The organism is Bacillus sp. BHET2 (assembly GCF_005938125.1).
GTDB lineage: Bacteria > Bacillota > Bacilli > Bacillales > Bacillaceae_B > Rossellomorea.
In genome coordinates, this window is sequence record NZ_VCQN01000008.1 from 1 (window position 1) to 57,671 (window position 57,671).

General features: G+C 39.0%; 53 protein-coding genes, 1 pseudogene and 1 riboswitch (1 of these 55 running past the window's edge). Of the genes and pseudogenes, 32 read left to right on the forward strand and 22 right to left on the reverse strand.

Going from position 1 to position 57,671, the window contains the following annotated elements:
- Positions 1-115: 115 nt before the first annotated feature.
- Both FGG79_RS19645 and istA read right to left on the reverse strand, forming a co-directional pair.
- Complete coding sequence (locus FGG79_RS19645) at positions 116-484, reverse strand: ATP-binding protein (protein WP_138781493.1); 369 nt, start codon at positions 482-484, stop codon at positions 116-118.
- Entirely contained in the window at positions 484-2,037 is a 1,554-nt protein-coding gene (istA, locus tag FGG79_RS19650) for an IS21 family transposase (protein WP_138781495.1), read from the reverse strand. Before istA ends, FGG79_RS19645 begins: the two co-directional genes overlap by 1 nt.
- A gap of 116 nt (positions 2,038-2,153) precedes the next feature.
- On the opposite strand from istA, the gene FGG79_RS19655 reads away from it, so the two are divergent.
- The 4 genes from FGG79_RS19655 (at position 2,154) to FGG79_RS19670 (ending at position 6,215) form a co-directional block, all read left to right on the forward strand.
- Positions 2,154-2,567 (forward strand): magnesium chelatase subunit ChlI family protein, encoded by a 414-nt coding sequence (locus FGG79_RS19655; protein ID WP_240794339.1) that lies wholly within the window; start codon positions 2,154-2,156, stop codon positions 2,565-2,567.
- Between the two features lie 262 nt (positions 2,568-2,829).
- Positions 2,830-2,958, forward strand: coding sequence for a hypothetical protein (locus tag FGG79_RS22335; RefSeq protein ID WP_276607986.1), 129 nt, complete (start codon positions 2,830-2,832; stop codon positions 2,956-2,958).
- A 643-nt stretch (positions 2,959-3,601) separates the two neighbouring features.
- Positions 3,602-4,150 (forward strand): magnesium chelatase domain-containing protein, encoded by a 549-nt coding sequence (locus FGG79_RS19665; protein ID WP_276607987.1) that lies wholly within the window; start codon positions 3,602-3,604, stop codon positions 4,148-4,150.
- A 1,207-nt stretch (positions 4,151-5,357) separates the two neighbouring features.
- A complete protein-coding gene (locus tag FGG79_RS19670) occupies positions 5,358-6,215 on the forward strand; it encodes a helix-turn-helix domain-containing protein (RefSeq protein ID WP_276607990.1) in 858 nt (285 codons plus the stop codon).
- 15 nt (positions 6,216-6,230) lie between these two features.
- Here FGG79_RS19670 and FGG79_RS19675 read toward each other — a convergent pair whose 3' ends face one another.
- Positions 6,231-6,611: a hypothetical protein gene (locus tag FGG79_RS19675; RefSeq protein ID WP_138781501.1), complete on the reverse strand. Its 381-nt coding sequence runs from the start codon at positions 6,609-6,611 to the stop codon at positions 6,231-6,233.
- A gap of 290 nt (positions 6,612-6,901) precedes the next feature.
- Positions 6,902-7,567, reverse strand: coding sequence for a hypothetical protein (locus tag FGG79_RS19680; protein WP_138781502.1), 666 nt, complete (start codon positions 7,565-7,567; stop codon positions 6,902-6,904).
- 519 nt (positions 7,568-8,086) lie between these two features.
- Here FGG79_RS19680 and FGG79_RS22465 point away from each other — a divergent pair.
- From FGG79_RS22465 to FGG79_RS19705, 6 genes and pseudogenes are all read left to right on the forward strand, one after another.
- A pseudogene (locus FGG79_RS22465) lies at positions 8,087-8,191 on the forward strand (DUF7685 domain-containing protein); the annotation flags it as partial.
- A 12-nt stretch (positions 8,192-8,203) separates the two neighbouring features.
- Positions 8,204-8,425: a DUF7686 domain-containing protein gene (locus tag FGG79_RS19685; protein WP_138781504.1), complete on the forward strand. Its 222-nt coding sequence runs from the start codon at positions 8,204-8,206 to the stop codon at positions 8,423-8,425.
- 149 nt (positions 8,426-8,574) lie between these two features.
- A complete protein-coding gene (locus tag FGG79_RS19690) occupies positions 8,575-9,138 on the forward strand; it encodes a transposase (protein ID WP_138781506.1) in 564 nt (187 codons plus the stop codon).
- Positions 9,128-10,669: a YifB family Mg chelatase-like AAA ATPase gene (locus FGG79_RS19695; protein WP_138781507.1), complete on the forward strand. Its 1,542-nt coding sequence runs from the start codon at positions 9,128-9,130 to the stop codon at positions 10,667-10,669. The genes FGG79_RS19690 and FGG79_RS19695 overlap by 11 nt, the downstream gene beginning before the upstream one ends.
- A gap of 30 nt (positions 10,670-10,699) precedes the next feature.
- Positions 10,700-10,966, forward strand: coding sequence for a DUF4160 domain-containing protein (locus FGG79_RS22470; RefSeq protein WP_138781509.1), 267 nt, complete (start codon positions 10,700-10,702; stop codon positions 10,964-10,966).
- 11 nt (positions 10,967-10,977) lie between these two features.
- Complete coding sequence (locus tag FGG79_RS19705; protein ID WP_138781511.1) at positions 10,978-11,277, forward strand: DUF2442 domain-containing protein; 300 nt, start codon at positions 10,978-10,980, stop codon at positions 11,275-11,277.
- Positions 11,278-11,932: 655 nt separating this feature from the next.
- Here the strand turns inward: FGG79_RS19705 and FGG79_RS19710 are convergent.
- Positions 11,933-14,035, reverse strand: coding sequence for a GDYXXLXY domain-containing protein (locus FGG79_RS19710; RefSeq protein ID WP_171051012.1), 2,103 nt, complete (start codon positions 14,033-14,035; stop codon positions 11,933-11,935).
- A 1,098-nt stretch (positions 14,036-15,133) separates the two neighbouring features.
- Here FGG79_RS19710 and FGG79_RS19715 point away from each other — a divergent pair.
- On the forward strand, positions 15,134-15,781 hold the full coding sequence (locus tag FGG79_RS19715; RefSeq protein ID WP_171051013.1) for a hypothetical protein: 648 nt from the start codon (positions 15,134-15,136) through the stop codon (positions 15,779-15,781).
- 710 nt (positions 15,782-16,491) lie between these two features.
- On the opposite strand, the gene FGG79_RS19720 is transcribed toward FGG79_RS19715, so the two are convergent.
- The 3 genes from FGG79_RS19720 to FGG79_RS19730 all read right to left on the reverse strand — a co-directional run bounded on the left by FGG79_RS19720 (position 16,492) and on the right by FGG79_RS19730 (position 18,671).
- Positions 16,492-16,854 carry a DUF948 domain-containing protein gene (locus tag FGG79_RS19720; RefSeq protein ID WP_138781517.1) on the reverse strand — a complete coding sequence of 121 codons (363 nt, stop codon included), beginning with the start codon at positions 16,852-16,854 and terminating at the stop codon, positions 16,492-16,494.
- 139 nt (positions 16,855-16,993) lie between these two features.
- Positions 16,994-18,316 carry a DUF4179 domain-containing protein gene (locus FGG79_RS19725; protein WP_240794340.1) on the reverse strand — a complete coding sequence of 441 codons (1,323 nt, stop codon included), beginning with the start codon at positions 18,314-18,316 and terminating at the stop codon, positions 16,994-16,996.
- 1 nt (position 18,317) lies between these two features.
- Positions 18,318-18,671, reverse strand: coding sequence for a sigma-70 family RNA polymerase sigma factor (locus FGG79_RS19730; protein WP_171051014.1), 354 nt, complete (start codon positions 18,669-18,671; stop codon positions 18,318-18,320).
- 469 nt (positions 18,672-19,140) lie between these two features.
- On the opposite strand from FGG79_RS19730, the gene FGG79_RS19735 reads away from it, so the two are divergent.
- Positions 19,141-20,139 carry a DnaD domain-containing protein gene (locus FGG79_RS19735; RefSeq protein WP_138781523.1) on the forward strand — a complete coding sequence of 333 codons (999 nt, stop codon included), beginning with the start codon at positions 19,141-19,143 and terminating at the stop codon, positions 20,137-20,139.
- 253 nt (positions 20,140-20,392) lie between these two features.
- Here FGG79_RS19735 and FGG79_RS19740 read toward each other — a convergent pair whose 3' ends face one another.
- Entirely contained in the window at positions 20,393-20,971 is a 579-nt protein-coding gene (locus tag FGG79_RS19740; protein ID WP_138781525.1) for a GIY-YIG nuclease family protein, read from the reverse strand.
- A 421-nt stretch (positions 20,972-21,392) separates the two neighbouring features.
- On the opposite strand from FGG79_RS19740, the gene FGG79_RS19745 reads away from it, so the two are divergent.
- Both FGG79_RS19745 and FGG79_RS19750 read left to right on the forward strand, forming a co-directional pair.
- Positions 21,393-22,706 (forward strand): hypothetical protein, encoded by a 1,314-nt coding sequence (locus tag FGG79_RS19745; RefSeq protein WP_138781527.1) that lies wholly within the window; start codon positions 21,393-21,395, stop codon positions 22,704-22,706.
- Positions 22,707-23,103: 397 nt separating this feature from the next.
- The gene (locus tag FGG79_RS19750; protein WP_138781529.1) at positions 23,104-23,412 is read left to right on the forward strand and encodes a hypothetical protein; all 309 of its coding nucleotides are present in this window, start codon (positions 23,104-23,106) and stop codon (positions 23,410-23,412) included.
- 118 nt (positions 23,413-23,530) lie between these two features.
- Here the strand turns inward: FGG79_RS19750 and FGG79_RS19755 are convergent, their stop codons facing one another.
- Positions 23,531-23,893 carry a DUF948 domain-containing protein gene (locus FGG79_RS19755; protein WP_138781531.1) on the reverse strand — a complete coding sequence of 121 codons (363 nt, stop codon included), beginning with the start codon at positions 23,891-23,893 and terminating at the stop codon, positions 23,531-23,533.
- 385 nt (positions 23,894-24,278) lie between these two features.
- Between FGG79_RS19755 and FGG79_RS19760 the strand changes: the two genes are divergently transcribed.
- The 6 genes from FGG79_RS19760 (at position 24,279) to FGG79_RS21940 (ending at position 28,626) form a co-directional block, all read left to right on the forward strand.
- A complete protein-coding gene (locus tag FGG79_RS19760; RefSeq protein ID WP_138781533.1) occupies positions 24,279-25,646 on the forward strand; it encodes a TcaA NTF2-like domain-containing protein in 1,368 nt (455 codons plus the stop codon).
- 12 nt (positions 25,647-25,658) lie between these two features.
- The gene (locus FGG79_RS19765; RefSeq protein ID WP_138781535.1) at positions 25,659-26,489 is read left to right on the forward strand and encodes a hypothetical protein; all 831 of its coding nucleotides are present in this window, start codon (positions 25,659-25,661) and stop codon (positions 26,487-26,489) included.
- Positions 26,490-26,799: 310 nt separating this feature from the next.
- A complete protein-coding gene (locus tag FGG79_RS19770; protein WP_171051015.1) occupies positions 26,800-27,126 on the forward strand; it encodes a TM2 domain-containing protein in 327 nt (108 codons plus the stop codon).
- A 14-nt stretch (positions 27,127-27,140) separates the two neighbouring features.
- A complete protein-coding gene (locus tag FGG79_RS19775) occupies positions 27,141-27,536 on the forward strand; it encodes a TM2 domain-containing protein (protein ID WP_138781539.1) in 396 nt (131 codons plus the stop codon).
- Positions 27,537-27,589: 53 nt separating this feature from the next.
- Entirely contained in the window at positions 27,590-27,985 is a 396-nt protein-coding gene (locus FGG79_RS19780) for an Imm26 family immunity protein (protein ID WP_240794341.1), read from the forward strand.
- A 482-nt stretch (positions 27,986-28,467) separates the two neighbouring features.
- On the forward strand, positions 28,468-28,626 hold the full coding sequence (locus FGG79_RS21940; protein WP_171051016.1) for a hypothetical protein: 159 nt from the start codon (positions 28,468-28,470) through the stop codon (positions 28,624-28,626).
- Positions 28,627-28,851: 225 nt separating this feature from the next.
- Here the strand turns inward: FGG79_RS21940 and FGG79_RS19785 are convergent, their stop codons facing one another.
- From FGG79_RS19785 to FGG79_RS19810, 6 genes are all read right to left on the reverse strand, one after another.
- Complete coding sequence (locus tag FGG79_RS19785; RefSeq protein ID WP_138781543.1) at positions 28,852-29,748, reverse strand: tetratricopeptide repeat protein; 897 nt, start codon at positions 29,746-29,748, stop codon at positions 28,852-28,854.
- A 344-nt stretch (positions 29,749-30,092) separates the two neighbouring features.
- Complete coding sequence (locus FGG79_RS19790) at positions 30,093-31,658, reverse strand: elicitor-associated permease-like protein (RefSeq protein ID WP_171051017.1); 1,566 nt, start codon at positions 31,656-31,658, stop codon at positions 30,093-30,095.
- A 5-nt stretch (positions 31,659-31,663) separates the two neighbouring features.
- A complete protein-coding gene (locus FGG79_RS19795) occupies positions 31,664-32,392 on the reverse strand; it encodes an ABC transporter ATP-binding protein (protein WP_171051018.1) in 729 nt (242 codons plus the stop codon).
- A 154-nt stretch (positions 32,393-32,546) separates the two neighbouring features.
- Positions 32,547-32,777: an AMEP412 family response elicitor gene (locus FGG79_RS19800; RefSeq protein WP_138781549.1), complete on the reverse strand. Its 231-nt coding sequence runs from the start codon at positions 32,775-32,777 to the stop codon at positions 32,547-32,549.
- A 177-nt stretch (positions 32,778-32,954) separates the two neighbouring features.
- Positions 32,955-34,682, reverse strand: a complete 1,728-nt coding sequence (locus FGG79_RS19805) for a HAMP domain-containing sensor histidine kinase (RefSeq protein ID WP_138781550.1) — start codon at positions 34,680-34,682, stop codon at positions 32,955-32,957.
- Positions 34,679-35,392: a response regulator transcription factor gene (locus FGG79_RS19810; RefSeq protein ID WP_138781552.1), complete on the reverse strand. Its 714-nt coding sequence runs from the start codon at positions 35,390-35,392 to the stop codon at positions 34,679-34,681. Before FGG79_RS19810 ends, FGG79_RS19805 begins: the two co-directional genes overlap by 4 nt.
- A 91-nt stretch (positions 35,393-35,483) precedes the next feature.
- Here FGG79_RS19810 and FGG79_RS19815 point away from each other — a divergent pair, with 91 nt between their 5' ends.
- Entirely contained in the window at positions 35,484-36,167 is a 684-nt protein-coding gene (locus tag FGG79_RS19815) for an ABC-2 transporter permease (protein WP_138781554.1), read from the forward strand.
- The gene (locus FGG79_RS19820; RefSeq protein ID WP_138781556.1) at positions 36,167-37,096 is read left to right on the forward strand and encodes an ABC transporter ATP-binding protein; all 930 of its coding nucleotides are present in this window, start codon (positions 36,167-36,169) and stop codon (positions 37,094-37,096) included. Before FGG79_RS19815 ends, FGG79_RS19820 begins: the two co-directional genes overlap by 1 nt.
- Before the next feature lie 60 nt (positions 37,097-37,156).
- Here FGG79_RS19820 and FGG79_RS19825 read toward each other — a convergent pair whose 3' ends face one another.
- Entirely contained in the window at positions 37,157-37,369 is a 213-nt protein-coding gene (locus FGG79_RS19825) for a response regulator transcription factor (RefSeq protein ID WP_240794342.1), read from the reverse strand.
- A 216-nt stretch (positions 37,370-37,585) separates the two neighbouring features.
- Here FGG79_RS19825 and FGG79_RS19830 point away from each other — a divergent pair, with 216 nt between their 5' ends.
- From FGG79_RS19830 to FGG79_RS19855, 6 genes are all read left to right on the forward strand, one after another.
- Positions 37,586-38,902, forward strand: a complete 1,317-nt coding sequence (locus FGG79_RS19830) for a sensor histidine kinase (protein ID WP_138781558.1) — start codon at positions 37,586-37,588, stop codon at positions 38,900-38,902.
- The gene (locus FGG79_RS19835) at positions 38,883-39,512 is read left to right on the forward strand and encodes an accessory gene regulator ArgB-like protein (protein WP_138781560.1); all 630 of its coding nucleotides are present in this window, start codon (positions 38,883-38,885) and stop codon (positions 39,510-39,512) included. The genes FGG79_RS19830 and FGG79_RS19835 overlap by 20 nt, the downstream gene beginning before the upstream one ends.
- A gap of 1 nt (position 39,513) precedes the next feature.
- Positions 39,514-39,636 carry a cyclic lactone autoinducer peptide gene (locus tag FGG79_RS22475; protein WP_138781562.1) on the forward strand — a complete coding sequence of 41 codons (123 nt, stop codon included), beginning with the start codon at positions 39,514-39,516 and terminating at the stop codon, positions 39,634-39,636.
- Positions 39,637-39,660: 24 nt separating this feature from the next.
- Entirely contained in the window at positions 39,661-40,356 is a 696-nt protein-coding gene (locus FGG79_RS19845; RefSeq protein ID WP_138781564.1) for a LytR/AlgR family response regulator transcription factor, read from the forward strand.
- A 391-nt stretch (positions 40,357-40,747) separates the two neighbouring features.
- Positions 40,748-41,458: a hypothetical protein gene (locus tag FGG79_RS19850; RefSeq protein ID WP_138781566.1), complete on the forward strand. Its 711-nt coding sequence runs from the start codon at positions 40,748-40,750 to the stop codon at positions 41,456-41,458.
- Between the two features lie 317 nt (positions 41,459-41,775).
- Positions 41,776-41,964, forward strand: coding sequence for a hypothetical protein (locus tag FGG79_RS19855; protein WP_138781568.1), 189 nt, complete (start codon positions 41,776-41,778; stop codon positions 41,962-41,964).
- Positions 41,965-42,042: 78 nt separating this feature from the next.
- Here the strand turns inward: FGG79_RS19855 and FGG79_RS19860 are convergent, their stop codons facing one another.
- Positions 42,043-43,293, reverse strand: coding sequence for a LysM peptidoglycan-binding domain-containing protein (locus FGG79_RS19860; RefSeq protein WP_171051019.1), 1,251 nt, complete (start codon positions 43,291-43,293; stop codon positions 42,043-42,045).
- A gap of 331 nt (positions 43,294-43,624) precedes the next feature.
- Here FGG79_RS19860 and FGG79_RS19865 point away from each other — a divergent pair, with 331 nt between their 5' ends.
- Complete coding sequence (locus tag FGG79_RS19865; protein WP_240794344.1) at positions 43,625-45,616, forward strand: acyltransferase family protein; 1,992 nt, start codon at positions 43,625-43,627, stop codon at positions 45,614-45,616.
- Positions 45,617-45,684: 68 nt separating this feature from the next.
- Here the strand turns inward: FGG79_RS19865 and FGG79_RS19870 are convergent, their stop codons facing one another.
- The 3 genes from FGG79_RS19870 to FGG79_RS19880 all read right to left on the reverse strand — a co-directional run bounded on the left by FGG79_RS19870 (position 45,685) and on the right by FGG79_RS19880 (position 49,186).
- Positions 45,685-46,578: a helix-turn-helix domain-containing protein gene (locus FGG79_RS19870; RefSeq protein ID WP_138781574.1), complete on the reverse strand. Its 894-nt coding sequence runs from the start codon at positions 46,576-46,578 to the stop codon at positions 45,685-45,687.
- Positions 46,579-46,580: 2 nt separating this feature from the next.
- On the reverse strand, positions 46,581-48,428 hold the full coding sequence (locus tag FGG79_RS19875; protein WP_346764098.1) for a diguanylate cyclase domain-containing protein: 1,848 nt from the start codon (positions 48,426-48,428) through the stop codon (positions 46,581-46,583).
- 185 nt (positions 48,429-48,613) lie between these two features.
- Positions 48,614-49,186, reverse strand: coding sequence for a DUF5317 domain-containing protein (locus tag FGG79_RS19880; protein WP_138781576.1), 573 nt, complete (start codon positions 49,184-49,186; stop codon positions 48,614-48,616).
- A 284-nt stretch (positions 49,187-49,470) separates the two neighbouring features.
- Here FGG79_RS19880 and FGG79_RS19885 point away from each other — a divergent pair, with 284 nt between their 5' ends.
- The 3 genes from FGG79_RS19885 to FGG79_RS21945 all read left to right on the forward strand — a co-directional run bounded on the left by FGG79_RS19885 (position 49,471) and on the right by FGG79_RS21945 (position 56,611).
- Positions 49,471-49,989: a GNAT family N-acetyltransferase gene (locus FGG79_RS19885; RefSeq protein ID WP_138781577.1), complete on the forward strand. Its 519-nt coding sequence runs from the start codon at positions 49,471-49,473 to the stop codon at positions 49,987-49,989.
- A gap of 321 nt (positions 49,990-50,310) precedes the next feature.
- Complete coding sequence (locus FGG79_RS19890) at positions 50,311-55,908, forward strand: pullulanase (RefSeq protein ID WP_138781579.1); 5,598 nt, start codon at positions 50,311-50,313, stop codon at positions 55,906-55,908.
- A 419-nt stretch (positions 55,909-56,327) separates the two neighbouring features.
- Positions 56,328-56,413: riboswitch (cyclic di-GMP riboswitch) on the forward strand.
- Between the two features lie 36 nt (positions 56,414-56,449).
- The gene (locus FGG79_RS21945; protein ID WP_171051020.1) at positions 56,450-56,611 is read left to right on the forward strand and encodes a hypothetical protein; all 162 of its coding nucleotides are present in this window, start codon (positions 56,450-56,452) and stop codon (positions 56,609-56,611) included.
- 64 nt (positions 56,612-56,675) lie between these two features.
- On the opposite strand, the gene FGG79_RS19895 is transcribed toward FGG79_RS21945, so the two are convergent.
- Positions 56,676-57,671 carry the 3' portion of an SGNH/GDSL hydrolase family protein gene (locus FGG79_RS19895; RefSeq protein WP_138781581.1) on the reverse strand. Its footprint extends 234 nt past the window's final position, so the window shows 996 of its 1,230 coding nt (coding positions 235-1,230); the start codon falls outside the window, past its right edge — the gene reads right to left on this strand; its stop codon occupies positions 56,676-56,678.

A 57,671-nucleotide genomic window follows, 5' to 3' on the forward strand; every position in this document is an offset into this window, starting at 1 on the left:
CACTTTTTCACTCCGTTGGCCTCCCTAGATGCTCCAATAATAGTAGTATACCGAAGGTCTAGTGAAGGTGATATAATGTGTTCATTTTTAATGAGCAAAAAGTGTTAACTTTAGTTTAGCGTTCACAAGCACATCCCATGTAAGTTTTTCCGTTTCCTGATGCGCCTTTTATAATAATATTGTGCTTCTCCTGAATATATCTACCAGTTGATAATCTTAGAATTTGCGTTTTATCCAGCTTCCGATCTGCAAAATATTCTACATTTTCTATACATGCCTGGCTCTCTCTGAACTCGGCACTTTTGATGAGGCGGTCAAGCTTGGCATTTTTTCTACGCCCCCACTCAATGTCAACAAGCATTGCGAATCGATCCTCAAACGATAAGTCCTGATACTCGGGGTTTTTCAATTGATCCATATATCTTTCAGCCATCGCTGTCATTCTCATATCATTTAGTTTGGATAAAGTGTTTTCAGTGGTCATTATTTCTTACCTCCATAATAGTCAGCACCTCTTGTAAAACCGTAAGGGTTGGGCTTCACTTCTTTTCTAGTACTATCCTTTTCAATAGTGACTGGGAGTTTATCTTGTCCATTTTTAAGAATAGTTTTGATACTTGTAAGAGTAGGTCTAGTTGTATACAATAGAGCGCGCTCACAAGCTTTTTCTACACGCTCTACTGAATGTTGATCTGCCAACTTAATGAGTCCCAAACAGGATTTTAGTGCCTGTTTTTCAACACGATAAGAAGCGAGGATACTATTAATGGTGGTTAATATATTAGGACCAGCTTTTTCTCCCCATTGGCGTACATAGGAAGTGTCAAAATCAATATATTGTTTATGTTCTTTTGGCATGTGCTCAGGTAGTGTCTCGAATTGACCCAGTTTTCCTTTCATCTTTTTGTGCGAAGCGATCCGTAAGCCTTTATAAAACACTTCTACAATACTTCTAGTGACACGAATATCGACCACGTACTTTACATAATCGTAAGGAACAGAATAAAACATTTTATCTACTTCTATGTGATAATCATATTGTACGGTCGCAATTTGCCAAGTTGCGATTTCGTATGATGAAGCAGGCAACGGTGTTAACGCGAAGTGCTCTTCTTCTAGAAATGCCGTATGTCTGCTTCCCTGTTTCTTTTGAAATGGTTTATTATTAAATTCCACTAGCTTATCTTTAACCGCATCATTTAACTCTTTTAAACTGAAAAACTCTTGGTTCCGTAGTGAAGCAATAATCCACGTTGAAATGTGCCCTACTGTACTTTCAGCACTAGCTTTATCCTTCGGATGGCGTACTCGCGCGGGCACAATAGTTGTGTGATAGTGCTCGGCCATCTCCTGATAGCCTTTATGAATAATAGGTTCATATTTTGATGCTTTTACTACACCTGTTTTGAGGTTATCCGGTACAATGACCCTTGGAACGCCTCGGTAAAACTGAAATGCGTGAATGTGAGCTGAAATCCATGACTCTGCATTCATTGACAAGAACCCTTCCACGTAGGCATATTGACTGCACGGTAGGGCAGAAACGAAAATATACACTGGTATATTTTCACCAGTAAGTTGATCTTTTATTGCCATTGTTTTGCCGGCCCAATCCACTTCTAGTAATTCACCTGGTTTTCGTTTAATACGCATTGTAGCTTTTGTTTTTCTAGCATAATCATGGTAAACTCTGCAGAACTGACGATAGCTATATGGAATCTCCTCGTTTGATCGACAGCTGAGGGAATATTCCTCCCACAAAAGTGTTAAATTAACGCCCGGTTTCGCTAATTCTTTATGAATATATTCACAGTCTGGCTTTCTTCTAAAATCAAAGGAAGCATGTTTCTCCGGAAACAATAATTCCTGTAAGTCCTGGTCAGTTACCCCTTCATCCAATGGCCACCTGGTATTACGTTCTTCAGACCTTTTCACCACTTCCCGAATTGTTGTCCTAGAGTTTGAAGTGCTTGACGCAATTCCTCTCTGACTAATTCCCTGAGCGTGCAGCCTCAGGATTTCCCGATACTTAATCACAAAAAAAACCTCCTGTATAACTGATTTACACCGTAAGGTGCATTTCAATTATATAGAAGGGTGGTCCTTTGCATGGCAGAGGTGGTACAAAAACTTGTCATAGATGGGCTAAAAACATGGCAAGAGTGGTACATTTCATTGGCTATATTCATATTCTCTTATCCTTGCAGTCGGTCAATGTAAACCAGCCCTCCACGATGCAAGAAACCTCATACGAAATTCGGAAACGAGTGGAAACAGCACGCCTGCGCCAGGTTGACAGGTATCAACAAGAAGTATCCAATGCGAATGTTCCGTTTGAACCCTTGGTGGAAACGAGTACCTTGACATCGGAACAGAAAAAGACACTTACCCATGTTTCTTCTAAACAAAACTGGAGCAATCGTGTCCAGATTAAAATGATCAGACTCGCAAGGACCATTTCTGATTTAGCAGGAGAGGAAAGAATAGCTGATCAAGCCATTTGGGAAGCGATGACCTTAAGACGCTGGGGGCAGAATAAACAAACGGTGATTGCGAGGGAGACATAATGCCCTATAAGAAAAGAGTGAACTCCTGGTCACAGTGACGCCCCGAAAGATCTTGTTTCACAGAGGTGTTTCACGAGAATGTTTTAGTTGTCTTGATGTGTGTTAATTGTTGGACTGGGGAATGTTGAATGATGGTTAATTGATTATTAATTACGGCCAATGAAATGTACCACCAATGACATTCTATTTACCACTATTGCCTTCTGTATAATTAGTGAGCACACCTTCGGGTGTGTCATTATTATTCAGGAGGTATTTTTGTATGATTCATTATGGAAAGATATTGGAATTGCACTATGAGGGTATTAGCCTTAGAGGTATTGCCTCAAATACTGGTCATTCTCGTCAAAAAGTAACAGAGATTATCGGCCTTGCAGAAAAAAGGGGTTAGCCTGTCCTTTAGAGGAAGAAATGACAGATAAATGGATTGAGGAATTTCTTTTTCCTGAAAAGACATTGGAGGCATCGGTCGACACCCTTTGAATTTAACTCCTGGTCACAGTGACGCCCCGAATAATCATATTTCACAGGAATGTTCACGGAGGTTGTGTCTGATTTGTAAAAGAAGAAGTGCGACGGTTGGGTTGTTGTGCTTCTTTTTTAAAAAATTTAATCGTATAGGTAGGGATTAGTAATATTTTGTATAATATTGGAATTGTAGATTATTTCTTTCAGTCTGTTAGTTGTTCTGAACATTGGGGTCAGACCCCCGACCTGATGGCAGATATGGGGACGAGCTGATTGAATCCAGTGACTATTTTTTGGAAGTCAGCCGCTATATTCATCGAAATCCGTTGGAAGCAAAAATGGTCACTCTCTGTGAAGGCTACCCCTAGAGCAGTTATTCTTCTTATATTACACCTTCTGATAACCCTCACGTTGATCCTACCAAAACGTATTCCTTCTTTCTTGAACCGGTTCATATCTGTTGCCAATCCTACGTGGAAAATAAACTTGAAAAGCGGGGGAGTCTCTCTGACAAGTAAAGTGACAAGCATTAGTTTGAAAAGCTTGGCTATAAAGTAAGTGTAGAAGTGAGAACCATGCAGGGATCGGAATCATTCGTCATTGTCGGCTTACCCGATGCCTCGGTGAAAGAGTCTAAAGAAAGAGTGACGGCTGCCTTGCACGGGATGGGATATACTCTTGTAAATCAGAAAGTCATCATTAACTTGTCTCCATCCGAATTGAAAAAGACCGGACCTCTCTATGATTTACCTATGGCACTTGGAGTTCTCTTGAGTATGAAGGAAATTACTGTGCGGAGCCCCGATACCACCGCTTTTCTAGGAGCTTTATCCTTGGATGGTGGTGTCAGAGCCGTTGAAGGTATGCTTCCGGCAGTACTCACTGCGAAGAAAGTGGGGGTGGACAAGATCTATATGCCATTTGACGAAGAATTTCCTTACTTGAAATTGAAGGCCTGCATATCGTTTGTGTCGCCTCATTGGATGAATGTGAACGCTTGTTTAATGTATCGATATTTTAAGTGGGGACATTACTTAAAAAGAAATCGTTTACATATAAACCTTTGTCAAATGGAGATAAAGAGATCTTCTTTGGTAAATCCAATACACTCGTAAACTAAGTAATGAACAGTTTAAAGAACAATTTACGAATTTGCTTGATACATTTAAAGAGCAAACAGTCACAGTCGGGGCATCAAGAACAAATCCTCCCAAAGATAATCTTGTGGAATGGCTGATGAATAATGTTACAAAAACATCTATAGCATCTTACATTGTATCCCGATACTGCTTATGGAAGGTCATGCTAGGCTAGTGATGGAACCGTCCCAGCCTTTAATGATGGAAGGGGAATATGTCGGATTTGAAGGTTCTAACAAGAAGAGAGAGTCGATTACTTATAGCAAATGGAGAAAAGACAACATCGGTTCATCATGTTATTTAATGAAATAGATGATTGCAATGGAGGTGCCCAGGCAAGGTAGTAAGAAAGCAAATAGTTGAAGAACTTTTAACAGGTTTATGCTCGATATCCATGAAGAGGGAACACGATAAAATGGTTGGAACAACTTGTTTATCTAAATAGTTTTAAAAATTTCCCTAGTTCACCAAGTTGAGGTATGTTGAAGGACTTGAGAAATAATCCTAAAGACACCAAAATAAACAGGATAGAAACTGAAGCTATTAAATTTCTATATTCTATCTTCATTAAGTAATTCCCACCTTTTCATTTTTATCCCTTTTTATATTCTAATAGTACCATTAAAATACATTATTTTGAATATCTCCTTTAACAGAAAAACTTTTTCTTTACTGCATATAATTTTAAAAAAAGGAGAGACACCCCAGAAGTTTCATTAAGGGAAATCTTTCCTTGATAGGGTTATAATTAGTATTGAAAAGAATTAATAGTATTCATATTCACTCAAGTTGCATTTCTAAATCTTATATACTATGTGTGATTCATTACACGTTTGTATTTGGTCCATCTTTCGCTGGGTCCACACTATGTGCTGGGGGTAGGTGTTCGTCTGATGCCTTTGTAACATTATTTTCTGTTAACAATGGACTAAGAAGAAAAAGTGTACTGAGAACAATTAACAATTTTTGGCTTAATTTCATTTTAAATACCTCCTTTACCTTTGAGTATATTATACTAGAACTTTTCAAGTGTTTTTTTCTGCAAAATATCGAGGCAGAGTAAAATACACTATAGAAATCAAATGTTTATATTGATTTTTGTCTAACATTATAAAGATATTAATATTTAGTATTTAGCATCATTAAGGGAGGAGATTGTATTAAAGATAATCTAGTAAATAGAATCGGTTCTAGTTTAAAGGATCTTCGCAAGCATCAAAAAATTTCTCAAAAGAAGTTAGCAGAAAACATATGTGCTCAATCTTATATTAGTATGATTGAAAAAGGAGAAATTTCTCCCGCAGCACATATCTTGTATTCCATTTCATTAAAATTGGGCGTGGATATTAGTTATTTTTTTGATGCTTATGATAATAATATGTACTCAAATATGACTGAGTTTGTTTTCCAAGTAAGAAATGCTACAGAAAGAAATAATTTTGAAGAAGTAAAATCTTTATTGAACAGTCAAAGAGAAAATCCATATTTTAAAACTGATAAAATGACTAACTTTTTCAAGTATCACTTCGCACTATGTAATTATTACCTTAATAATGATAAAGAAGGAGCACTAAAAAGGTTACAAGAAACACTCACTCAAAGTTCTCAAAATTCAGAAGTGTTTCTTCAGGAGGACTTTAACGCATTACTTTCCATCGCGGTAATTTATACTCAAGAAAAAGAATGGGTGGATGCAAGTTTTTATTATAATCAGGTGGAAAATTTATTTAAAAAAAGACCTAGGTTAACTGAACCTAGGCAAGGAATAAGGTTTTACTATAATTATTGTAGGTACCTATATAGTGTAAAAAAATATTCAGAGGTGAGCTTAAATGCAAATAAGGGAATACGCCTTTGTGTCGAGTTAAAAACGTATTATCTTCATGGAGAATTATATTATTACAAAGGATTATCGTGTTTTAAGGAAAAACATGAACAAGATGGAATAGAGGCTTTAAAAAATGCAAAATTAATTTTTACATTTTCTGATCAACAAAACCATAAAAAATTAGTTGAACAAGTTTTATTTGAGCACATATAAGGATGCATAATATAGTTATTTCTTTTTTATAACATAAGAACCAATGGACAGTATAATTAACATAACAAAAAATAGATTATATATGTATGAATATTCTATTGCTCTGTTAAAATAATTTAGAATTAATGTACCTAAGAATATGGTAAATATCGTAGCTAATAGTAAAATAGATACAAAATTTTTAAATGTATGCCTCGTTTTTACATTATCTTCAAATATTTGATTGTTATTTTCCTTCTTATTATTAATAATGGTCACAAGTATATTAATGAAAAAGATAGGTATTAGACCAATTAAGACAAGAGTCCATTCATTTTGTATAGTTGTTCCATTTAGTAATAAGACAGCAAAAACACCTAAGGCTGCACCTAGAGTAGAATATATAGTTCCTTTCATACTTTTTCCTCCTCTAAAAAATTGTTTTACTTGAAAATCTAAGTTAAATCCGTTTTTCTTCATGAAATATTGCATATTCGAATTTTATTAGTCCACTATCTGTATTATAGCTTTAACTATTTTCCTTACAATATAATATTTAGATATACATGTAAATAAAGCAAAAAAAATAAGTCCTATTATTTTAGACTTTATGTGTTATTCTCCTTTTTTTATTGTTTATATTAAAGATCTTTTGCTTAAAAAATTTTAACCAAAGGCAAGAATTTTCCTGCCTTTGGTTATTGTTATTAATAGAAAGAAACCAAGTTTCCGGTTGAAGTAAGGTACATTACCTCACCTACAGTTGTATCAATAATTTCAGAATTATTTCTATAACTAGTTTGATGTTCATTAGTAACTGGTCTATAAACATATTTACCATAATAACTACTATAATATTCAAATAAATGTGTACGGGTATATCTAGTAGGCATATTAGTGGCTAAAACCATACCGGCAACCGCTGTAGAAAAAGAGGTGACTACTGCTTTAGGAATAGTTTTGATGTCTTTGTAACCTACTCCGACAGCTGCTCCCACTACAGTACCAATTGATGCAGCGATTGTAGTTTTTATTACAGTCGAAGAGCTATTACTAAATGAATTATCCTTATAGCCTAAACTATCCCACCCGTTACCAGGATTTGGAACGAAAGTTGGGAATACAACATCTTCAGAATCTTTCTTTTTTACTTTCCCTTCAGAGTAAAGGTCTAGGAACTCCTGGATAGCCTCATCTGATTCTTTTCCAGAGAAATATACATCAATATTTTTCCCGTTTAATTTCTTTTTACTCTTTTGATAATTTACTTCTTGCAGTTGTCCATCGTCATTAGATGCTGCTGATATACTTGGAGCGATAATTCCAAAAGATAAAACGCCTACAGTGATAACACTCAATATTTTCTTAAACAAATACTTTTCCTCCCCAAATTTAATTAGCTTGCAAGCAAATATAGAATATCATTTATTTCTAAAAAAATACAAATATGTAATTATATTAAATTATGACTAATTTTAGTAAAAAAATGTTCAAATAGACTTATTTCATCTAAGATCGACAATTGATATCAAGATATTGATATTTCAAAAACAATTGATTTGAAGAGATCAAAAAGTACAGAGCTAAAACAAAAGATTGAGTTTCTATGCTTATGCAACAATCTAGACTTCAAGTGTTTTTGATAACTTAGATTTGAGCCACTTTTACTCATGGTCACAGTGACGCCCCGAAAAATCTTGTTTCACAGAGGTGTTTCACGAGAGTGTTTTGGTTGTTTTGATGTGTGTTAAGTGTTGGTGTGGGGAATGTTGAATGGTGGTTAGGAAGTTTAGTCTAGGGAGTAGTTACCTGGAAAATATGATATGTACATCTATTTAGATTGTGTAATAATAAAGTCATAGTTCTAACTAATCTAAGTATGGGTGATGTTGATGAATAGGTGTGGTCGTTGTCAGGATAGAGAGGCTACAATCTTACTAACAAATGATTGGCAGGAGAGGTTATGCGTAAGTTGTCATAATGAAATGATCTCTGAGGAAGTAGGGGTTATGCTAGAGACAATACCGGCTGGGATAGTTGTTTACGATTATAATGGAACTAGAAGAAACTTTATGCTTCAACAGCGCCTTTATCCAAATGGCATATTTCTACAGGCTGCTGAGGATTTAGAATATGGCTACCAGTTTGCTGTGCATGGTGAATTGGAGTGTGATCAAACGGAGTTATTAGAGAAACTCATGAATTTTGGGGTCAGACCCCCACCAAGCTAAAGTGCACAGCGTCAGTGTGTTAAAGTGATGGGTGAGGGGTTTTGGGTTTTGTTGGCTTGTTTATTTGATTACAAAATTGTTGACAAGTAGATTTTATCTGGATAGTATTAACTATAGAACATATGTTCTTTTTTGTGAGGAGGAGAGAAATGTCCAGAAAACTCCGGATATGGTATCCGGGTGCAACGTATCATATTACAGCAAGAGGGAATAAACGCGGTGCTTTGTTTTATGACGACTGTGATTATCTTACCTACTTGCTTATCCTCGAAGATGTCCGCTTCATGTATCCCTTTATTTTACACTCCTATTGTTTAATGACCAACCACATTCATCTCCAAATTGAAACGATCGATCATCATATTCAATACATTATGAAAACACTTCACTCTCGTTATGCCGTCTATCTGAATCGCCGGATGAAGACGGTGGGACACCAGTTTCAAGGAAGATATGGTGATGAGCTGATTGAAACAAGTGACTATTTTATGGAAGTCAGTCGCTATATCCATAGAAATCCTTTAGAAGCAAAAATGGTCACACGCTGTGAAGATTACCCCTGGAGCAGTTATTCATCCTATATTATACCTACACATAACAACCACATCGACCCAACCAAAACCTATTCCTTTTTTCTGGAACCTGTTCATGTCAGTTACCAATCCTATGTGGAAAATAAAATTGAAAAATGGGGGATCATCCATGACGAGTAAAGTGACAAGTATTGGTTTAAAAGGCCTAGAAGGCTATAAAGTAAACGTAGAAGTGAGGACCATGCAGGGAACGGAGGCATTCGTCATTGTTGGTTTGCCTGATGCCTCTGTGAAAGAATCCAAGGAGAGAGTAACAGCTGCCCTTCATGGGATGGGTTATACCCTTGTAAATCAGAAAGTCATCATTAACTTATCCCCATCAGAATTGAAAAAGACTGGCCCCCTTTATGATTTATCGATGGCTCTAGGAGTTCTTTTAAGCATGAAGGAAATCACGGTAAGATGTCCGGAGTCCACCGCCTTCCTGGGTGCATTGTCATTGGATGGTGGTGTAAGAGCTGTTGAAGGTATGCTTCCAGCTGTACTCGCGGCAAAGAAAGTGGGGGTGGATAAGATTTATATGCCGTTTGATGAAGAACTCCCATCACTTGAAATAGAGGGAGTGGACATTTTTTATGTCTCCTCTTTAGATGAGGTCCTTCAGCATCTCTCAGGACAGAATATTCTCCCCTTTTTGCCTCAGCATCGAAAAGAGCAGCAGGATCTATCCACTTATATTGATTTCAGCCAGGTTATCGGACATGAATATGCCAAGAGAGCACTGGAGGTAGCAGCGGCCGGCGAGCATCACTTATTTATGACTGGTCCACCTGGTTGTGGTAAGAGTATGCTGGCGGAAAGTTTCCCCTCGATTCTTCCAAGGCTCACTAAAGACGCTCAGCTTGAGGTGATGAGTTTATATCAAATGAGCACAAGTATGAGCCGTTATTCTTCTCAAGCACCCTTCAGGCATCCCCATCATTCTTCCTCGGGTGTTTCCATCATTGGGGGAGGACAATACCCAAAACCTGGTGAAATTTCATTAGCCCATCGAGGTGTACTCTTCCTGGATGAAATTGCCGAGTTCACCAAGAAGACGTTGGATATGTTAAGACAACCTCTTGAAAGCGGGGATATAACCATATCCAGAGCCCATTCCACCGTGACCTACCCGGCATCCTTTATCCTGATAGGTGCCATGAATCCTTGTCCTTGTGGGTATCTTGGTTCCCTCACTCATTATTGCACCTGTACCCAAAGGCAAATCATCGCTTATCAAAATAGATTGTCAGGACCGATCCGGGACCGGTTTGACCTCTTTCTTCATCTTTCTCCTGTCAATCTGAAAGAACATGAACGAAGTGAACAGGAATCTTCCGGAGCTGTTCAACAACGGGTCAAGGAGGCAAAAAGATGGCAATATGAACGATACAATGAGGAGGTTTGTAACGGGAGGGTCGATTATCAGAGGTTAATGAAGAAAAGTCCAGATCTTGAAGAACATCTTTCTTTCATACACAAACTATCTTCCAAGCAGCACTGGAGTAACCGAATGCAAATTAAGGTTGTTCGACTTGCCAGAACGATTGCAGATTTGGATCAATCAGAAAAGGTAACTGAACAGCACATTTGGGAAGCGGTTAAGCTGCATAGACGTCCACATAGTGAGAAAAACAACGCTACCCGTATTATTGGTGAATCTTTACCTTGAAGACATAATGTAAAGAGGTGGACTAAACATATGCCAACGATCAGCAAATTTGGAGGTATTTCCATATACTTATATTATAATGATCATGATCCTCCTCATTTTCATGTTATTTATTCTGGTTTTATGACAAGAATAGAAATAATGACGGGTGAATATATAAGAAGTGATGCTCCTTTACCACCAAGTAAAGAGAAGGATGTCATGAAATGGCTTGATATTCATAAAGATGATATGATAAACGCGTGGGATGCGTGCAGGTGTAAAATGGCACCTCGCAAGATACCACCCCTATACTAGGAGGTGTTTCGATGATTCTTATAGATAAAGCCGTTACAGTCCCGGGAATGGATGGGTGGCTTCTTATTGATTTTACAGATGGATCGAAAAGGTTCGTAGATATCAAACCTCATATGGAAGGAATTCTTGAAAAACTTAAAGATCCTGAATTCTTCAATAAAGTATATGTTGAAGATGAGTTGAAAACCATTACTTGGCCTGGAGAGTTGGATTTGGATCCTGATCAGTTACACAGGGAAGGAATCGACCTGATAGAAATAAAAAAAATCATTGAAGTAGCAAAAAATACAAATTTATTGGAAAGAGCTTGATTACGAAGCGAGGGTACACATCCCTGGCTTTTTTGTTTTTGGTAAGTAAGTCTAATAAACATTATATCCTTATCATCACGTATATAGTTTTAAAATACTCCACGCATGATGAAGTGGAGTATTTTTAATAGATTCATTTATTTTCTATGAAATACTCTTTAGGACTAACCGATAGGAAGCACGGGGATGACTCTCGTGCTTCTTTCTATTTTAGGAAGCATTAGAACTGTCCCTCTGTACAGCTACATGTACGGCACTCTTTAACAAATGTAAGCCTGCAATAGACCATAGTTATAAAACATAGTGTATCCAGCAGTAATGGAATACATCTCCAGTATAGGAGCAAGTGATGGGCAGTGGTTTAAAACTTATGACGCAGTAAACCGGCTTGTTCAGGATCACTGAACCATTGATATCCCCAAATGGTTCAATCATTTTAAATGATATTGGGGTCAGACCCCCGAACACTCGGAAGAAGTTAGACTGGTATTCGATTGACTGGATTAAGGAGTGTCTTAAGAGGTTGGAGGGAAGAAATGCTGTAATGGAAGGGCCTGAAAAGATAAACGTTTGTTTAGTGTATTCAATGAGAATAGGTGTCCATTGTCTTCTTTTAAAGAACACAATGGACCTGTCCTTAAGGGCTTACTGTGAGCTACTCCCGCAACCGCACCAAAATCCCATTCCCCTTATCGCTCACCTTCACAACAGCAGCCTTCACATTCCCCTCCACATCCATCCCCGTTCCTTCCGGGATGAAGAAATGTTCGATTCCATAGGTGATTTTGGCGCTATTATTCCAAGAGCTCGTTACCTTTCCGTTCAGGAGGACATCACCGGGTTTCTTGTCGTAATGAGAATTCCATTTCCCTTTAAACTTATTAACACCAGCATATTCATGGATACCTTGTGCATTTTGACGTAACACGATGGTGATGGGACCGTTGTCATCGATGGACGTGCCTTCAAGCTGGGAAATCGCATAGTTCAACTCCACATAGTCACCTTGCAGGAGAGATCTCGGATCGACAGGTTGAAGATCCAGTATGACCGTTTCCCCGTTTTGTAAAAGGCTTTCGTTGGAATAGACCTGATACCCGATCCATCCCCCTTGAAGGCATAGGATGAGGAGGATCCCCAGCTTTTTTCCTGCAAGAATGGAGTGTGATTGCTGTTTGGAACCAGCCTTCCTGTCCAGGTAAACAGCCGCCGCCAGGAAGAGGATTCCTAATATGGCTAAAAGCAGGGATTTATGGACGAGCTTCCAGGCCAGATCGTAATACAGCTGTACGATGAGCATGAACCAGAAGATCAGGGACGAAACCCAATAGAAGGTACGGTCTTGTTTTTTGAAATAATAGACGCAGCACGTTGTGACCAGAAAGAATAGACTGTTATAAATGATATGAAGCGTGAACGAAAGATCAACAGTCGTTAACGAGAAGAAAGCAAGGAATCCAATGAGAAATGCTCCATATTGAAGGACATGCTTTTGATAAGTAGCAAAGTAAACAGCAATATTCATGAGCGCAATTACGACAAGAAGCGGATGTGCGCCTAATTCCATCGTCTGTCCAAGGAAGATTCCCAGGTTCAATTGAAACAGAAGATAGAAGACAATCTTCGCAGCGTCCCGTTTCTCAAAATAAAACACAAAGGCAAGAACGAAAAACATCACAAATGAAAAGTCATCAACGGTACTGGCTATCATCCCGATGAGGATGCCGGTCATCATGAGTGAATATTTGACAGGGGATGGCCAGCTCGTTAACGTACTGGGAATGACAAGAATGGCCGTGGCGAATATGAATAACCCGACCATGGAGACGTCCACCATGAAGAGTGAAAGCAGACCGAAAACGGACGCCACGATGAAAACAGAGGCGATGGTCGTGACACTTGCGACGAAGATGGTCTTCGTCCAGTGACGGGACGAGGCATGCTTCCGTAAATAGTTCACAAGGAAAACACTTCCCGCTAATAACAGAACCGCTGCAAACAGGAGTCCAACAAAGAAAAGGCTGGACACATACCGGGCCATCAGCTCGAACATTTTGATGATAATAAAGCCTGTTCCAAACATCGAAAGAAGGATGAAGATCGATGTGTCTTTATGAAAGTACCTGTACACCCCAATTGCCAGGATGACAACATAAAACATGGTAAAGAAAACGGAATACTCGTTATCGAATGCCGTGACCATGAAAAGGAGATTGGCTGAAATCAAGCTCAGATACATAAGCGTCTTTGATGTGAGGTAGCCTTTTTTTGTGATCAAAAAGAAGAGAGTGTTCACGATTCCTACACCGAACGCGATCCACGTATGGGCGAGTGTCCAGTGCCCAACTGGAGATGAAGGGAATAGATAAAAGTAAATCGTTAAATGGAGGAGGATATGGGTTAACGCGTAAAACCCGCTGTACCTTGTGTACAAGCTGAACAGGAATGCCGGAATGGACCAGACCAGAAACAACAAGTAACTGTCCGCATGTGAATTGTACAACTGACCGAGTAAAGCGACGGACAAGCCAAAGGAAATCATCCCGCTTACCAGCAGCCAGTTTGAAAGGAAATGGGCACCCTTTACCACACGGTCCAACAGAAAAGCTGACCCATAAAACAATACAATCAACGATCCCGCCAAAGCCACTTTCTCAAGCCGCGAAAACACCTGCCAGTTAGAAGCAAAAAAATAAAGTGCACTTGCCAAAAGAAACACAACCCCAAATAAATACGTCAGTGAAATCACTTTCTTCATACGGTTCACCCCTTTATTAATTGATATTCTACTATATGAGGGAGGAGAGGAATATAGGTATGTGGGAAAAGTTCGTTTGCTTCCTTTAATTTTATGGGAAGAAAACGCAATAAACATTGTGGGTGAATGGAACCTTTCCTATTTCCTTAAGTAAAAGGTACTCCTACACTGGGAGATCCCTGGCTGACTGAAATGGCTTCAAGCACAATGAGAAGGTAGTGAAAACTAAGATAACCATTGAGGAAGACATATCGAAATATTGGGGTCAGCCCCCCCACCCACGGTTAATCTTGTGTATAAGCGCTTAGAGGGGGGGAGCTATTCCTGCTATAGGACTGTCTTATTTTATGTTGGATTAAGGAATTTATATAACGCGGCGGCTTCGATAACACCACTCCACTCAAGCATCGAGACTAGCTCCCTTCGATTCTCTAAGTCTATGAGAAAGGGGGCTCAGACATTCCTGCTCCCTCATCCGGATAAGGAAGCACTGGATTATCATATGGATTTGGAACGAGGTAATGGAATAATTGGGGTTAAATGGGGACGGTTTTTGAAGGGGTCAAACGGAAGTTTTGCTTTATATTTGTAATTGATAAGTATACAAAATTTATGATTGATTTTCATATTTTCTCCGCAAGGATTCAAGCATTATAATTTTTAATGGGAAATAAATGAAAATTTAAGGTTATGTATAGTTTAACTTAAGGTTCCCTTTAAGTAGAAAGTGTAGAATTGTATATTGAACTGATTTTAAAAATAGTTGAGGAGGGTCGACAATCAATCAATTTTATTCAAATGGGGGGGAAAGGGTGAGGAATAAACTATTTTTAGGTTTAATCCTTCTAATTGGAGTCTATTTCACTTACCGATTTTTCACTATACAAGGTGGAATAGATATGAGAATTGGTAGCCTTTTTGTTGCAGTATTTTCTTTTATAAGTTTTTATATTGCTCTAATAAGTGAAAATTAAAACGAAGGACGGGAACGGTTCTCGTGCTTCTTTCTATGTTATGAGAATGAGGAAGAAACAGAATATTCCCCATACATTCAAAGAAAAATTTTACATTACAAAATTGAAAAGGGATGGTCGGAAAATGAAGAAAACACTAATTTTAGGGGCAACAACGATGATAACAATAGGAGCCTTTAATGGGTCTCTAACAACTTTTGCTCATGCAAGTGAAAGTCCTACAAACGAAATTACAAAATTATCAGGAGCTTCATTAACTGAAGATGCTTCAGCCTCTATTTCGGAAGTAGCACCTTATATTCATAAAGATTCTAAAGGTTTTTTATATGTAGATAGTAATATCCCAAGAGATATCTATATTAATAATAAAGTAGAGCTTTTGGAAGAATCTTTTAAAGAAATTAATATGCAAGTAGCAAATGGACAAGTGGTAATTAATGGTGATCTATCAATCACTAATAAATCTAATTTCAAAACTTTTGCTAGTGCTAAAGCTAGCAAGGGCTATACTTCCAAAACTTATTGGTGGGGAGAAAGAGCAACATATACTAATTCACAAACTAAAACAGCAGTTCAACAATTGCAAGATGCAGCAATACATGAAGGCTTCGTTGCAGCTGCATTATTTTGGCTTCCTCCTATAGCTGGTGTTGGAGGAATTACAGGGGCATACTGTGGGAAACTTGCGAGTTCAATGAAATCGCACAATAAAGGAAAAGGTGTTATTCTAGATATGACTTGGGTTCTGGCATATTCAGTTAAGTCTAGATAAAATGAGAATGTAAAAACTGGTGGTGATCGCATGTTCAATATGTATCTATTAATTTTTGTTGTTTTATCGATTATATATATTTACATATTTAATTCTAAAAAAATTAAATTCAGAAAAATATATACCCTAATATATCTATTTGTTATATTAGGTTTCCTTTGGATACTATATCATGCTTTCACATCTTGAATTTCTTCATTTGAAGTAGTGGGTGAAGAATTATATTAATATCCACTTTACTAGTTAGGCAACAACAAATAGAGGAAGCGTCGGGAGTTTTCTGGCGCTTCTTTTTATAATATAAGGATAAAGTAGGAAGGTTAAATGGCTCGCGCGGTGTTTGTGGATATTTCTGATTACAGCCAATGAACCACATGATTTCCAATTCTAATAACCTCTTTTATGATAGAAAGTTACTAAACTTACTACAAAGTCGCTGGGAATAAAAAGGATGATCGAAACGGCTCAATTCTATAAATTCAGGAAGCGCTGGGACGGCTCTCACGCTTCCTTTTTACATTATAACTGACTACAGCCATACGATTGTTCCACCGTTGCCATCTTTATATGAACGGAGCTTAAAGCGTGGGTACAGTGTCGTGACGTAAATGATTTTGAATGAAGGGGAAATACCAGTATAGAGCAGGTGGCGAAAGAGTATGGTCCCCCACCAAAATGAAAAGAGACCGTTACATCCGGCCTCTTTTTGCTTACTTCAATTTAATTTGCACAGGCTTGCTTTCCTGCGTATGAATGGTTTTTCGATTGTTCTTTTGCAACGCCGTGCGTTTCATCGAGCTTGTCACATCGTGTATCATATCCCCGATATCATGAGCGGACTCAATTAAAGGATCAACGGCCTCCATTTTTTCTTTTACATCAACCGAAATTTGGTTGGCTGTATGAATCAGTTCTTCTGCTTCATCGGTAATGCCATTTACGGCTGTTCGTGCGTCAGACAGCGTCTCCTTCGTTTCAGCAAGTGTTGCCATGACTTTTCGTAATGTCATAATCAAATAGATGACGAGAATGGTAAACGCAACGGCTGCAATGGCAGCACTCCACTCAAGCACTTAAGACCAGCTCCCTTCGTTTACTCTCAGTCTATGAGAATGGGGGCCGAGACATTCCTTTTCTTGGAGAAGCACCGGGACGGTTCTCGGCTTCGTTTATTTATCTTGAGGAAGCATCAGAAACGACCCATGATTACCTTTAATTTAAATCAATCTTTACCTTATCTAGTTCAACAGGAATATTCGCACTTAATGAGCCTAATTCAACCATCATGCCATAAGTGTTTAGGTCAAAATCATCAAGATGCCTAATATCAAATGTACTTCTAAAACGCAGCTCATCTTTATGAGTGGTTATGACGGAGTGTTTGATAGGCTCTTCATCGTTTTCCTTTTCTGATTCCTTTACTAAAATGACATTATTTTGAGCAAAATCCTTAAAGAAGCTAAAGTCCCTGTTCATTTGGTCCCCATTATTTACTTGGAAGTCAACGGCAAGGGTATGACCATCAACTGTTATATCTTCAATCGGTACAGCTAGATGCTGTCTATCTGCCATCACTTTAACAGGTGTTGATGCATTTAGAGGAACAAATTGATCTTGTTCGTTTAGTGCTACTTTCGGATGAATCTCTAAATACTGAGTTTCCTCTGTTACCGCCTGTGGAATGATGCTTCTTCCTTTAACAATGTATTGGTCGTCCTTTTTCGTCGTTTCCAGGTCAATCCCATCCATGGAGATGTTCATTTCATCTCCTTTGTTATCATAGACTTCTAGCCTCACCTGATCATGCTTTCCTTGAGCCGGGAATGTTGCGGTGTAGTTAATGGCAGTCGATGCTTTCCCCAAGACGATGGAGTCAAAATGAACGTTAACATCTGAAAGCTCTTCACTGCTCTCTTTATCAAGAGTAACGGTTTCATAGGGTAACTGGTTAATTGGGACATCAAACCGCCAACTACCTTCTTTACCACCAATCGTTTTGAATTCAAGTGGGAAGGTTGCTTCTGATGGCAATTCCGATTTTGGGTAGCTTAATTGGATGTGTCCAATATAACCACCATCTGTCGGTTCCATATGAACGAGTTCTTTACTATCTGAAATTCCCCCATCTCCATCAAAAATTTCATAGAACCCAGCGACCTTACCACTTTCCTCTGTTTTCATATTTCCTTTAACCTTAAACGATACACCAACAACAGCTCCGTCATAATAAGCGTTGGTAATAGCGACATCGATCCCTTTACTACTGGTTGTTTGATTGAGTTCCGTTATCAATTCTTGTGATTGTAAGCTTCTACCGATGGAATCGTTAAAGGTTTCATAAACTTTTCCCAGTAAAGGTACATCCGCCATTACATGAGACAGTGAAGGAGAAATGAAACTGGAAGAAACGAAAATGGTAGCAGCTGCAACTGACGACCATACAATTGTTTTGGTATTCTTTTTAGTGCTAGGTGCCTCAATATCAGCCCGATTCATCCCATTCTGAATAGATTTTAAAACATGCTCCTGCGGCACTTCAATCTTCTTTTATTGGGAGATCCTGAAAATAAAAAAGAATAATGGCATCTTTATATTTTTCATTTAACTGGTTCATTGCCTCCAATAAGTCTAGACTCTCTACTCCTTTTTCCTTTATATCAACATCTCGTTCACTGATATGGTCTATAGGAATCTCTTTCTTATTCTTTTTTAGTACATCATAAGAACAATGTATCAAGATTCTAGTTAGCCAGGTTAAAAAGAATGTCTCATTCTTCAGTTGACCGATTGACATAAAAGCTTTGTAAGATGTCTCTTGAACAACATCCAGAGCATCTTCACGATTTCTAACATATAAGTACGCAGTACGGTACAATTGCTCACTATGCAAAATAAGAAGTTCCTGAAGACATTTTTATCCCCCTTTATGGCCTTCTTAATAAGGTTAAGTTCTTTCACTGGTTGACCTCCTTTTGCCCATTAGAGTGAGAATGGTATAAATAAGTTTCAACTTTTCATTTATTTTAGAATTCTCCTTCATTTTTAGGTCAAGCCCTAACCCAAGCCGTCTTGTGGAGGAGTTCTTGGAGGGGAATGGTTGCGGATGTTCATGTTCAATCTTCGTTGGCATGAATATACTGGAGAAGTGTCTTCTTAAATGAAATCTTTCACTATAATAATAGATAACTTATCTCGCTTTGTCTCTTCCAACAAAATGACAACTTACCTGTATAAAGGAGTATCTTCTAGTGGTAGAACCGGCTTTCTGGGACGAGCGAAGAATAGTTCATCTAAGGGTGTCCATTTTCACTCTTTCAACCTATTTAAAAGATGAATAGACGAGAAGGGTGGAAATTAATATGAAATCAGGATTTCAGGTAGCAGATCAAATCGGTGAATTGGAGATTGTGGGGAATATCGTTCCTCATTTATGGTATAAGAACATCACATTTTCGAGTGGAAAGACTCATTTCGTAGCGATTACGGTACTCGCGGATATCGTGTATTGGTACCGTCCGACGATGATCAAGGATGAGAGTGGAATGATTGTTGGAGACCGTACGAAGTTTAAAGGAGATATGCTGCAGAAGAGCTACCAGGCATTTGCCGATTTCTATGGATTTACGAAGAGACAGGTGAAGGATGCCATTGATTTTCTGGTGGATCATCACCTCCTCCTGCGCGAGTTCAGAACGATTTCGAGTTCAAGTATTCTTCTGAATAATGTCATGTATCTGCAGCCGGTCGCTTGTAACGTGAGACGGGTAATGAATGAGAGGATCAATGTGGCTGAACTTTCTATTTGCCTTCCAACTACGACAGAACGTAAGAGGGAGGACGTTCCACCGGAGGGGCCATCCACCGGGGATGAAAAGCCTCCTACGCTGGAGCGTAAGACAAATACAGAGAGTTCTTCAACTAGTACTTCAGATAATAAAATCAATGATGACCATGATGGGGGAGTACTTGCCTTTTTCGTTGAAAATGGATTTGGGAAGATCGGGAGTTACATAGAAAACAAGATTAAGAGTTGGTGTGGGGATTTATCGAATGAGTTGGTAATTGAAGCCATGAAGCGGTCGATAGAAAAAGGAAAGGTGAGCTGGGGATACGCAGAAGCGATTCTGAGGAACTGGTTGAAGGATGGGGTGTTGAGTCTTAACGGGGTATGGGAGAAGGATGCGGCATTTAAATCGAAGAATAAGAGAATAAGCATAGGGAGGAAGCCTATTCGGGCGGAGGTGCTTCCGGAGTGGTTTGGGGCCGAGAACGATACAGTGTGTGATAGGGGAGATTATGATTTCGAGATGGAGAAAGCAAAACTTCAGCAAGAGTTAGAAGCGTTTGCTAAGTCTTGATTCTCCAGGTTGAAGGAAATGGAAAACGTGTATGCATGTATGAAAAACTCCTTTAGCATTGTATGAGATTATTACATTATATATGTAAAAAAATGTAATAGTAATAGATGGGTTTTAAACGGTATATGATCGACGGGGAAGGTTGAATAAGCAGCAACCATCTATGTAAATGAATATTGCCTTCGAACTCGTATTCTTTACACAGGCAACCTTGGCAACAGGCTTATGAATAGATTAAGTGTTGGGAAAGTCCTCAGTTTTTCATGGCATACCACCCATCTCCACCAGGAGCGAGATTATAAAACATCGGATCTGTTACAGCTTGTAAGGTGTCGATGTACACTTTTTCTAGTTCACACAATTGTTCATGTGTGTAAGCATATGCAATGATTTCTCTTTCAAACTGTTCTTCTCCGAATTCTGCAATGGCTTCTCTAAAGCGGACGCCACTGCCGAGATAAGTATCATCATTTCGGGAATGCTTTCCGATGTATTTCATCTCGTTTACTAGATTCGTTGTAATGTAGATGAAACCGTATTTGTTATCAACATCAATTTCGGTGCGATCAGAATCTTTTCTTTTCTTCCCTAGCTTCGTCTCCATGTTCTTCCATTTATCATTCGCTTCAAGGACTTCTTTAAAGAAACCGAAAAGGTTGTTATGGGTCCTTGCCTTGTCCACGCCATGATGTAAATCTTTATGTTCCACACTCGTGATATGTGCTTTCTTGCCTTCGTGAGGATTTTGTATCGTTACACGGATTTGATTTTCAGTCCATTGATAGAAGTTTAACTTTAGTCCACTTAACGTTTTAGTTGTTTTTTTGGTCAATCTATATTCCTCCAAGTAAATATATCTTGTTATCTATTCTACTATGGCCTGTCTTTTCTTGGAAGAGTAAGGAGACATGAAGGGATTAGAAAAGAATAAGGAGAACTGTACCAGCTTTTTTGGGAGCAGGGACAGTAACCTTTAACAAAATGTGGATATTATGGTAAATTGGTCATAGGTTATTAAAGACTCAATCAACTTATTATGGTTCACTCCATCCTATCCACCCACGGCTGATGATTTCTACTTTATCCACAATTGAGCTATATTTTAAATCATCAAAAGCGTAGCGTTTTTTTTTATACAACTCTCACTAAAATGATGTATAGTCATTCAAGTTTAAGATTTATAGAATATTAAACGATTCTTGTAAAAAGTCTAAGAAAGAGCTCACAGCAGATTAGAGAAAGGATGAATGAAAGTGAAACGACTTTTTATCATAATCGTCATCCTGCTTTTGTCAGGATGTTCAGCCGCTAGTCAAAAAGAAGAGGCTTCTCAAGTACCAGAAAACCCTACTACGCAACAAAAGAAGATAGAAGAAGATCATCTTCTTAAAGAGGACTATACGTTCACGAAGTTCATGGAAGATCACGATGTATCCTTGAAGGGCGATGAGATTCCCTACAAGGTGGAAGAAGAGTTTGTTGGCAAGCCAATCGCATTGGAAGGCTCAGCACAGCTTAGCCGGTACTATAATTATGGCTTCAAAGATCTTGAAGGAAGCCACTTTGTGATAAAGATTTCGAAAAAGGATGAACTGGATTGGAGTGTATATCTACCCAGGGAGAAGTATCCGGACTTATTAAAAGCATTAAAGAAAGGACCAGTGGATATTTATACGGTAGCTTCTATCCCGGAAGAGTATTTTGAACCAGGCCAAAACCATATGGGGATGGCTGAAGAGGTATTATATAGACAAAGTGGCGTGGAGGAAAAGCAGTTGAGTGATGATTTAGCGGAGTATATGAACGATCATTCGGTTGAGCTTACGGCAAGGGATGTGTTGTATGACAAAAAAGGTATGTCTGATCGGCCATTTGCCCTCAGTGGAAATGCTCAGCTCGTGACTTATGCGTATGCCAGTGCATACAAAGATCTAGAGCCGACTCATTTTGTATTAAATGTACGCGACACGGTTAACAGTGACGAACAACTTTGGAGTGTCGCATTTGAGCGGAAGAAATACAGTGATTTATATGAGCAGGCTTTGGGTGGGATGGTCCATGTCAATCTAACGGCTGTTATGCCGTCTGACCGCTTTTCTTCCCGTTCCGGCCGCACGGCGATCGGGCAAGAGGTGGAAGTTGAACCGCTGGAACGATATGTTCCGGAGTCAATGCAGGGTCAAGTGTATATGGAGGAAATGGGCTTATCGGTCACGGGGCAGGAAGTATTGTATGATCCATTTGCCCATTTGGGGGAGCGTTTCTTTGTTGAAGGAACTGTCGAATTTGACCCTTATGCTACTGCTACTGAAGGGTATGAGGATTTACAAGATACTCACTTTCGAATTGACATTGTCGAAGACCCGTATGGGGAACTGGATGTTGGCTATCCCCGTGCTTTGGAAGGCTGGACACTTTACCTGAATCAGGAGAAATATCAGCATGTTTATGAGCAATTAAGTAAAGAGAAGTATCTGGAAGTTATGGTCACTGCCCTGATGGACGCTGATCGGTACAGAGCGGGGCAAGGCGGTAAGGCCATGGTTGAGGATGTGGTAATCAAGTAGGGGGGACCTTTTCATAGTCACCCAATCCACTTTTTAATAAGGATATGACATCATTAAGAAGCACAAGGACGGACGGTTCTCGTGCTTCGTTTTTTGATTGTGAGGGAGGGTCAGAGCAGTCCCCATGATCCTCTCTTTCAAGAAAATTGTATTGGAAAGGAAGGCAGTATCGATGACTATCAACATTAAAAAGTGCCCAACCTGCGGAAACAAAAATACAATGAAAATACGATACGGTGAGCCAGCCTATGAAGCTCTTCAATAGGAAAAAACAGGGGAAAACAAGCTAGGCGGATGTTGCGCATTAGAATACTACTCTAACAACTGTGAGAATAAGTGGAATCGAGAAGAGACGATTGAAGCGGAGAATGACAAGATTAATAGGCTAAAAGCTTCAGTGGGAGGGTTCTTAGGCTACTCTTACACGATCCATATCAATTGGGATAATCTCCAAGTTTCTTGGAGCCAGTGTGGGGAAGGTACAGAAGAAACGATTCGGAAATCGATCAGGAGGAAAACGGTTAACAATCTGAAAGATGAGCTTAATCGCCTTTACTTGTTTGATTGGAAGGCAACATATGTGGAATCTGGAGTTCGCGATGGGCCCATTTGGAGTATGGAAATACAGTTGGATGACCGTAAGATAAGAAAACAGGGAGATAACCAATTTCCAGAAGAATGGTCTGCTTTTTGCAGGCTGATATGAAGGATTTCCGGGCGGAAGTTTTCATGAAAGAGGGACAGGTACCGCGTCCCAGAGCAGTCCCCTAGCTTCATATCCTAATCAAAGTTAAAAGAGGTCGGCTCAACCGGCCTCTTTTTGCTTACTTCAATTTAATTTGTACCGGCTTGCTTTCCTGCGGATGGATGGTTTTTCGATTGTTCTTTTGCAACGCTGTGCGTTTAATCGAGCTTGTCACGTCATGTATCATATCCCCGATATCATGAGCGGACTCAATTAACGGATCAACGGCCTCCATTTTCCCTTTTACATCAACCGAAATCTGGTTGGCTGTATGAATCAGTTCTTCTGCTTCTTCTGTAATGCCGTTTACGGCTGTCCGGGCGTCAGACAGCGTCTCCTTCGTTTCAGCAAGTGTTGCCATGACTTTTCGTAATGTCAGAATTAAATAGATGACGAGAATGGTAAACGCAACGGCTGCAATGGCAGCACTCCACTCAAGCACTTAAGACCAGCTCCCTTCGTTTCTCTAAGTGTATGAGAATGGGGGCTTAGACATTCCTTTTCCTTTTGATTTGGAGTAAGGGAAGATAATCGTCGGGAGGTTCCTAAAGGGAGAAAGGACGAGTAGTATCAGACCGCGAACTTGAAGAAACTACAACTAACGGTATATGGAAATTCACAGGCGTGGGCATGAGCTTTTGATGTGGATGCTCAATTAGATTATGGCTCAAATGATCTGAATGTAGAGAGTGGTTGATTTGTAGGTATAAATACTCATGGATGTTAGTTATAAATACCTATCAATACATCCGATGAATGATATAATAGTACCCGTTGTGAAGGAATTGGATAATTATAGGTTTTAATTTGATGAAGGAGGTTGCAGCTTGGGTTACTGTACAGAATGTGGACAAGAACTAAAGAATAATACATCTTTTTGTGAAAAGTGTGGAGCAAAGAAGGAGGTGAAAAATGATCATTCAGTGAAAAGAGATCCCTTGTCAAAGAAGACAAAGGTATTCCTTCTTATTGCTGGAATTTTATCGATCAGTCTTATCAGCACTCATATGATTCTATCATCCATTTATGATCCGATGAAAACCATTCAATCGATGGATAAGGCCATGACCTCTAATAGTGAGGAAGGATTCCTTGAATACATATCATTTGATGAGGATGCTTTATTAAATCAGAAACACTATTTTTCCTATATACAGGCATCAGACTGGGAGGGCATGAGGGAACAATTTGCTTCCATTATTAGTGGTGATACGGATTTTGATGCTTTTGTAAAGAACCAATATGGTCATGACCTGTTCAAAGTGAAACGACATTCAATAGTAGGGATCTATCCTACATATGAAATTGAAGCGATTCCGAATCAAATCATGATGAAGACAAACATGGAATCCGCTACGTTTAAAATAGGTGAAAAGAAAGTGGCTATCGAGGAAAGTGGTAAACCTGTCAAGGGAAGTAAAGCGTACCCTGGATCTTATTCAATAAAGGGAGAGGCAACTAACCTTTATGGTGATTTTACATTAGAAGAAGAGATTGAAGTGGAAACGAATGAAAGCCATCAATCTGAATATCATCTTGATTTTAACGGGTCTACCTATTCCATCAATACCAATGTTCCTGAAGCGATTTTATTTATAAATGGGAAGAGCACCGACAAGATGCTGAAAGAGATTGAATACCTTGGTCCATTTCCTGAAGGGAAGAAGATGGCCATGTTCGCAGAGATGTCAACGCCTGATGGTTCGACATTTAGAAGTGAAGAGATTACACAGGATGATGATATATGGGGAGACCTTCCTTTTATGATTGGTGAAGAAGAAATGGATCCAGTAGAAGGGGAAGAAAGCGAAGAGTCAGCATCACTTGATGAAGCGAACCAGTATATCCTGGATTTCAGGGATTCTTACGAGGAGGCATTGAACTCTCGGGATTACTCCTTAATCCAGTCCTACATGATAACAGGAAGTGTAGCTGAAGAGGAATTACAGGAGTACATAGGAGAACTCCAAGATAAGGATTACTCCTATGAATTCACTGAGAATAACATCTTACACTCGGAAGAAGTCGGAAATGATACATTTGAAATTACAACCAATGAGCAGTTTATTTTCACGAATCATCTAGGAGAGAAGACGACGTATGACCGGGAAAAAATCTACACGATTATTAAAGAAGATACTAGCTATAAAATTGAGAAAATCGATATCAACGACACGGAACGAGATTCGATTTAATGGAGGTAGAACATGTTGAAATGCACAAGTTGTCTAAATGAACAGGATTCAGGAAAGTTCTGTGGGAAATGTGGAACAAGCTTAATGGAAAACAGCAACCATCAGCCATCAGCTTATACAGAAGCATCAGCAGCTTCATCTGCAATGGATACACAGCCGGTGAACACGAATGAAAATGTGATGAAGGCGAAGGAAAGTGTGTCCAAGTACTGGAGTTATGCCCTGCAGGTACTGAAAAAACCATCTGTGGCACTGGAAACTAAGGAAAACCAGTTTGTGAATGGAGTTATAACGATGGCCCTCTTTGTCATCGCGTTTGCACTCAGCATCTACTTCCTGGCAAACAAATTGTATAAAGCCGTCGTTGGCGGATTTGGTAGTCTCTTCTCTGAAGGCGGAATAGGAGCACAATCGTTGCCGTTCTTTAGCATTACGTCATCCTTGTTAATGTTTGCAGTATTCTTTATCATAGGTTCCTTCATCAGTGTCTTCCTTGTATCGAAGTTTATGTCAGAAGGATTCACGATGAAAGAGTTACTGGGTCAATTCGGCAGTATCCTTATCCCATTCACGGCTTTGAATGTAGTGGCCATCGTCTTCGGATTAATGGGCTCGATCCAACTGACTCTCATCCTGACAGGAGTATCAATGTTCTATACCGTTGCCATTCTGCCATCCATCGTAGTCTACGACAGAGCAATGAAGAGTGGAAAAATACTAAACAAATTATACTGGGCAACGGGGGCATCGGCTGCATCCATGTTCATCGCTTATCTGATTGTCCGCATGAGCGTATTGGATTTCATGAGTGACATTGAATCATTATTGAACATGGGGTTTTAATAACAGGAGAGAGCCCAGGTGATGATTTAGTCACTTGGCTTTTTTTACGGTTTTATTGACCTTTTTTTGGTGAAATGGGTGAGTTAAAGGTTAGTTTTTTTAAATGTAGAAGAATATTTATTGAAATTCTAATTCGACATATTTCATAACCTCATTCAATATTCCCGCATATATGTTTTGGTAAACAACATTATTTTACATAAAAAAGCAAAAAGTAACACATTTTACCTATGAAAGATGGTATAATTTTGAATTGTTAAAGGACTAAATAGTCACTAGAATGAAATGTAGAAAGTATGGGGGAATTTATATGTCACTTATTCAAAAGCAAGGGCTCACATCAGAAGAATTACAAATACTTAATTCTGAAATGACCAAGAAACAGAAATCAGCAGGAACAACTTGGTTACTTTGGTTTTTCACAACCAGCTTTGGCGGTCACCGTTTTTATTTAGGAAAGACGGGTACAGCTGTTGCGATGCTATTGACTTTTGGCGGTTTAGGTATTTGGAGCTTCATTGATCTATTCTTACTGAATGGAATGATCAAAGATACGAATGAAAGTATTGAAAACGACATTCTTTCTGAAATTCGTCTCTTAAACAATGCTAAAAACAATTCAAAAATAGCAAACTAAATGTGGTGAATTGAATGGATTCTGTTTCGAAATTTGATCTCACGATAGAAGAGTTAGCGATCCTTGAATCAGAGATGCTGAAGAAGAGAAAAAATAAAGAAGCTGCTTGGGGGCTATGGGCCGGATTAAGTTTTTTTGGTGCCCATCGTTTTTATACAGAAAATTACCGATACGCCTCAACAATGCTTCTTACGAGTATGGTTCCGATTATAGCAATCATAATTATATTATCGACAGTAGAATACTATAATGGCTTTATACAATTTTTATTAGGTTTATTCATCTTTCTTTTAAGTGGTTCTGTTGTCTGGTCTTGGATCGATGCGTTTTTCTTGAATAGGAGAATAATCGACATCAATGAGAGCTGTGAGAATCATATTCTCCAAACCATTATTAATAGTAGAAAATGAAATCCGCTTATGAGCTTATTGACAATCTTAATCTGTCAGTAAGCTTTTTCTTTTTGATAAAAATCGGTGATGTATTTGCAATTCCTCTACCAAACAGTAAGTATGCATTTGCAAGAAGATATAGGGATGCGTCTATCGGGATATATAATCATATCGGGGTAGATGTAGATGATTTACCACCACAGGAAGAATACCGATTTATTGTTGGGGTATATGATGATGTTTTGAAATCGGGGAAATGGTCAATTGTAGATAATCGGCCATTTAAGAATGAAGAGGAAGAATGGCCACCTCCTTATTACATAAAAGCCCCCATCACTGGGAGTTATTCAATTTACCATAAAGGTCAAGACCGTAAATCTACTGAACAAGAGTGTAAGGGATTAGAAGTTGCTGCAGTTTGGGAAGCAGAACATATTATCGATAGAATAATGGGTAACGATAAGTAGAATGAAAATTAGGATAGAAACCTTGATTGGTTAAATGCCTTTTAAGGTTTCTTTTTGCAGAAGGCAACTACACAGTAATGAGTCACCAAGTTTTATCTGAGAATTAATGAGTAAAGACACAACCACACTAAATGTATAGGACAAGGACCTATCCCTCCACCCCTAAATAATCAATACTCATTCACGCCCTCAACAAGGTATTTCCCCTTTTAACAAGAATATATACATATCTATTCCATGAGCTATACATGAAAGGAAGGGAGGAAGCCATGAATTTAAGTGATAGGATTGTTATTGTTCTCCATCGTTCTTTATTTTCTGGTCCAAAGCGTGAGGGAAACTTTCTATCAGAATAAATCTGCGCGGGAGTATGACTACATATCGGAGCTCTCTCTGCTTGGGGCTGTGTGACTCCGACGCAGGTCCGTTGCTTCTGGACGGGGAGAGTTTGCTTAAGCCTACCTATTGAAAGAGTGAGATAAATGAAACGGAAATTTATTACCACCTGTTTTATTATCATGACGATTTGCTCTATTATGGCTTATCTATTAGAAGATTCTGTCCTCGGGGGAATCGCTTTTGCATTGAACTTTTTTACTATGACTGCCTTATCAATTGGGATATGGGTTGATGAGGAATAGAAGGACTCTTCCTAGTTTAGGTGAGAGCCAATTTTTCATATTGGCCTTCCTTAAAATAGCCAAGGACTCCCGCCATATTAAACAAACGTTTGGTTAAACAGCTGAGAGGTAGAAATCAAGGTTTTAAAGAAGGTAAACGATTGTTTAATAGCTTGTTAGAAGATGAATAGATTAAGGGGGGGAAGAGCAAGAAATGGAATAACCCCAAGTCCGGCCATTTCCCTTTCAATCCCCATGTTGTACCTTACCCATAATCTCTTGCTTCCTCTTTTCAAGAAACGCAAGATGAGTATCATCATTTCTCAAGACAAACAATTGGATGGCCTTGTCCACAAAGGAGAGTGCATTTTCATCGTCTCCAATTCTTTCGTAGTTATAGCCTATGTGATAGTGTAGCTCACCAAGCCCCCATAAATGCTCTTCTTCCACACACCAATTGATGGCTTTATGGCAATAAGCGATGGACTGTTCATAGTTTCCTGTTTGGGTCAGGACACGGGCAATATTATAGAGTAATCGTGTATTGATCGATTGATCATGTAAGTGTTCCATTTGCCTGATGATGTCTTCAACTTTACGATAATAATAAAGTGCCTTTTCGTTGTTCTGTAATAATTTTTCCCATGTTCCGAAGGTCATGAGGATTTCCAATTCTTTTTCGGTGGGTGCCTTTTTCTGGCGTGCTGTCAGATCATATGCTTCTTGCAATACAGCAAAAGCGGACGTGTGATCTTCTTCGACCTCGAATAGATAGATCGCTTTATGCCAGTAAAGAAGTTGCAACCTCTCGTTATCTTTATTGAAAAATGGATTCTTTTCTTCCGTCTTGACTATCTCGATCATTTCCGTATATTTTCGTTTTAGTCTAAGCGTCTTTAATTGTCGTTCCACCTCACGAACATAATCCATGCGAGGGGTGGTGCCGATTTCAAAGAAGTAATTCACATCAACACCGAGTTTCATGGCGATCTGGTATAACGCCGTGGCGCTTGGGTAAATGTCTCCCTTCTCGATCCTGCTAATCAGGGCCTGGGTGCATATCCCTTCAGCTAAATCTCCCTGGGTAAGCCCCACCACGTTTCTTAACTCTTTAATCTTCTTACCAATCACTGAGTAATCCACATTTTCACCTCCGTCAAACACATCATTTTTTCTTATTTTACCAGATGCTAAGTAGAGGTGCGATGTCCGAATATGGAGATTATTTTACAAATTGACTAGTGTAATGAGAAGGGGGCAGTATATTGTGGGAGATAACAAGGGAAATTCTGATCTATCCTTTTATATGAAAAAACCTCCATCATAGTGGAGGCGGATTCAGGGAAGGTACACTACAGATCATTACCCTTTGAAAAATTCAATAACTGGATCTAATAAACCTGTAAACCTCATAATAAGAAAAATGACGCAAAAGATTGTAAACCCGAAACTTAATCGTTGGAAAAACGTTTTGTTTTCTTTTTTATCTACATTTGCCATTGCCTGTTCACCTCTTGTTTGATCGTTGTTTTTTTGCTTCGACCTATCATTCCAATGATGATGATGATAGTTAAAGTTAGAATGATAACGGCTTGTAAGGATAAAGAATGGTTTTCTATGATTCTACGTAAATACTCATGTAATATGCTGAATATGAAGAGCAGTGGAATGTTCCATACAAATAGATAATAGAAGAGTGGCTTCACTATTTCACCATTATATTTGTATCCGTTATATTTCTTTTCATTTCTTTTCATGATTCTAGATAAGAATACCCTGGATGATATATAGGTCAATATGAACAATTGGACCACACCATATATGATAAATGGTAATTCTACATTTTCCAATAACATGACCAGTAGTAAATACGATCCTGATAGTAAAAATGATAGGATGTGTACCAATCGACTTCTCATTACAAATAATTGATGGTAATTGAAAGGAATACTGAATAAAAGGTCCTGATGATCTTTGTCATCCGACAGTATGTTGTTAAACGTTACGGTCGTGATGAAAAGGGCAAAAAAGTTGATTAAAATGGTTATGGTAAACCCGGAAGAAGCAAATTGATTTTTAAATTCAATGACACTCGTGAAAAGGAGTGGTGAGACATACACTGAAAACAACTTTGGTGTTCGCAATAAATACAATAAGTCCTTTTTGATAAATGGGTTGTGAATATACTTGTGAATGAAACTGGATGTCATGTGTGAATAATATGATTGATCTAAGTCTCTTAGAGAAATGGTCAACAATCCTTTTTTATAGCAGTAGCCGGTTAGGAAATAGACAAGAAACACCATACATAACGCGTTTAGTAGAATGAGTATTGTAAAGGTCACCGCAGACTTTAGATCAATCGAGTTTTCCAGAAGATACTCTGGATATTGAAGCAGGACATAAAGGATTTTATTAACCCAAGGATCTTGATACATTAAATATTTCTTGTAATTGCTTGCGTATACGATGACAGCAATGACTCCAACAGAAGCTAACGTCATGATTGAAAAGGCAACTGTTTTAAGTCCTTTTCCTTTTGAAATGAGAAAAGCCAGTGAATATAACACATGAGCCAGAGCACTGAAGAAAACTGCACCTGCTAATATTTGGGGAATCGTCAGTAATACGACTTCAAGTGAAGTGTTTCCTGAAACATAATTTGCCAGAATAAAAGGAAATAAGAAAGCTGCATTGATTATCAATACTTCAATGACCACAATGAAAAATCGCGCCAAAATAATTTGTGAGTTCTTAATCGGTGCAACTAGTAAAATCTCCCGTTCAGAGGAGAGAAAGTACTCCTTATAAAATGCTTTAGTAGCAGACGAGATGGAGATTAGACACAGAAATGCAAAAAGACCTATTATGTAAGTATTCATGTTTGCTTGAATGTTCTCAGGCAACGTATTAATGATGAAATACAATACTGAAGTCAATGACAAGCAAAGGATTACTATACCGATCCATTCTGATATAAGATCCCGTTTGGATTGTTTGGGCCTTTGACTAGTGAGTTTATACTTAAACGTTAAGTACTTAATAAAGTTCATCTTGATCATTCCCGTCCTTCGACTACGGAGATTAAGTAATCTTCTACACTCGTTAAATTTCCGCGAAGTTGACTGACAGATATATTCTTTTTTAGTAGAGATCCATTATTAATAATTGTAACAGTATCGGCGATTTCTTCTATGATATTTAAAGAATGAGAAGATAAGAATACCGTTCCGCCACTTTGAGTGTAATCTTTCAAAAAAGATTTGAATTGTTTAATACTCAGTGGATCAAGACCGAGAGTGGGCTCGTCGTATATCAACAAAGAAGGATTGTGCATGACGGACGAGATAATGGATATTTTCTGTTTGTTTCCTCTTGAAAGGTTTTTAATTAAGGTATGTCTATATCTTTCTACTTCAAAATGTTCTAAATAAGTGTTTATTTTACTTTCTATTTCTTGTAGATTTGTTTCCCCGTATAAAAATGAAATGAAATGCAAATGTTCCGTTACAGACAGCTTTTCGAAAACGGCTGGATAATCTGGACAGTAGCCTATGAATTTTTTGTGATGGGGATTTTTATAATCGATTTTTTCTTGTTGGAAATAAACAAAACCTTGATCAGGTAGCAGGGTTCCCATCATGATTTTAATCGTAGTTGATTTGCCTGCACCGTTCTTTCCTAAATATCCACTTATTGTTCCTTTATTTATGGATAGGGAGTCTATTGATAGGACGCACTCTCCATCATAGTCCTTCTTCACATTTTCCATATGTAAGATTTCCAATGAATCATCACCCCTTTATATGCAAAACTGTAAGAAATTAGTTGTTATAAGTTAATCATAGCACTGAGTATTCTCTTCCAACAAGGAAGAGAATACCAGACGAAAGAATCATTTTCGCTGGTATTCTCTAATCTATGTTTAATAAGTATTGAACTTATCCAAGAATAATTCGGATGATATCGTATACTGAATATCCTTTAAGGAACCAGTCAACAATCTTTCCTGGGTTCGATTTAATATAATTTAAGATTTTAGTAGCTTGTGCATACGTCTTTCCTGCAGCTGCTGTTGCTAAATCGTACGCCCATTTTAAGAATGATGCCACTTTACTCCAAGGGACCTTACTTACTAGTGCTTTAAGTGCATTATAGATTGCTGAAAACATTGTTAAATTCCTCCATTTAATAAAAAGTTTTCCAAAGGCCTTTGGTTAACTTCATCATAATTACATTAAATGTTATATTCAATAGATTTTGACAATTGTTGCGTATTTCCGCAAACTCTGTTCTGAAGGTAATTTACTATGTAATACAGGCTCTATAAGGCTTGAACGTACTTGGAATTACTTTGGAATCTTTTCATCTAGTTCATAAGGGAAAATCAATTTGATAGTTGTTCCACTGCCTGGTTCACTCTTCACTTCAACTTTTCCATCGTGTGCTACCACCAACTGATGGGTTATCGCCATCCCCAATCCGGAGCCATTATCGCTGTCTTTTGTATTTCCGCCACGATAATACCGATTAAATAAATTTTGTATGGTTTCAGCATCCATTCCGGTACCGTTATCTTCAATAAGAATGATAGCCGAAGCCCCGGATTTTAATACCGTTACTTTAATTTGTGTTCCGGTCGGAGTATGATTTATTGCATTGACAACTAAATTATTCATGATTCTTGCTAACCATTTTGGATCCATATTGAGGTATAAAGAATGATACGTCGTCTCAAGGATAATCGGTTTTTCGGAAGTCTCATGCTGGTTCAACCATCTTTTTAAAAAAGAAATGATCTCGATTCTCTCTTTATGGATAGGGAGAGCGTCATTCTTTAGTCGATAGGTTAAATTCAAATCTTCAATTAACTCACTCATATAATAGGCTTTCTCTTTTATGATCTGCCCAAATTCATTCATCTCCTTTTGACTCCATTTATAAGAATCAGTTGAGAGGAGGGTAGAATAACCATAAATCGAACTGATTGGAGTTTTTAAATCATGTGAAAGGCCAGTAATCCATTCTTCTCTTGTTTTGTCCATTTTTTGCTGAATTTGTTCATTCATCTTTAAAGTAGATGTGAGTTTATTCAAAGAAAGGACAACATCTTTAAAGAATGAGTATTTTTTATTCAATGTTCCGGCATTATTTAATAAAGGGTTGACTCCTTTATTATTTAGAGGAAAGGAATAGTTTTCTTCTGACATATCATTGATCCATTTCATCATATATAACAGAGGAACTCCGAATTTTTTTCCATACCATATCCCCAGAAAGGTGATTAATATAACAAGAATTGTAGAGACGATCAGGAAGCCTTTCATAAATGAACGGTTGATTATTCCATCTGTTATGGTGTCGGGGCTATAATAGGTATTCTTCGTACCAATTACAAATATATGACTTGGGTTTTCAGGAGGACGGAATAAAGAAATATCATATCTTGAATTCCACGGCTCTTCCTTAATACCCAATAAATCGTGAAACGTATAGCTTAAATCTTTAGGTGCAGCATAACCGTCAATGATATCACCTTTAGAATTATATATCTGGATCCATGCGTCATTTTGAACTAAATAATCCTGAATTTTTTTGTTGATTTCAGGAAGAACGTTCATGTTAATAAGTTCCTTTTTGATTTCAATACTTCGTACCTTTTCTCCATATATGATCGTGACCATCGACTTATCTTTATCTGGAATTTGCCAGTATTTCATTCTGTAATGACTGTTTTCTAAAGAAAGTATATCGGTAAAGTTATAAGAATATGGCAATTCTGAAGGAGTGTTGTATCTGCCGATTACATGTCCTGTTGAACGAACAACTTGGAGCCATCCATTATTCTTTTTGACAGAGTCTTTGACGTCTTGATTCATTTTTACCTCTTGACCCTTAATCTTTATTGCATGTTCCAAGTACTCAATGGAGGTCCTTGAGAAGTCCGATTTCATTTCAGCACGGGAGATGATAAAAGACAACGTGACAAGAGCGGTGATAATTAACCCAATCATAACAACTAAAAAGATAATAAAGTGGGATAAGAAATTCATCGTTAATTTCTTTCGAAGATTCATAGTAACCTTCTCTTCCCGCTTACCAGTTTATATCCCAACCCCCTGATAGTTAATAAAAAGGATGGCTTACTTGGATTTTTCTCAATTTTTTCCCGGATTTTTCTTATATGGACCATTACAGTGTTATCATCCATCAGTAAATCATCTTTCCATACTTGCTGATAGAGTTGTTCCTTAGAAAAGATCCTGTCAGGATTATTACAGAAAAAAAGGAGAAGATTGTAAACTTGAGCGGAACAAGGGACGATATGATCATCAACCCTTAATTCTGCTGATTTGGTATTAAGTGTAAATTGACCAAAATCGAAAATTTCTCTTTCTTCCTTTTCTCCTTGAGTGGAAAGATATCTTTTTATTTGGACTCTTACTCTTGCTGCCACTTCAAGAGGGTTAAATGGTTTGGTAATATAATCGTCTCCGCCATGGGTGAACCCAGTTAATTTATCAAGGTCAGAGTTCCTAGCCGAAATAAAGAAGATGGGGGCATTGGAATTCTTCCTGATCGTTGAAGAGATATCATATCCGTACATATCGGGGAGCATCACATCTAAAATGATTAAGTCATACCTGTTGGTTTCTATTAATTTAATGGCCTCCTTGCCGGTTGTACATGTTTCCACTAATAAGAACCCTTCTTTTTGTAACACCAGCTTTATCATATTTAGAATTTCTACTTCATCATCTACAATCAAGATTTTTCCACTTTCCATATCGCTACTCCTTTTAAGGTAATGTTAAGGGTGCATTAAACTTATCTTAATTTACCATTAGTATACTAGATTTAGAAAGGAGTGGTAATGAATGTGGGCAATATGCATGAATGAATTTAAAGGACACTTCAAAAGTGTTAAATCCATCATCGTTATCGCAATCATCTTTGGAATTAGTTATTTATTGGCGGATTTCATGACTACGGTTGCAGGTCAGCTTGATATGGGAGAAGGTACAGATGGATACGCAATCGGGACCCTGATGATTGTATTTGGATTAGGTTTTTTATTTATAGCTGGTTTGTCTCATGACTTAATGAACAGGGAAATCAGCAGCCGAACGATGAGGTTTTTAGTGACTAAGACCACTCGTACAAAAATTTTATTAGGTAAATATCTAGGGGTATGGTTTTTCTGGTTCTTTTGCATAACGGTCTCCTATATATTGGTGTCGTTTGTTTCCAAAGAGTTTTTATGGCTGGGTGTTGTAGATTGCATGATGTTCCTCTCGGTGGCTTTGGCATTAAACCTAATCTTTTCACTTGTCTTACCGAAGCCTGGTATCTCGATGTTTTTTGGCATCGTATTCGCATTGGTTTTCCCTGCACTTAGTTTTTGGGCGATTTATGCGGATAGCATTTATACGAATTGGTTTAAGTTTTTAACCCCCTATTATTATTCAACCCTGGGAAGTTACTATATCTTAATCAATCTCATTTATGCGGTATTACTATTCATAGTTGCTCGAGAAATCTTCAAGAGGAGAGATTTATAATGAATGTGATAGAGGCAAACGGACTCACAAAACAATTTGGTACAAAAAAGGTAGTCAGTGATGTCAGTTTACACGTACAAAAAGGGGAGATATATGGATTTTTAGGAAGGAACGGTGCCGGGAAATCCACTTTTATCAATATGATTACCGGGGTGATTAGGCCAACTTCAGGAGAATTTAAGCTGCTCGGTGAGACAAAGCTTGAGAACGTATACAGCCGTATCGGAGTACTACCAGATTACTCCACTTTTTATGACTCGTTAACAGCTCTTGGTCATTTGAAATATTTTGCTACGATTACCGGCAAGAAAATATCAACGGCACGGGGAAAAGAAATGTTGGAACGGGTAGGTCTTTTAGAGCATGCAAACGTAAAGGCTGGAAAATTCTCTTTCGGTATGAAGAAAAAATTAGGTATTGCTCAGGCAATCGTTCATGACCCCGATTTAGTTTTTTTAGACGAACCTACTTCAGGTGTTGATGCGGAATCAGGGCTTGACATCCAACAGTTGATACTTGATTTGCAAAGTGAAGGGAAAACCATATTCATGACCTCCCATAACTTAAACGAGGTTGAAAAAATTTGTTCACGCATGGCTATTATGAAGGATGGAAAAATCATAAATGAGGGAACATTAGAGGACTTAAGATCACATTATTCTTCCACCATTCAAGTGGAAATCAAACATTCCTCAATGGAAAATGGGAACTTTCCCCTTATTAAGCAATACCTTGAGACTGTGGGAAAAGAGATTGACACAAGAGGAAATATAACATCCATTGTAATTGAATCAGAAAAGAAAATCCCACAAATCGTCCGTGCATTCACAAAACAAAATATAGATTTATACCGAATCAATGTAGATGAACCATCTTTAGAAGAGATTTTCTTGCAGAAGGAATCTGGGGACCGTGCTTCTAGTTTCTGATCATTCCGACTAAAAAAGAACACCCACACATTTCAGTGAAATGTGTGGGTATTTGTGTGATTATGTAATGATTTTATTTTTATAAGCCTTTACAATAATCCCTACCCTCGTTTGAACTTCCAATTTCTTTGAAATTTTATTAATATGGTACTCTACCATTCGCTGTGAGTAATTTAATTCGGATGCAATCTTTTTATTTGGCATCTCATTAGCAATCATCTCAATAATCGCTGTTTCAACTGTATTTAATAGTGTTCCCTCCTGGCTTTTCAACGCTCATCCCTCCAGTGTTCTTTATAGATTAAATGTTACCAGAAGATATAAGGCGGAAATAACTATTCAACTATTTGGTCCGAATCACACAATATCTGGTGCAGTTTTGCTCTTATATTGTTCTTTTTTGTAAAAAAATGAAAATATTATCCAGAAGATGTGTTACTATAAATTAGAAAATATGGTAAATTAAATGAAGATAAAGGAGGGTGAATTATGACTTTATTCATCACCTTATTGGGCGGTATGATTGAAACCTTCTTAATCATTTTAGTGGGTTTTTCTTTTGTGGGTATTTCCTTTAGAAGAAAGTTATATCCTTTACTTGTCGTCAGTTTTTATGGGAGTGTTCTTTTAACTATTCTTAAAGGCAGTATTCCCCCATACATCTACTTACTCATCTTGATTATTTCACTTGGAGTACTTCTTACCTTTATTATTCATGTCAGCGTTACAGTTTCATTGCTGGCTCTAGTGGCAGGGGCGATCCTTTTACTCCTTTCAGAATTTGTTAGTTTTTTATTATTGTTTCCTCTTCAATCGGTGTTTACTATAGCAATTACTGATATGCCTGTATTGATAGTAGCAATCCCGCATATGTTGAATATGCTTTTTATTTTTTTTCTTATCAGGAAATTCAACTTACATATTCTAACCGGTGATAGCGAGCGTGGAATGAAAGGAAGTAATACCAAGTTTTATTCGATATTATTTTTATTATTTGCCATGCTTTTTCTCTACTATTCTATTATTTTTAATCACCAACACAGCACGACTTTCACATTGCTATCCGCCGTATTTTTAGTCATGATAACGATATTGATTTTTTATGTCATACGTTATTTACTGAATAGTAATCTTGAGGCACTGTCGATGCATTTAAATCATCAATACGAGGAAGATCTTGGCCATTACATTAACAATGTTAAGCTTCAAAGGCATGACTTTGTTCATCATTTATTAGCCTCAAAGAAAATGCTTGATCATGGTCATTATGAAGAATGTAAGGAGTACTTAGATGAAGTATTGGAAGAAGCATCAAGTGTGAGTGAAATATTACCGCTTACTTCTGATGCTGTAGCCGGTATGCTGCTTTCTTATAAAGACCTCGCATTTAAGAAGAATGTCCACATCCATTACATCATTTACGATAACTTAAGAGATATTCCTTGCAGGGTATATGAATTAAACAAAATTCTGGGGAACCTCCTTCTTAATTCAATAGAAGCGGTAGAAATAGAAGAAGAGTGTAAGAGGCAGGTTACAGTTACGATCGGTAAAAACAACAATGAATATTTCTTTGAAATTAGCAACTTCGCAAATATTGATGAATTTGAAAAAAACATTACAGAAATGTTCAAAGAAGGTTTCTCTACAAAAAAGGAAAAGGGTAATCACGGTCATGGTCTGTCGATTGTTCAATCAATTGTGGAAAAGTATAAAGGATATCTTTATCCGGAGTTAGTAGATCATTCGGTTACCTTTGTAGTGAAAATCCCTAGTGGAGGAAAACATGAAACTTCATACGCCTAATACGATTGCAACTGCTATTACGAATACAATCATTATACACAACCCCGATTTTAAGAAGAAAAAGGATGAAATAAGGTATGGTTTGGAATGGATGATTTCCGGAATGATCCAGGTCATCCTGACATTAATGGCGGCTATCTTTTTGGGTGTTGTGGCAGAAGCAGCTATTATTCTCATAAGCGGGGCATCTCTTCGAATGTTTTCTGGTGGAGCTCATGCGAACAGTTATTTTAAATGTTTGCTGCTGAGCCTTTTTCAAATCATGGGTATTTCTTTGGTGGTAAAGTACTTTACCTTATTGAATCAATACACCTATGTTCTTCTGATTATGTTAATCATCTGTGTGGTCATCCATTCTATCAAGGCACCTGTACTACATAAGAAAAAAGACATGTTTAATGCAAGGGAAAAGCGAAAGTTAAAATACCTATCCATAAGTATATTTGGCATGTTATTTGTTTCTGGTTATCTGCCATACCTTATAGACTTTAAATACTGTATATGGCTTTCTTTAATTATGCAAAGTATTACTTTGACATCTTTTTGGGAGAAAATTCTTTCCTACGGAGAGAATTTTAAATATAAATCATTCACAAAGGAGGATTTTTAGAATGAAATTGATTACGTATCTTATAGCGACCATTTCCTTGTTTTTTAATTCTATCACTTCAATTAGCAGTTGTTTTTGGTTTGCCTATGAGCCTGAACTACCAGAAAAACAATCAAAGGAGTAGATTTACATTCACCTTAATATTGCTGTGATTGATGATGATGTAACTATACTGGATCAGGTGAAAGAAATGATCGAAAAACTTCCGGGAACAAATCTGGTTCTTGCAACAACAGAAGTGACAGATCTCTTCTCAATAATAGATAAAATAGGCGCTGTTCATGTAGTTTTGTTAGATATTAATATGCCAATAGCCAACGGATTCGATATTGCTCAATATATTAAGGATAAATCTCCATTGATTAAAATCATCTTTATGAGTGCACATCCTGATTTTGCTTTACAGGGTTACAAATATTATCCGGAAGATTTTTTGACGAAACCGATTAATCTGGTAAGATTTAAGCAAACTTTGGAAAGAATTCAGACAACAGGTACCAAAAGGAAAAAGATTGGTGTAAAGGAACAGGGCAGATTGCGATTGGTGGACACGTCATTGATATTATATATTGAGAGAAAAGGAAAGAAGACCCTCATACATCTTGATGATCAGTCATTTATAGCTTGTAGTGAAAGCTTAAATCGACTGGAAGACATGCTCAATGAAGAAATGTTTTATCGGACTCACCAATCCTATCTAGTCCCAATCGATAAGATAGAAATGATCGAACAAGACGCCTTTATGAAATCATACAATGTCCAACTGAAAAATTGCCAAACCATAATCAATTTAAGTAGACATAAATATAGCCAGCTTAAATTCCTCATGGCATCCTATTTCTAACCGTCTAATCGACGGTTTTTTTAAATAGATATTCAAAAATGGACCTTCTTACAGGCTATTCATCCAAAATTCCTCCACTTCTACATTTGAAGTTCCTATAGAGTACAATGAAAGGTTCTGTACCATTCATTATACTAGTGGAAATGAAAAAACCCCTGATAATTCAAAAATAGGAAAATAGCGAATGAAATCATTAAGAAGAAGTGTAAATGGGAGAATTCCAACGAGGATAGGTCCCATTTACACATATAAAAGCTCTTAACCTAAAAGGTATTTTCCATTTTCACTAGAATATATACATATCGATTATTTTTCTTGTGAGATGGATGACAAAAAGGGGAAGAGGTATTGATTGAGTGTCTGACATCTTCTTATGAAAAAGGAGGAGCCCATGACTCTTAGTAAAAAGAAACGACTTATGTATCTAAGTGGCTTACTTTCTATAATAGGGATCCTATTTATCATTATCGTCATTTATTTTCTGTTCCAATCTGTAAGGGAAACCTTCTATCAAAACAGCTTTGAGAGCAAGTATGACTTTGTTTCATTAAAGGAGGACGGCGAGGTATTTCCAGTTCAAGTGTTTCATGGGGTGAAGGTGGATACGTTTCTAGAGGAGAAAGAAGTATCAAATAAAAAGAGCGGAAATATCATCTTTGAAGTAAAAGATGAACCGAAAGAAACGCTTATGGGATTTAATGTCCATTCTGAGCGTAATGGAATGAGTGCTTTTAGTGAAGCAATTCAATATAAAGTTATGGTTGAGAATGAGACTGGCAAGGAGTCATTCATCATTGCCATGAAAATTACGCCGGAGTCCGAAAAGCTGATTACAACTCCCTCCAAATATAAAACGTATAGTGTTAACGAGAATGGAGTCATAAAAATAAGTGAATTTACTCTTCACTCAAAGTCAAAGTTGGAAACGCAATGGATAAGAGGACTTTCAGGAGAGAAGCATGGCTACTACACCGATCTTCCGTATCAAAAAGGGGGGGCATTCTCCTTGATTTCCTTTGCTATACTGGGCATTCTGTCTCTCATTGGAGGAGTTTGGCTTCGACGAAGGGCTGGGCTTTCAGAAACAGAACAATCTGCCTAGTCACTGTGTCTGACTTATAAGGCCATAATCATGAAAGAGTGAGAAAGTGGAAAGGGAAATTTCTAACCACCTGCATGGGGAAGATGGTTTTTCCATTACTACTGATCTATTTGAGAATTCATTTCTGGATGAGATCACCTTTGCAGTGAGCTTTTTTTACAATGGCTTATGGGTCAATAAAGAATAGGAGCCTCTAATCAATTTGATAGATTGGATATAAAGAAAAGGTCTTTGATGAAGGGAAACAAGTTCTAGTTAGGATTCGGTCATTGTTCTTTACTGGAAATTCTAGTTCAAATCGAAGAGAGGAGGGGGCAATGACACGTTTCGTGAAAAAGATTCTCAAGTATGCTGTCACCATCGCATTGATTGTGATTTATATGAATATTGTGGCTTTTCTAGTTCCATATTTTGATTTAGAATATACCGTATTTGAATTCATTCTCATTGCTTTGGCTTTAGTATTCGCTATTATCACAAGTGAATTTATTTTTAGAGGAAAGTAGTAGGGTAAGGAGCATTAGATTAAGTGAAAAGAAAAGAAGCAAGTGATGGTTCACTTGCTTCTTTCTTATGGGATCAATCTATTGAACCTTCAATATTTCCCCGACATATATGCGATCGCTAATCAATTTGTTCGCCTTCTTCAGTTTCGCCACAGTTGTTTTATATTTCTTAGCAATGGCAGAAAGCGTATCTCCTTTTCTAACTTTATGGGTCACAGCCTTGGAAGGTTCGGTGCTCTTATCTTTTCCTGGAGTGGATGCTTGAACATTTACTTTTAGAATTTGTCCTACATAGATCATATCGTTTTTTAAGTTGTTCATTTTTTTCAGGTTGCTTACAGTGGTTTTATATTTTTTTGCAATGACAGAAAGAGAGTCGCCACTTTTCACCTTATAGCTTGAGGACTTTGTTGCAGAAGACTCGTTTTTGGAAGAAGCAGTCCCAGCTCCTGTGACCTTAAGCACCTGACCGACATAAATACGATCGTTTTTCAGGTTATTGATTTTCTTTAGATTGCTGACTGTTGTCTTATATTTCTTTGCGATGGCTGAAAGGTTGTCACCTTTTTTCACCTTATACGTCGCTGACTTTGAAGGTGCCGTGGTTTCATTCTTGGAAGGAGCTGTTGCTGATCCAGAAACTTTCAACACTTGTCCGACATAAATACGGTCGCTTTTTAGGTTGTTGATTTTCTTTAGGTTCGTCACAGTCGTCTTGTATTTCTTAGCGATGGCAGAAAGTGTGTCACCGCTTTTCACTTTATACGTACCCGTAGCTTCTACTTTAACAGGAGGTTTTTCTCCTAAAAGGTAATACATATCATTGCTGAAGGTAATATGACGTTTTGATTTATAAGTCAACGCGACTTGTTTGAAATTTTTCTCCAGGTTTTCTACATTGACTTCCATGTCATTCATGGCAATGCCGTAATCTTGTTCCGAGAGATCACCGTTTAAATAATCGATCGTATCCATTTCGGAATTATATACTTCTATCAGGCTATTATAAATATATTCATCCATCCCCACTATTTGTGTGTTGGAAGGGTTGACTGGAGAATCTTTCTCCAGGGCAGCGTCAAAGTATGCAATATATTCATCGTACAGCTTCATCGCTTCTTTTTCAGATTTTGCCGCATCGATTTTTGTTGTATAGCTTTCTAGCGCACGAAGTATTTTTGCATAATGGGTAGCAAATTGATTTAACTCCACTTGATAGTTAATGATTTGGGATGCTTCTACTGAATGGCCCGGCTGTAGGATAGCACTGCTGGAAAACACAAGAGTGGTGGCCAATACAGAAGCCGTTAGCATTTTTTTCGTGATCATGTTCATTCTCCTTCAAGAAAATATAAGTATAGGAATTTTATTCCTTATATGATTATAATAATCTCTTAAATAAAAGAAAATAGGTTTTTAATGTGGCAGGAAACAATATTTTTCGACAAAAGTGGGAAGCAAGGGAACCAAACTGTTTCCTCGCTTCCTTCTCAATCATTTACATAACTCTAACGCTGGTGAAGTCATCTATTTACAATCCTCCATTACAATACACTATATCTAGATAATCTATTTTTAAACTTTCAATACTATAATGCTTAAAAAGAGTACGTAACAGGGATACTAGAACCTTATAAGGTTTGTATTGGAGATGGATAGGATGGACTTAAGAGCACCGGAAAAAAAGTTTCGCCCTGAATTAGAAGGAGTAAGAGCAGTTGCTGCTTTTCTTGTAGCTGTTTACCATATATGGGTAGGTTCTGTATCAGGTGGAGTGGATGTCTTTTTTATCGTGTCAGGTTACTTGATCACCACCTCATTATTGTCAAAGATGGAGAGGGAAGGCCATATACACTTAATTGATTATTGGCTGGGGTTGGCACGGAGATTATTCTCGATTGCCTTTACGGTTCTGTTGTTTACAGTTGGTCTTTCTATTTTGATAATGCCACAAGTTCAATGGAAGCAAATAGTCACAGAAGTTTTTACTTCTGCTCTATATGTTCAGAATTGGCAGCTGGCTACGAGCGCAGTGGATTATCTGGCGCAGAATAATCAAGCCAGTCCATTGCAACATTTTTGGGCGCTTTCTCTGCAGGGTCAATTTTATCTCACTTGGCCATTCGTCATTTTGTTCTCTTTTCTATTAGCGAATAAAGTACTGAAAATGCCGGTGAGAAAGACATTACTAGCTGTTTTAATCACCCTTTTCAGCTTATCGATTGTATATTCCGTTTATAAGACAGCGGTAAACCAGCCCTGGGCGTATTTTGATACGCTTGCACGGGTATGGGAATTTAGCTTGGGGGGTATTCTGGCGCTTGTCATTCCATATTTGACGTTTAGAAAGTCGGTGAATATGGTGATTGGCTGGGTAGGTTTGGCTGTCATCTGTTTTACAGGTATTCTCTTGCCGGTCTCTTCTGTTTTCCCTGGATATGCAGCACTTCTTCCCACCACCGGGGTGATGTTGATTATCGTTGCAGCTGAGAATCCAGCTCGATTTGGTGTAGACAGACTGCTTGGTTCACGACTCTTCATGTTTTTCGGAGGTATTTCTTACGGGTTTTACCTGTGGCACTGGCCACTTCTGATATTTTATTATAGCTATTTTGACGTTGATAACGTATCGCTGGTTGGCGGGCTTGCGATCATCGTGAGTGGATTTGTCCTTTCTTATCTCTCCGTCAAGTTTCTTGAAGCACCAGTTCGGAAAATCAGTATTAAACATTCTAAAAAGAAGCTTTCGGTTGCCTTGCTAAGCCTATTGCTTCCGCTTGTCTGTGTTAACACCGCATGGGCTCTTTATATTACAGGGCAAAATCAAGAAGACTATAATCTGAATGATTATCCTGGGGCCATGGCCATTTCGGATCATATGAAACCGGCCCCGAACAAGAAGCCGGTTCCAACTGCACTGAAAGTGAAAGAAGATTTGCCCGCCTTTTACGATAGGCCGGAATGCTTTTCTAATATAGAAGATGATAAAGTAACGAGCTGCTCTTTAGGGGAAACGAAAAACCCCGACTATATCATTGCTCTGGTAGGTGGTTCTCATTCAGGTCACTGGTATCCAGCATTAGAGGAACTGTCTAAGAAGATGAAGCTGCAAATCGATATCTACAACAAAGATGCCTGCCGATTTTCCAACGATGATTTTGACGGGCTGCTGAACGAATCGTGCATGAAATGGAATGAAAAAGTCCTGGACATGTTGAAAGAAAATCCACCAGACCTTGTCTTCACGACGGCGAATGTGGGGAAAGAGGAAAAAGTGCCTGAAGGATACATTCAACAGTGGGAAAAGCTTGAAGGCATTACGGACGTCTTTGCGGTCCGGGACAACCCGGCCATGGAAGGGGATCCTCCACAATGTGTGGAAGAGAAGGGAAGCATTGAAGAATGCTCCATGCCAAGAAATCAAGTCTTATCGGAAGAGGTACCATGGGAGAACACAGAAGGGATCCCGGAGAATGTGAGTTTTGCAGATTTGTCGGAGTATTTTTGTAATGATGAATCTTGTCTTCCTGTTGTGGGGAATGTATTGGTGTATAGAGACTATCACCATCTTTCTACAATGTACTCAAGGACGCTTGCCGGAGCAGTGGGTGAGGAATTAAGAAGAACTGGCCTGATTTCAGGCAGTGAATGAATATCAGAAGGCTGTCCCTACCTGAGGGGGCAGCTTTTTCAGTTCAGCTCGTACCGTTTCCGGCAACGCTAAGTTTGATTCAATGTCTCACCTAGCTTTATCACCTTTTCTTGGATGAATGAAGAGTAGGGGATATTCTTCCTAAGCCCGAACATAAGTAGCGCTTTCTCCATGAAAGAAATCGCTTGTTCATACTCTACCATTAGTTCATAATTAAATCCGATTTGATAATATAATTCCCCAAGTCCCCAAAGTAGTTCTTCCTCTATACACCAATGGATGGCTTGCATGCAGTATTTTGATGAGGAATCGAAGTTTTTTATTCGTGTAAGAACCCTCGCTATGTTGTATAATAATCGAGTTTTGATAGATTTATCATGCAACTGTTCAGCCGGATTGATCGCGCCTTCTACCCTATAATAGTAATCTAGCGCATGTTCGTGGTTTCCTAACTGAGTTTCCCATATACCGAACGTTATGAGGATCTCCATCTCTCTCTCAGTCATCGCTTTCTTCTGATGACCGGTCAAACTATAGGCTTCATGTAGCAGTGAAAATGCTGCATCTGAATCCTTCTCAACTTCAAATAAGTAGATGCTCTTGTGCCAGTATAGGAGTTGTAGCTTTTCATCATCTTTAAAGAAAAATGGATTTCGTTCTTCTGTCTTGACGATCTCCATCATTTCCTCAAATTGTTGATCAACCCGAAGTTTTGTCAGTTGCCTTTCCACTTCACGAATATAATCAAGTCTTGGGGTTGTCCCAATCTCAAAGAAGTAGTTAACGTCCACCCCAAGTTTGTTTGAGATTTGGTAAAGGGCCGTAGCACTTGGATAGATATCGCCTTTTTCGATACGGCTGATTAAGGCTTGCGTGCAGATTCCCTCTGCCAAATCCCCCTGTGTAAGATCTGCCGCCTTCCGCAATTCCCTTATCTTCTTTCCAATTACCGAATAATCCATGATTAGTCCTCCTTGGGAAGAGTTGGTAGGACACTGACCCCCTGTCCCAAATAATTCTCCTCTATCATCTCAATGAATGGTTCCACGAAGTCCGGATCGAATTGCTGACCTGAGCACGCCCGGAGCTCCTGGATACCTTCTTTAAAGGTTTTCGTTTTCTGATAGGGTCTCTCAGTCGTCATGGCATCGAAGGAATCAATAATACAGAGTATTCGGGCAAGCTTCGGTGTATTCGTTCCCGAAAGTCCATAAGGATACCCTTTTCCGTCATAGCGCTCATGGTGAAGTTCAATCAATGGAAGGAGCTCATCATATCTTTTAATAGAAGAGATGATTTCCTTTCCATAGATTACGTGCTTCTTCATCATTTCCCACTCGTGAGGGTCAAGCTTTCCATTCTTATTGATGATATCCCTGGGGATCTCGAGCTTCCCGATATCGTGGATCAGTGCCCCAAGAATGAGTGTACGGTGTTCTTCACTGTTGAGATTCAATCGGTCACTAAATTCTGTCGCATAGGTAAATACGCGTTTGCTATGCTTATAGGTGTATACATCTTTCGATAGAAATATCTGCAGTTGCTGCTCAAGTGCATCGATTTCCTTTGCATACTGGCAGTCCTGGTGATAAACCTGATCTTCTCTATATTCCTGGATGATATTTTTACCTTGGGACTTTGCGAAATAGAGAGCTTTATCTGCCTTTTTTAAAAGTTCAGAGGAACTGTATGTCCCGTTTTCGTATTCTACGATCCCTGCTGAGAACGAAATACACCCCAAGGGAGAATGCTCTACCCCGGGAAAGTAAAAATCATTGATTTCTTTCCGAATTTTATTAAGAAACGCGAAGGCTTCTCGCATAGAAGTACGAGGCAGGATAAGACCGAATTCCTCACCACCATATCGGGCTGCAACATAGGGAAGCCCTTGCGTTTTTTCTAGCATGAATGAGCCGAAAAAATTCAGAAGCTCATCCCCTTGAATATGTCCGTTCGCATCATTGTACTTCTTGAAATCATCTAGATCGATCAAGGCTACACTAAAGGTGTGATTGGGGTCTTCTGAAAGCATCTCATCCAGTCGAAGCTTAAAATAACCATGGTTATATAATCCCGTTAAGAAATCTCTCTTGGCCTTTGCTTCTTCTTCCTTATATAGATTGAAAAAGTTCCGGAAGGCGAATGAAAGCATAATCGCAAGGGTCAGGAAAAGAAAAATGCCGAATATGGGCTGCTGGTTGATGAGTATGGTTAACACGAGCGATAAAACCAGCGTGCATAAGTAACTGGTGAACACCTCTTGAAGGATTTGTTTTTGGAAAGCGGTTCTGATGACCGTTTTCAGAGATGGCTTCTGAGCCAGATAGAAGTAAAACCACATAATCATCACATTTAGCATGAAATACACGCATAGGGACAGAACGTAAGGTAGAATGTTTGGAAATTCTGTTTCCCCGACTGTCCCGCCCGTGAAAATGAAGGCGTAATAAGTACAGATCAACATAAGTGAGTAATTGGCAAAATTAAAAAGATGTTTCCACCATGCTAATTGGAACCGAATCAATAAAAATACAAGACTACTAATTACGAGAGCCAATAATGGAATTTTGAGACCAAACAAAAAAAGACCTGCTAAGTAAATAGAAGAATCCATGGAAAGAGTGTTGCCGGAAAGAGGGATAATAATATTAAAATGATTTAATAGCAAAATCGCTCCGACAAGGGTATAAATGAGCACCCAATTTGATAAGTCTTCCACTTTGGGGTGCAGATGATGTACAAATAGTAGAACACCAAGGAGGGAGATGAGGGCAATATACATATTTTCTAGTTTAGGTTGCTTTACTTTCACACTATTCACGCTCACATTAACATATTAGGGCTGACCCCTGACCCTGAATGTTGACCGGATCTGGGATCAGCGCTGTGTTTTTACCAGAACTTCCAACCAGAAGTTAGGGCAACGACAGCAGAACCGATGATGACTAGGTTAATGATAGCATTTTTTGTTCTATTTTTCATTATTATCTCACCACCTTAAAGTGATGTCTTGGATGCGACGAGCTTGTCCTTCTTCTTTACCATCACGGATTGGATAAATAGGAAGACACCTATATTCATTACAACATCCCCGATACGGATTGCCTGCTCACGTGGATAAGGCGCAGACAACGGGATGATATCTCCTAAATAAGCTAACTTGGTTGATTCAGTCACAAGTGTGTGCTTGGCGTATAGAGCATTCTTCGTTGCCTCCAGATACTGGGGATCGATCACCGCTGCAGCATCCATGGACACGGGCATCCTTCCGCCATTTATGGCCATGACAAAGAAGTTCAATAATACGCCAGTGAAAATCACGATGAAATGTGGGTGATGGCGGTTCACCCATAGAAACGTGAGTCCGATGACATAAACGGCCATAAATGAGAGGTTACTTATTTCACCAACCCACTCTACTTTGTTCTGGAAGTAGAAAATCGTGAGCTGGAAGACAAGTAAGACAGGAAAAATCCATCCCATTTTAAAACGAATATCTGCGAAACTCTTAAAGCTGCCACCACGGATAAACCCGATCAATATCGCAATTAAAATCCCATCAAAAACCATATACTTGCCTCCGATAATTGAATATGTATAAAAAGAGATAACGAAATAGTTAAAATACTGCTACAAATCATTATATCGTAAAATAATTGGAAATGTTTAGTTAAATATACTCTTTCATTTAAAAAATTTGCTTTCTTCAGTCATTTGCAATAAATGTAAGAAAAGATTGAGTAAGAACGTTATAAACATGTATTATTTAACTTAAAATCCCGCTTTTAAGTTAGGAAATATACTATTCGGTTCTTGCCTTTATTATTTATTAAAAAGACAAGGAGGTGAAGTGAATGATTATTAGAAAAATGAGTGGTGATGAAATTGAAATAGTACGGACTATGCGATTGCCTTGTTATGAAGGATACAAGGATTTTGTATCAGAAGAGAATCGGAATGTCTTGAAAGGGAGGCCTTCTTCTAAAAATGATTTAAAGCCAGGAGTAGAAATCTTTGTAGCTGAAATAAATGGGAAGGTCGTAGGAAGTGTTGTTCTATTTCCAGGCAAGTTCGAAGCGTATGAGTGGACTACACATGTACCTGATTATCCAGAGATTAGAATGCTTGCAGTCGATCAAGGATGGAGAGGGAAGGGGATAGGTGAATCACTCATGCAACATTGCATTGAGTCATCAGCTAAGCAGGGATATAGTGCCGTAGGATTGCATACAGCTGAATTTATGAAAAATGCTTTATCTTTATATAGGAAGATGAACTTTCATCCAGTTCCAGAGTTAGACTTTGAGCCAGCCAATGATGGGATCATTGTAAAAGAGTTAAAATACTTTATACCACACCCCCATGTGGGATAGGAAGGAGTCTTACAGATGTTTAGTAGGTACATGCTGCCGAAGCTGTTTTGCTTCTTTCGAAATATAGACAATCTGTAATCAGGCAAGTTCCATATCAAGTTACTAAGTTCATATTGTGAAAAATCCATCATTTGTCATATAGCCACTATAGCCATTCTATTATAAAATATAGAAGACAGAAAATTGTGATAGTTAACTAGTGCTAAATAACTAATATGAGAATCATCTCACATTTTTTTAGTCTTTTGTGCAAACGTTTCCGCAATCATCACGAGCATTTCTATTATTCTATTAATCCAATGTAAGAGGGGGAAAGCATAAATGAGAAATAGGAAGAAGCGTCGATTCTCAATTTTTATGACTTTGATGATGCTTATCAGTCTGTGGTCACCAGTTGTAACGGCAGCTTCTGCTGTAGCCGATGGAAATGCCGTGACTGACACAGCTGCTACCAGTGATCGTACAGTTCAATTTACGTACATACGTGAAGATCAAACGTATGGTGACTGGAATATATGGACCTGGAACACAGGAGTAAAGGATGATCAGGTCAATTTTGACTCCTATGAAAATGGGGTGGCCGTGGGGAGTATTGCCGTGGCACCAGTAACGGAGCAATTTGGTTTTGTTCTTCGCAGTACCGAGGATTGGAATACGGCGGAGAAAGAGTTTGGCGATCGTTTTGTTAAAGTAAACAAAAATGACACCCTCACCAAGGCATACATAACAAGTGGCGTCGAAGAGATTCGAATCGTTCCTGATGGCTCCGCTCCTGTCATCGATCAAGGGAATGCAACATTCTATTATCGTGACAAGGAACTTTTCAAAACAGACGAAATGGACACAATCGAGAAAGTAGAGTTAAAGTTCAACGGGAAAACAAAAGAAATGAAATATGAACCGGAGAATGAACGCTTCGTACTTCCATACGACAACATTCCAAATGGGAAAAACGCCTATTCCTTTTTAGTCACAAAAGATGGCGTGACAACTGAAGTAAGCGACCCTTACAATACCGTCGATGGAGAATCGGTTTTGTATTTCCAAAAAGCTGACCTGACAGTGACGGGTTCAGTGGCTCCAGCAGCTGTGGATTATAATGAAAACGCTGTCTTAAAGGTTGAAGTTGAAGGGTTAACAGATGGTGTCACTATTCAAAAGATCACAGCGGACGTTTCTTCATTAGGTGGATCGGAGAAGCTTGAGGTCGATCCATCATTAAATGAAGTGACACTGGCTGTCGATGATGACATAACGACAGGCATGAAAACGATTCCCCTTACCGTAGTGGATTCTTACGGAAACTACTATGAGGGGACGACTGAAATCGAGGTGAAAGCAAGACAGTCTGTCGGTGATTCTGACCTTGATTGGGACGAATCTATCATATATTTTATGCTGACAGACCGATTCTTCAACGGGGATACGTCAAACGATGATCCTTATAATCTGAATTACGATAAAAGCAAACGCGGAACGTATCAAGGTGGAGATTTTAAAGGGATAACGGAAAAACTGGACTACCTTGATAAGCTTGGCGTGAACACAATCTGGATAAGTCCGGTAGTGGAAAATGTGAAATATGATGTCCGATCCGTCGAAACAAAAGGTGAATCGGATCAGCCTTATTTCGGATACCATGGCTATTGGGCGAGTAACTTCGGTGAGCTGAATCCACATTTCGGATCCATGGATGATTTCCATAACCTGATCGATGAGGCCCATGACCGGGGGATCAAGATCATGGTGGATGTGGTGTTGAACCATACCGGCTATGGGCTGAAAGAAATCGACGGTAATCTTGCAGAGGATAAGCGTCCTTCAGGCTATCCGACCGACGCAGATCGTGAAAAATACAGTGACATTCTTCGTCAAGGGGCTAATGTTGGTACAGACGAAGTGGTTGGTGAGTTAGCAGGCCTTCCTGATGTGATCACAGAAGATCCTGAAGTCCGTCAGCAGATCATCGACTGGCAGACCGATTGGATAGAAAAAGCGAAAACGGATAAAGGAAACACCATCGACTATTTCCGGGTCGACACCGTGAAGCACGTGGAAGAGAAAACATGGATGGCCTTCAAAAACGCCATCACGGAAAAAATGCCAGAGCACAAAATGATTGGGGAAGCGTGGGGAGCAAGTGCAGACAACGATTACGGATACCTAGACACAGGAATGATGGATTCACTTCTGGACTTCGGTTTCAAAGATATCGCCCGTGAATTTGTGAACGGCAACCTGAAAGCAGCCAATGATAAACTGACGGCTCGAAACGGCAAAATTAATAACACCGCAACACTGGGACAATTTTTAGGAAGTCATGATGAAGACGGATTCCTCTATTCATTAGGCGAGGATAAAGGCAAACTGAAGCTTGCATCCTCTCTTCAAGCAACATCGAAAGGGCAGCCGGTGATTTATTACGGTGAAGAACTTGGACAGAGTGGGGCGAATAATTATCCTCAGTATGATAACCGCTATGACCTTGCCTGGGATGATGCCCTGAATAATGATGTGTTGGATCACTATACGAAGATTTTGAACTTCAGAGGGGCACATTCTGATGTGTTCGCTAAAGGGGAGAGAACAACTATAGGTGGTTCGGATAGGGATAAGTTCATGGTATTCTCCCGTGATTATCAGGACGATTCCGTATATGTCGGGCTGAACGTGGCGGACGAAGCGAAAAAGATCACGTTGACAGTAGATTCTCCTGAGACAGTCGTGACCAACGCGTATTCCGGAGAAGTGCACAATGCTGTTGAGGGAAATGAGATTACGCTGACACTCCCATCCAAAGCAGACGGGGGTACCGTACTGCTGACAGTTGAAGAGGGTAAAATTACGGGTGCAGTGGCTGGATCAGGCGGGGGAGAAGATCCTGAAGCGGAACCAGTACCCGAGAACAATATCCGCATCCATTACAACCGTACAGACGGAAATTACGAAAACTTTGGCGCGTGGCTATGGAATGATGTAGCATCTCCATCGGCTAACTGGCCGACAGGAGCAACGATGTTCGAGAAAACCGACAGCTATGGAGCCTATATTGATGTGCCGCTAGCTGAAGGGGCCAAAAACATCGGATTCCTGGTTATGGATATAACGAAAGGCGACGCGGGTAAAGACGGTGGAGACAAAGCCATTTCGATCACGTCTCCTAACATCGATGAAATCTGGGTCCAGCAAGGCTCGGATAAGGTGTATACGTATGAGCCGGTTGATTTGCCGGAGAATACGGTGCGGATTCATTATGACCGTGAAGACGGGAATTATGAAAATTTCGGTCTTTGGACGTGGGGAGATGTGAAAACACCTACTGAGAGTTGGCCGACTGGCGCGTTGGATTTTTCAAAAAAGGATCGTTATGGTGCGTATGTGGACGTCGAGTTGAATGAAGCGGCCAAACAGATCGGCTTCCTTGTGTTGAATGAGGCAACAGGTGAGAAGGACGGTGGAGACAAGTCTTTTAACCTGCTCGATAAATATGATCAACTTTGGTTGAAGGAAGGAGAAGATACCGTCTTCATTTCTCCACATGGTGATATAGCGACGGGACTGATTTCATCTGAAGTCATTTCGGATGACATAATCCGCTTGAACTTCACGATGACAGATGGTTTGACGGAAGAAGCATTGCTGTCAGGCTTAGCCATTAAGGATAGCAGTGATTCCGATGTGAAAGTAAACAGCGCAAAAATCACCGGGGACAAAACAGTAGAGGTAAAAGCTGATTTTGAGCTGGATAAACTGCCACTCTCCATAACATATTCAGGCAGAACCGTTTCCGGATCGGCTGGCTGGAGGCTGCTTGATAATAAGTATGCCTACGATGGGGATGATCTGGGTGCCACTTATAATAAAGGAAACGCAACCTTAAAACTATGGGCCCCGAAAGCAAGCAAAGTGATCGCAAATATTTATCATAAAAAAGACGCCAGGATACTAGTTGGGAAAGTCGAAATGACTTTAGGTGAAAATGGCGTCTGGTCAACTGAATTGAAAGCGAAAGACCTACATGTGAAAGATTTGAAAGGCTTCTATTATCAATACGAAGTGACCAATGACGGTGTAACGAAAAAGGTACTGGATCCTTATGCAAAATCCATGGCGGCCTTCACGGTGAATACTGAAGGTAAAGCAGGAGCTGACGGCGATAATGTAGGTAAAGCGGCGATCGTCGACTTAAAAGGGACGGATCCTAAGAAATTCAGTCATGCTTCCATCGATGGCTATGAAAAACGGGAAGATGCGGTCATTTATGAGATTCATGTCCGTGACTTCACTTCAGACCCATCCATTGAGAAGGATTTGAAAAAAGAAAGATGGGGCACATATGATGCCTTCATTAAAAAGCTTGGTTACATTAAGTCTCTGGGCGTGACCCACGTTCAATTACTTCCGATCATGGCCTGGTACTACGGCGATGAAACAAACATGGAGAAACGGGAGCTTGAGTATTCAGCGGGAGGCAATGAATACAACTGGGGATATGACCCTCACAGCTACTTCTCACCAGACGGTGCATATTCAGAGGATGCTACCGATCCGCAATTACGAATCGAAGAAACGAAACGATTAATAGATGCGATTCATGATGCGGGTATGGGGGTTGTCCTCGATGTCGTTTACACCCATATGGCGAAGACAAGAACTCTGAACGACATCGTTCCGAACTACTATGCATTCCAGGACGACAAAGGAAACTTCCTCGGAGGCTTCGGAAACAACCTGGCCACCAACCATACGATGGCTGAAAAGCTGATGGTGGATTCCGTGAAGTACTGGTTCGACGAATACAAAATTGATGGCATGAGATTTGATATGATGGGTGACGCAAGCTATCCTGCTATCCAAAAAGCCTTTGATGCTGCAGCTGAAATCAACCCTGACGCATTGTTCATCGGTGAAGGATGGAGAACATTCGCTGGTCACCTGTCGGATCCTTCATTAGAAGGAATGGGCGCCGACCAGGATTGGATGGACAAAACCGATGACGTTGGAGTCTTCTCCGACGAAATCCGGAACGAACTGAAATCCGGGTTCGGTTCAGAAGGTGAGCCGCGATTCCTGACAGGCGGAGCCCGGGACATCACGACCATTTTCAACAACATCAAAGGTCAGCCAGGTAACACGGCAGATGACGATCCGGGTGACATGGTCCAATACATCGCAGCCCATGATAACCTACCGCTATACGATGTCATCGCGCAATCGATTAAAAAGGACCCGGCCATTCCGGAAAACAATCTCGAGATTCATAAACGTATCCGACTTGGGAACAGCATGATCATGACATCCCAAGGAACGGTCTTTATGCACGGTGGCCAGGAATACGGCAGAACCAAGCAATGGTTCGGTGAAGGTGTACCGGAACAGAAATACTATAAGTTAGAGGACGAGGAAGGGAACCCTTTCGGCTACTTCATCCATGACTCATACGACTCATCTGACGCCATCAACAAATTCGACTGGGAAAAAGCAACGAACAAGAAGAAATTCGAGATCAACACGACGACAAGGGAATATACGGAAGGTTTGATTGAACTAAGAAAATCAACTAACGCTTTCCGCTTAGGTGACAAAGAACTGGTCAATCAGCATGTATCTCTAATGGAAGTTCCTGAAATAGCGGATACAGATCTTCTGCTTGCCTATCAGAACGTCTCTACTGATGGAACGGGTGAGTATTATGTTTTCGTAAATGCAGATAACAAAGCCCGTACTCTATCTATCGGTGAATACGACTTTTCGAAAGGGAAAGTGGTAGTGGACAACGATGAAGCGGGGACAACCACAGTTTCCAAGAAGTCTGGATTTAGCATTACGAAAGACACATTGACGTTGGATCCTTTGACCACTGTGGTGATTAAGGTGGATAAGAAGGGGAAGAAAGATAAGAAGAAAAAGAAACATTAATGAGACCAAACCACATGGAGATGCCTCAGCCTAGTTAATTAGGTTGAGGTTTTTCATTTACCTATATAAACGCTTAGCCTATTTGTATTACCGTGAAGAGTACTGACTTTATACGCTTGTTTAAATTTTAACCTCATTTAGCTACGACAAGTGCTTAACTCCTTCTTATATCTCTAGAGAACTCTAGAAAATGGATATCCTTGGTGATGGGGTGATCCTTTTTCCACTTACACTGCAATTATTTCAGCAAAGGATAATAATTAATAAATCATGACGGTATTTTATTCTTTTAGGAATATTTAAAACGAACTCTAAAAAAATATGATACGATGCAAAAGTAGTAAATATGACACGTGTAAATATGCGGTTGTTTTTGACCGTTTAGCTACATTTGTCATCATAGGAATCTTTCATAATTCGTACGATAAGGGCAAACCCATTGAAAAGTGGAGACGCAAAACTATAGGGGCTAAAGTCATCGTGACAACGCTTGCCAGTTTTCGAAACGGACTCCTGCGATTTGTGAAATGGAGGAGAGATGATGAAGGTGATTCAGTTATTCGTTCAAATGAAATGTACATGGCATTCTTTAAGGATTCACTACAACCGGGTATTACTTGAAGGGTGTTTGGACTGTCAAATTAAAAAGAAATTGCAAGAAAAAATAGAGTATCATGAAATGAAGTTGAATAGCTCCAATTAGAATGTGTAAGTTAGCGGCAAGAAGCTATGTAGATGTGGGGCAAAGAGGGTGTCTCTTTATCCCACTATTTGAATAACGAAAGATCGACCGTCTCGGCCATTCGCTTATATCCAGCATCATTGGGGTGGAGGTGATCGCCGGAGTCATATTTTGTCAGGTAGCGTGAAGGTTCATCTGGATTCCGCATAGCTTTGTCGAAGTCGATTACCCCATCAAACTCCCCGCTTGTTCTTATCCAGTGATTCACTTCCTGCCGTGTTTCTTCCCCTTGTGATGTGAACATTCCTGATCCTTTAAAAGGAGTCAAGGTACCTCCATATATTGTCAGTCCTTGATCATGTGTAGAATCAATGATCTGTTTCATTCTTTCGATGATTTTGTCAGCATCATATTCAGGATGATGTCTTATATCATTTAACCCTTGGTGGAGAATCAATGACTTCACGCCTGATTGATTGAAGACATCCCTCTCAAGCCTAGCTAAAGCATTATCGCCATTTTCAGGCGGATTGTTTATCAAATGGTTGGCAGAGATACCGGCATTCAAAACGGTCATACCCGTATTTTCCTGCTTCAATCTTTTTGCCAGATAATCTGTCCATCGATGATTGGCATTCACTGTTGAGTGATTCCCATTAGCGATAGAACTTCCCATGACGACTACGGATCCTTTTACAGAAGGATCAGCTATAATATCCACTCCATCCAGCCAAAACCATGCTTCTTCCCGTTTATTAAAAGCCGAAGAATCGGAGTTTGAAACATCATTTCCACCTGAAATATATGTGGTTTGCATCGATACTGGATGCCAAGTGACTGGACCGGATTTTCCTTTGACATATAGACTTACTGCAAGCCCTTTGTTACCAGACATTTCTATTGAAATGGAATCACTGTATTTTCTCTCACCAGGTGGAATAGTCACTGTTGATTTGCCTCCAAATTTCACCTGATGGTCTGTATCCGGTTCAATGTCAGCTGCATTTTTAGAAATCGCTACATGCACTTCTTCAATGGCTAAGGGTTCATTAGAAAAGGTATTGGATACTCTGAGTCGGAC

Excerpts from the sequence above, each read along its gene's own strand:
- FGG79_RS19645 (WP_138781493.1), bottom strand. The coding sequence starts at position 484 with ATGACCACTGAAAACACTTTATCCAAACTAAATGATATGAGAATGACA.
- FGG79_RS19655 (WP_240794339.1), top strand. The coding sequence starts at position 2,154 with ATGGCAAGAGTGGTACATTTCATTGGCTATATTCATATTCTCTTATCC.
- FGG79_RS22335 (WP_276607986.1), top strand. The coding sequence starts at position 2,830 with ATGATTCATTATGGAAAGATATTGGAATTGCACTATGAGGGTATTAGC.
- FGG79_RS19675 (WP_138781501.1), bottom strand. The coding sequence starts at position 6,611 with ATGAAAGGAACTATATATTCTACTCTAGGTGCAGCCTTAGGTGTTTTT.
- FGG79_RS19685 (WP_138781504.1), top strand. The coding sequence starts at position 8,204 with ATGCTAGAGACAATACCGGCTGGGATAGTTGTTTACGATTATAATGGA.
- FGG79_RS19690 (WP_138781506.1), top strand. The coding sequence starts at position 8,575 with ATGTCCAGAAAACTCCGGATATGGTATCCGGGTGCAACGTATCATATT.
- FGG79_RS19695 (WP_138781507.1), top strand. The coding sequence starts at position 9,128 with ATGACGAGTAAAGTGACAAGTATTGGTTTAAAAGGCCTAGAAGGCTAT.
- FGG79_RS22470 (WP_138781509.1), top strand. The coding sequence starts at position 10,700 with ATGCCAACGATCAGCAAATTTGGAGGTATTTCCATATACTTATATTAT.
- FGG79_RS19705 (WP_138781511.1), top strand. The coding sequence starts at position 10,978 with ATGATTCTTATAGATAAAGCCGTTACAGTCCCGGGAATGGATGGGTGG.
- FGG79_RS19710 (WP_171051012.1), bottom strand. The coding sequence starts at position 14,035 with ATGAAGAAAGTGATTTCACTGACGTATTTATTTGGGGTTGTGTTTCTT.
- FGG79_RS19715 (WP_171051013.1), top strand. The coding sequence starts at position 15,134 with ATGAAGAAAACACTAATTTTAGGGGCAACAACGATGATAACAATAGGA.
- FGG79_RS19735 (WP_138781523.1), top strand. The coding sequence starts at position 19,141 with ATGAAATCAGGATTTCAGGTAGCAGATCAAATCGGTGAATTGGAGATT.
- FGG79_RS19765 (WP_138781535.1), top strand. The coding sequence starts at position 25,659 with ATGTTGAAATGCACAAGTTGTCTAAATGAACAGGATTCAGGAAAGTTC.
- FGG79_RS19770 (WP_171051015.1), top strand. The coding sequence starts at position 26,800 with ATGTCACTTATTCAAAAGCAAGGGCTCACATCAGAAGAATTACAAATA.
- FGG79_RS19775 (WP_138781539.1), top strand. The coding sequence starts at position 27,141 with ATGGATTCTGTTTCGAAATTTGATCTCACGATAGAAGAGTTAGCGATC.
- FGG79_RS21940 (WP_171051016.1), top strand. The coding sequence starts at position 28,468 with ATGAAACGGAAATTTATTACCACCTGTTTTATTATCATGACGATTTGC.
- FGG79_RS19790 (WP_171051017.1), bottom strand. The coding sequence starts at position 31,658 with ATGAACTTTATTAAGTACTTAACGTTTAAGTATAAACTCACTAGTCAA.
- FGG79_RS19800 (WP_138781549.1), bottom strand. The coding sequence starts at position 32,777 with ATGTTTTCAGCAATCTATAATGCACTTAAAGCACTAGTAAGTAAGGTC.
- FGG79_RS19805 (WP_138781550.1), bottom strand. The coding sequence starts at position 34,682 with ATGAATCTTCGAAAGAAATTAACGATGAATTTCTTATCCCACTTTATT.
- FGG79_RS19810 (WP_138781552.1), bottom strand. The coding sequence starts at position 35,392 with ATGGAAAGTGGAAAAATCTTGATTGTAGATGATGAAGTAGAAATTCTA.
- FGG79_RS19815 (WP_138781554.1), top strand. The coding sequence starts at position 35,484 with ATGTGGGCAATATGCATGAATGAATTTAAAGGACACTTCAAAAGTGTT.
- FGG79_RS19820 (WP_138781556.1), top strand. The coding sequence starts at position 36,167 with ATGAATGTGATAGAGGCAAACGGACTCACAAAACAATTTGGTACAAAA.
- FGG79_RS19830 (WP_138781558.1), top strand. The coding sequence starts at position 37,586 with ATGACTTTATTCATCACCTTATTGGGCGGTATGATTGAAACCTTCTTA.
- FGG79_RS19835 (WP_138781560.1), top strand. The coding sequence starts at position 38,883 with ATGAAACTTCATACGCCTAATACGATTGCAACTGCTATTACGAATACA.
- FGG79_RS22475 (WP_138781562.1), top strand. The coding sequence starts at position 39,514 with ATGAAATTGATTACGTATCTTATAGCGACCATTTCCTTGTTTTTTAAT.
- FGG79_RS19850 (WP_138781566.1), top strand. The coding sequence starts at position 40,748 with ATGACTCTTAGTAAAAAGAAACGACTTATGTATCTAAGTGGCTTACTT.
- FGG79_RS19855 (WP_138781568.1), top strand. The coding sequence starts at position 41,776 with ATGACACGTTTCGTGAAAAAGATTCTCAAGTATGCTGTCACCATCGCA.
- FGG79_RS19860 (WP_171051019.1), bottom strand. The coding sequence starts at position 43,293 with ATGATCACGAAAAAAATGCTAACGGCTTCTGTATTGGCCACCACTCTT.
- FGG79_RS19865 (WP_240794344.1), top strand. The coding sequence starts at position 43,625 with ATGGACTTAAGAGCACCGGAAAAAAAGTTTCGCCCTGAATTAGAAGGA.
- FGG79_RS19870 (WP_138781574.1), bottom strand. The coding sequence starts at position 46,578 with ATGGATTATTCGGTAATTGGAAAGAAGATAAGGGAATTGCGGAAGGCG.
- FGG79_RS19880 (WP_138781576.1), bottom strand. The coding sequence starts at position 49,186 with ATGGTTTTTGATGGGATTTTAATTGCGATATTGATCGGGTTTATCCGT.
- FGG79_RS19885 (WP_138781577.1), top strand. The coding sequence starts at position 49,471 with ATGATTATTAGAAAAATGAGTGGTGATGAAATTGAAATAGTACGGACT.
- FGG79_RS19890 (WP_138781579.1), top strand. The coding sequence starts at position 50,311 with ATGAGAAATAGGAAGAAGCGTCGATTCTCAATTTTTATGACTTTGATG.
- FGG79_RS21945 (WP_171051020.1), top strand. The coding sequence starts at position 56,450 with ATGAAGGTGATTCAGTTATTCGTTCAAATGAAATGTACATGGCATTCT.